Here is a 54,291-nt window from a genome sequence, read left to right as displayed (position 1 = left end):
CCGGCGACCGGCGACCGGCGACCGGCGACCGGCGACCGGCGACCGGCGACCGGCGACCGGCGACCGGCGACCGGCGACCGGCGACCGGCGACCGGCGACCGGCCAAGACGTACCCGACGCCCCCGCCGCGCGCCCCCTCCGACACGCCGGAGGCCCGCCGCACTTTCGTACGACGGGCCTCTCGACGACGGCGTCCGCGCAGCCCGCGGGCCGTGACCGCCGGTTACTTCTTCGGCTTCGACCCGCCGCTCTCGTCACTGGAGAGCACCGCGATGAAGGCCTCCTGCGGCACCTCCACGGAACCCACCATCTTCATCCGCTTCTTGCCTTCCTTCTGCTTCTCCAGCAGCTTCCGCTTACGGGAGATGTCACCGCCGTAGCACTTGGCGAGGACGTCCTTGCGGATGGCGCGGATGGTCTCGCGGGCGATCACCCGGGAGCCGATGGCGGCCTGGATCGGCACCTCGAAGGCCTGCCGCGGGATGAGCTCGCGCAGCTTGGCGACGAGCCGCACCCCGTAGGCGTACGCGGCGTCCTTGTGGGTGATCGCCGAGAAGGCGTCCACCTTGTCGCCGTGCAGCAGGATGTCGACCTTGACCAGGGAGCTGGTCTGCTCGCCCGTGGGCTCGTAGTCCAGGGAGGCGTAGCCGCGGGTCTTGGACTTCAGCTGGTCGAAGAAGTCGAAGACGATCTCCGCGAGGGGGAGGGTGTAGCGGATCTCCACCCGGTCCTCGGAGAGGTAGTCCATGCCGAGCAGGGTGCCGCGCCGGGTCTGGCACAGCTCCATGATCGAGCCGATGAACTCGGTCGGGGCGAGGATCGTGGCGCGTACGACGGGCTCGTACACCTCGCTGATCTTGCCCTCGGGGAATTCGCTCGGGTTGGTGACGACGTGCTCGGTGCGGTCCTCCATGACCACCCGGTACACCACGTTGGGCGCGGTGGCGATCAGGTCGAGGCCGAACTCGCGCTCCAGCCGCTCCCGGATCACGTCGAGGTGCAGCAGGCCCAGGAAGCCCACGCGGAAACCGAAGCCGAGGGCCGCGGACGTCTCCGGCTCGTAGACCAGCGCGGCGTCGTTGAGCTGGAGCTTGTCCAGCGCCTCGCGCAGCTCGGGGTAGTCCGAGCCGTCCAGCGGATACAGACCGGAGAAGACCATCGGCTTCGGGTCCTTGTAGCCGCCGAGCGCCTCCGTGGCGCCCTTGGCCTGGCTGGTGACGGTGTCACCGACCTTGGACTGGCGGACGTCCTTCACACCCGTGATGAGGTAGCCCACCTCACCGACGCCGAGGCCGTCGGCGGGCAGCATCTCGGGCGAGTTGGTGCCGATCTCCAGCAGCTCGTGGGTCGCGCCGGTCGACATCATCCGGATCCGCTCACGCTTGTTGAGCTGACCGTCGATGACACGGACGTACGTGACCACGCCCCGGTAGGAGTCGTAGACCGAGTCGAAGATCATCGCGCGGGCGGGGGCGTCCTTGACGCCGACCGGCGCGGGGATCTCGGCGACGACCTTGTCGAGCAGGGCGTCGACGCCGAGGCCGGTCTTCGCGGAGACCTTGAGGACGTCGCTCGGGTCGCAGCCGACCAGGTTGGCCAGTTCCTCGGCGAACTTCTCGGGCTGCGCGGCCGGCAGGTCGATCTTGTTGAGCACCGGGATGATCGTGAGGTCGTTCTCCATCGCCAGGTAGAGGTTGGCGAGGGTCTGCGCCTCGATGCCCTGGGCTGCGTCGACGAGGAGGACGGTCCCCTCACAGGCCGCGAGCGACCGTGAGACCTCGTAGGTGAAGTCGACGTGCCCGGGGGTGTCGATCATGTTGAGGATGTGCGTCTGGCTCTTGTCATGGGTGGGAGCCCACGGCAGACGCACGGCCTGGGACTTGATCGTGATGCCGCGCTCGCGCTCGATGTCCATGCGGTCGAGGTACTGAGCGCGCATCTGCCGCTGCTCGACCACACCGGTCAGCTGGAGCATCCGGTCAGCGAGCGTGGACTTGCCGTGGTCGATGTGCGCGATGATGCAGAAGTTGCGGATCAGAGCCGGGTCGGTACGGCTCGGCTCGGGCACATTGTTAGGGGTCGCGGGCACGCAGGGTCCTGTCTCTTGAGGCGCCTTGTGCCTCGGGTCGGATCGATACGTAGCCTCCATGGTCCCACGCGCGGCGACCGGAAGCCGGTTTGGGCCACCTGGTGGGCCGCTGGTACTCTGGGTGGCTGTGCCTCATGCCCTCTCAGCGCGAGGCGCAACCCCAAGTAATCACCGGTACGGGACCCGCCGTGGCCCCGCACCAGAACCTGAAAAGGCTCATTCGTGGCGAACATCAAGTCCCAGATCAAGCGGATCAAGACCAACGAGAAGGCCCGGCAGCGCAACAAGGCCGTCAAGTCCTCCCTGAAGACCGCGATCCGCAAGGCCCGCGAGGCCGCCGCCGCGGGTGACGTCGAGAAGGCCACCGAGTACCAGCGCGCCGCCGCGCGTCAGCTCGACAAGGCCGTCTCCAAGGGCGTCATCCACAAGAACCAGGCCGCCAACAAGAAGTCGGCGCTTGCTTCCAAGGTCGAGACCCTCAAGGGCTGAACCCTTCTGATCTGACGGATCTCCGGGCCCTGCTCGGAGCTCCCCTTCGCCGGAAGGACACAGGGCGGGCCCTCTCTCATCCGCCCCCGACCGGCACCCCGGAGCGGCGCGCGGCCTGCGTTCGCCACGCGGGCGCTGCTCCTTCTAGCTTGAACCTGTATGAACCTGCTTGATCCGAAGGCCCCGGCCTTCCGCCCTTCCCCAGGGCGGGAGCCGGGGCCTTCGGCGTGGGGCGAGGCGGTGGCGGGGGGCGGGCGCCGCCGCTGGCCGCAGGGCGGGCGGGCTTACCGTCGGCCGGCGGGCGTGCCGTCAGGCGGCGCGCGTCGGGCGGGTCGGGCGGCGGGTGTACGTCGGGCGGGTCGGACGGCGGGTGTACGTCGGGCGGGTCGGACGGCGGGGCCGGTCGGATCGGCAACCGGCCCTGGGGCTACCGGCGGCGCTCACATCCAGAACTGGTCGTTCTCCGCCATGTCCGCCACACACTCGTCGAGGTCGCTGATCTTCTCTCCGACGATCCGGAAGACGATGCCGCCCATCTGGTCGATGTGCATGCCGTTCCGGTCCGCGGTGAAGTGGTGCACGGACATGACATGCCCACGGCCGTCCACGAACAGATTGCGCAACTCGACCTTGAACGTGCCACCCGTCTCCGAGTACAGCCGGCCGTAGTAGTCGTTGAGGACCGCGTCGATCCCCTTGTAGTCCCCGGAGAGCGCGCCGGAGCCCGGTACGTGGTGCGTACAGTCCCCGGTCATCATGCCGCGCAGGGCGTCCATGTCCCCGCGCTGGAAGGCCTCGTAGCCCTCGCGGACGAGCTTGGCGTGCGCGTGCTCAGCCATGGCGATCGCCACCTTTCCGTGTCCGGCGACGGACGGCTGACACGGACGATTCTCCTCCCCCGCGCGCCTACCGTCCTCTGGAGCGCGCGGCCCGCGCGACGGCCACGACCGCCTTCTCCAACGCGTACTCCGGATCGTCCCCGCCGCCCTTCACACCCGCGTCCGCCTCGGCCACGGCCCGCAGCGCGAAGGCCACGCCGTCCGGGGTCCATCCCCGCATCTGCTGCCGCACCCGGTCGATCTTCCACGGCGGCATACCCAGCTCCCGCGCGAGATCGGCGGGCCGGCCACCGCGCGCGGAGGACAGCTTGCCGATGGCCCGTACCCCCTGCGCCAGCGCGCTGGTGATCAGCACCGGGGCCACACCGGTGGCCAGCGACCACCGCAACGCCTCCAGCGCCTCGGCCGCCCGTCCCTCCACGGCCCGGTCCGCCACGGTGAAGCTCGACGCCTCGGCCCGCCCGGTGTAGTACCGCCCGACGACCGCCTCGTCGATCGTCCCCTCCACGTCGGCGACCAACTGCGACACGGCGGAGGCCAGCTCCCGCAGATCACTGCCGATCGCGTCGACCAGCGCCTGACAGGCCTCGGGCGTCGCGGACCGCCCCCGCGCGCGGAACTCCTGCCGCACGAAGGCCAGCCGGTCGGCCGGCTTGGTCATCTTGGGGCAGGCCACCTCACGCGCCCCGGCCTTGCGCGCCGCGTCCAGCAGGCCCTTGCCCTTGGCGCCGCCCGCGTGCAGCAGCACCAGCGTGATCTCCTCGGCGGGCGCTCCGAGGTAGGACTTCACGTCCTTGATCGTGTCGGCCGACAGATCCTGCGCGTTGCGCACGACGACGACCTTGCGCTCGGCGAACAGCGACGGACTGGTCAGCTCCGCCAACGTCCCCGGCTGCAACTGGTCCGGGGTCAGGTCCCGCACGTCCGTGTCCACGTCGGCGGCCCGGGCGGCGGCCACCACCTCCTGCACGGCACGGTCGAGCAACAGCTCCTCCTGCCCCACGGCAAGCGTCACCGGGGCGAGGGGGTCGTCATTCGCAGCTTTCCTGGCCATTGCGCCAAGCATCCCATGCCCCACTGACATCGAGGACGGGAGCGGACCGGGGAGGGGCGGACGGACTGGGCGGACTGGGAAGGGGCGGGACGAGGTGGGGAGGTCGGGTGGGGAGTGGCCGGGGCCAGCGGGCTGCCCGGCCGTCGGAACCACAGCCCGGCCACCCGCCCGGCAGGGCTACGGCTCCTCCCGCCAGCCCTCCCACTCCCCGGCGAACTCGTCCAGCTCCCGGGGGTCCAGCCGCCCCTCCTCGTCCCTCAGGACGACAAGCCACTGAGCGTCCTCGGCGTCGTCCTCCCCCGCCAACGCGTCCCGCACCAGCCGCGGCTCCTCGTCGAGCCCGAACCGCTCCCCCAACGCCTCGGCCACCTCCTCCGCCGTATCGCGGTCGGGCAGCACCAGCACATGTCTCACATCACTCACGGGTCCCATTTTCCGGTACACGGTCCGCCCCTCAGGCACACGGGTCGTCCTCCCGTCACGCCCCGGACACTGGGCTCAGGATCCGGCCGCCTCCCCCCGGGGTCAGGACCGGCCGCCTCGGCGCTCCCAGGGGCCCAGGGAGGTGCCCGCAGGGCAGCAGACGCCGGCGGAGCGCCTCTAGTCCTTCCGCACCACCGGAACCTGGTCCAGCTCGATCCCGAATCTCTCCCGGTACACCGCGAGCACCTCCTCGTCCGTCCCCAGCTCGCTCACCTCACGGCTTCCGCCCACCGCCGTCACGGTCAGGGTCCGCCCGCTGAGCGTGATCCGCCCTCCGTCCTCCGTGAGCCGCGAGCACACCAGCGACCGCTGGAAGTGGGACTGCGGTGACGTGCTGTGCCACCACACCCCGACCGCGAACTCCTCCAGTGTCCGTGCCCGCACCTCCAGCCGGTACTGCGGCTGCCCGTCCCGGAAGACGTCCAGGTCCCCGAAGTCCGGGCCGTCGCCCCGCTTCCCCGGCACACCCCCTCCCGCTTCGACGATCCGGAACACCCCACCGGGGTCGACCTGTTCACCACGCGCGTCGAACTCCAGCGGCAGATGGCTGTGCGCCCCGAACCCGACGTCCGCCAGCCACGCTCCCCCGTCCACCGTCCGTACCCGCAGCACGAGATGGTCGTACGGAATCCCGAGCCGCCCCTCCTTGCCGTAGACCCGCGCCGCGAGGTACGCCACGTCGAACCCCAACGCCGTCAGCAACGCCCCGAAGACGCCGTTGAGTTCGTAGCAGAACCCGCCCCGGCGCGCGCCCACCACCTTGTCCACCAGCCGCTTCTCCTCCAGGGCGATCTCCTCGCCGAGGTGGATCGACAGGTTCTCGAAGGGCACGGTCCGCAGATGCCGCAGATGCAGATCGCGCAGGACGTCGACAGTGGGCCACGCCGGGTACTCGGCCCCGATGCGAGCGAGATAGGCCTCAACCTCTTCGGAATTCATGCCTTCAGTCTCGCGCCACTCGCACCTCCCCGCCCTCCCCGACCACGGCAATCGCGCCGCCGGTATCCGTTCGCAGCACCACCGCCCCCTGCCGTCGCAGCGCCCCGACGGTGCCCGGAGCCGGGTGACCGTACGGGTTGTCCGCTCCCGACGAGATGAGCGCCAGCCTCGGCGCTGCCCGCCGCATCAGCTCCGGATCCTGGTACGCGGACCCGTGATGGGCGACCTTCAGCACGTCCACCCCCTCGAACCGCGCCGCCGCCGACGACCTCAACAGCGCCCGCTGGGCCGGTGGTTCGAGGTCTCCGAGCAGCAGCATCCGCAGTCCGGCAGACCGCACGAGCAACGCGACACTCGCGTCGTTCGGCCCCTCGGGCTCCAGTGTCGGTACCGGCATCGGCACCGGGGCGAACGGTCCGGCGCCAGGCACCGGGGGTGGTGCCGGGGGCGGTGGCCACACCACCTCCCACGACAGATCCCCGGTACGCCGCCGCTCGCCCGCCACAGCCCGCGTGACCGGAATCCGCCGTGCGGCCGCCTCCCCGCGCACGAACTCCACCTGCTCGAGCGGCTCCTCGAACCCGGTCGTCTGGATCGCCCCCACCGCCCGGCCCCGCAGAACACCCGGCAGGCCGGCCACATGATCCGCGTGGAAGTGCGTCAGCACCACGAGAGGCACCTCCGCGACCCCGAGCGCCCGCAGACACCGGTCGACGGGCTCCGGATCGGGCCCCGCGTCCACCACCACCCCCTTGTTCGCACCCGCCGCCAGCACCAGCGCGTCCCCCTGCCCGACATCGCACATCGCCAGCCGCCAGCCCGGCGGCGGCCAGCCCGTGATCGCCCTGTTCAGCGGCGGCGGCCGCACCACCACGAGCAGCAACAGCACCCCGCACACCGCGCACAGCCACGGCCGCCCCGCCAGCCGTCTGCCCAGGAACACCACGACCGCCGTGACCAGCGCCAGCAGCACCGCCCCCGGCCAGCCATGCGGCCATTCCACTCCCGCACCGGGCAGCGCCGCCCCGGCCCGGGCGACGTCGGCGATCCACCCGACGGGCCAACCCGCCACCCACGCAATCCCCTTGGCCACCGGCATCGCCACCGGCGCCACCGCCAGCGCGGCGAACCCCAGCACCGTGGCCGGTGCCACCGCGAACTCCGCGAACAGGTTGCACGGCACCGCCACCAGGCTGACCCGCGCCGACAGAACCACCACGACCGGCGCGCACACCGCTTGTGCCGCCCCGGCCGCGGCCAGCGCCTCGGCCACCCTCGGTGGAACGCCCCGTCGCCTCAGCCCCGCACTCCAGCGAGGCGCGACGGTCAGCAGGGCTCCCGTGGCCAGCACCGACAGCAGGAACCCGTAACTGCGCGCCAGCCAGGGGTCGTACAACACCAGCAACAGCACCGCCGTCGCCAGCGCCGGGATCAGCGATCTACGGCGCCCTGTGACCAGGGCCAGCAGCACGACGGTCCCGCAGGCGGCCGCCCGCAGCACACTCGGATCGGGCCGGCACACCACGACGAACGCCAGCGTCAGCCCTCCCCCCAGCACCGCGGTGCTCCGCAGGGGAATCCCCAGCCGCGGGGCGAGCCCACGGCGCTCGGCGCGCTGCGCCAGCCCCGGCGGGCCGAGCAGCAGCGCCAGCACGATGGTCAGGTTGCTGCCGGACACGGCCAGCAGATGCGTGAGGTCCGTGTCCTTGAACGCCTCGTCCAGTTCCGGCGTGATCCGGGAGGTGTCCCCGACCACCAGCCCCGGCAGCAGTGCCCGCGCGTCGGCCGGAAGCCCGTCGGTGGCCTCTCGCAGACCGGCGCGCAACCGGCCCGCGAGACGCTGGTGCGCCGACGGCGTCGCCGTCACCTCCGGGGCCGACCCGCGTACTCGCAGCACTCCCGCGATGCGGTCCGCGCCCATCAGCGCAGGCGCCAGCCGCCCGGTCACCCGCAACCGGGTCGACGGCAGCAGCCGCAGCCAGGGCGACGAGACCGGCCCTCCGGCGCCGACAGCCGGGGTGGCCCCGCGTTCCCGCGCGTCGACCATCAGCAGCACGGGCGTACGTGTCGCCGCCGCGGCCCCGCCCGGCGCCAGGACCTCGCGCACCTCGGCGTCGACGAGCACGACCCCGGGCGCCATGTGGTTACCTCGGACACGCGGTCTGGAGAGCCGGGGATCGGACGTGATCTCGACGTCGGCGGTCACGGTCGCGTACTGCCGCACCAGCCCCGGCACGGGCCCTCTGCGCAGGTCGGCCCCGTGCAGTCCGGCCGAGGCCGCGGCCGCGGCCGCGGCCGCACAGAGCAGCACGGCAGCCACCGACCAGTGACGCCGCCCAGGTCCGCCGGCCCCTCGCCCCCGCACCGAGAGCAGCCCGCCGGCCACGGCGACGCCGGCAGCGGCCACGGCCATGACCCACCCCGGCGATGCGCCGAGCGTCAGTGCCGCGGCCGCCCAGGCCGCGAGCGCGGGTGGCACGAGCCGCAGGTCCGCGGGCGCCTCCTCCTGCCGGGGGTGGGCGGATCCGAGGCGTCTGCCGGAGCCGCTGTGCACGGCGCCGCGGTCGGGAGGGGGCGAGGCGTCCCCTCCGGCGGCGAGTGTGTCTCCCGCGGCAACGAGGGTGCCCCCTGCGACGGGAGGTGTGGGAGCGGTGGGGCCGGCCCGGTCGGCGTGGCCCACCTGAGTGGGGGGCGCGGTCTCGTCGGGGATCACGGCCGCACCAGGTTCCGCAGGTCGGCGAAGCGACGTTCCCCGATGCCGTTGACCTCCCGCAGCTCGTCGACCGTGCGGAAGCCCCCGTGCTGTGTGCGGTAGTCGATGATGTGCTGGGCCAGCACGGGCCCCACTCCCGGCAGCCCGTCCAACTGCTCGACCGTGGCCGTGCCGAGCGACACCGGCGCCGCCGGTCCCGCGGGTGGCACGGCTCCCGGCACGGCTCCGCCCATCATGCCCCCCGGCGCCGCGCCGGCCGGGCCTCCGACGACCACCTGCTCGCCGTCCACCAGGAACCGGGCCCGGTTGAGGCTGTCGAGCTTCGTACCGGGCCGCACTCCCCCCGCGGCCTGGAGCGCGTCGGCGACCCGTGACCCGGCGGGCAGCCGGTGGATGCCGGGTTCTCGGACCTTGCCGCTGACGTCGACCACGATCTCCGCCGGGGGCGCACCGGCCCGTGCGCCGCCCTCGGACGAGGAGGGACCTGGCTCGGCGGCGGTGGAATCCGTCCGTTCCTCCACATAGGAGTCGGCCTCGCGTACCACCTCGGGTGCCGCCACCGGCTGGGTGCGGCCGCTCCAGAAGTGCTGCCCCGCGAGCCCCGCCGCCACGACGAGCACCACCGCCAGGGCGACCACGCTCCGGCGCTCCAGACCGCACCGCGACTGCAACCACACCGGCATCCGCTCCCGCAGCGCGAGCCCTGCCCGGCGCCTCAGCAGATCCCCGTAGTCCGCCCCGGGACCCGGACGGCGCGCGACCTCACTGTCGTCGCGCGCAGAAACCGGATCGGGCACCGGCATTGGCACCGGGCCGACTTCCTCCGAGGCAGGTAACTCGTCCCCGGCCTCCGGGCTTCCTGCCCGCGGCCTCGACTGAACCGCCCGTGGCGGCCCTGCCCCCGTCTCGACGCGCCCGGCCGGCGGCTCGGCGAACAACGACGCGGCGCGCCGCCGCAGTTCATCGGCGGAGTGGCTTCCGTGCCGGGCCCGGGTGGGCCGCCGCCGGTGACGCACGCGGCCGTCGGAGGACGGACCCCGGCCGGGGCCGCTGGTCGCGGACGGTGTACATGGATGTGATCGAAGTGCCATGGCACGAGGATCACGCATGGCGGCGGCCTGCGATGATCTTGGTCAAGTTCCGTGGACGATCCACTGGTTGTGGAAAACTCCACCACCCGTGAGGGTGACGCTCGCTGGCCGCCGCCGGTTCTGACGGCACCCCGAGCCACCGGCCGACCTGACGCGAAACCGGGCCACCGGCCGGCATTGGCACGAACCCGAGCCACCGACCGGCTTCGGCGCGAACCCGCGCAACCCCTCGGCGCGCCGCGACGGCCCAAGCCCTCCGAGGACTCAGCCGTCCCAGGACTCAGCGCGCCAAGGACTCAGCGCACCGAGATGATGACCCCCAACAGCCCCGGACCCGTATGCGCCCCGATCACCGCGCCCACCTCACTGACGTGCAGGTCGACCAGTCCCGGCACCCGCTCCTGCAGACGATCCGCGAGGGCACCGGCCCGTTCGGGGGCGGCGAGGTGGTGGACGGCGATGTCGACCTGCGCGGCACCGGCTCGTTCGACGACGAGTGTCTCCAGCCGGGCGATCGCCTTCGACGCCGTACGGACCTTCTCCAGCGGGCCGATGCGGCCCCCTTCGAGCTGGAGGAGCGGCTTCACGGCGAGTGCGGAGCCGAAGAGGGCCTGGGCGGCTCCGATCCGCCCGCCCCGGCGCAGGAAGTCGAGGGTGTCCACGTAGAAGTAGGCAGAGGTACCGGCGGCGCGCTTCTCCGCGGCGGCGACGGCGTCGTCCATCGTGCCGCCCGACTCGGCCGTCTCGGCCGCGGTGACCGCGCAGAATCCGAGCGCCATGGCGACCATGCCGGTGTCCACCACCCGCACCGGCACGGGCGCCTCACGGGCCGCGACGACCGCCGCGTCGTAGGTGCCGGACAGTTCCGCGGACAGATGGAGCGAGACGATGCCGGTGGCCCCGGACTCGGCGACCTCGCGGTAGTGCCGCGCGAACATCTCCGGGCCGGGGCGTGAGGTGGTGACGGGGCGTCGTTTCTGCAGCGCCTGGGCGAGGGAACGGGTGGAGATCTCGGTACCCTCTTCGAGTGCCTGGTCACCGAGCACCACGGTCAGGGGCACCGCGGTGATGCCGTGACGCTCCATCGTCCCCTGCGGCAGGTAGGCCGTTGAATCAGTGACGATCGCGACATGGCGGGACATGAGCTGGAGGTTACCTGGCGTAGCGCTCGCGTGGCAGTCCGGCCCCGCTCGGCAGGGTTCCGGTGGCGTGTTCGGGTGCTCTCAGGTGGTGCTCTCGGGGCGGGGCTTCTTCTGCCAGGGGTAGGTGGGACGCACGCCGGGCGGGGTGATGGCGGGCTGGGCCGGTTCCTCGGCGGGGCGGGGCGGGCGGGCCGCTCCTTCGGTGGTGGCGGACGAGTCGGACCACGAAGGCGGCGGGGTCGCCGAGCCCGTCGTCGTCCAGTGCCGCAGGGCGCCCGCCTCCAGGTCGATCTGCGTGCTCAGGGAGTCGAGGTCGTCCTCGGCGAAGCGGCGGGCCCGGTCGCGGGCCGCCCAGCGCAGGGAGTCGGCGGAGCCGATGATGCGTTCGGTGCGCTCGCGCAGCGCGGGCAGACGCGCGGCGAGCGTGGCCCGGTCGGGCTCCGACTCCAGGCGCCGGAGTTCGGCGTCCAGCTCGTGGCCGTGCGCGCTGAGCCGCTCGAAGAGGGCGAGGGACTCCTTGAGGGACTCGTCCTCGGCCACGCCCGCGTGCAGGGCGTCCTGTGTGGCCCGCATCGAGGTGCGCAGCGTCAGACGGAGCTGGGCGATCTCGCCCGCGGGGCCCGGGGCCGCGAAGGACTTCGCCCGCAGGGTGTGGTCCTCGACCGTGCGGCGGGCCTGGGTGAGCGTGCGGTCCACCCCGCGCTTGGCCGCGCCGACCGCCTTCACCGCCGCGTAGGCACCGGCTGCCAGGAACAGCGCGAAGAGCAGTACCACCACTGCGACCACTGCTTCCACGGTGCTCCTCCTCCGCCTGCCGCGGCACGCTCCGCGCCGCACTTCAAACGGTAAACGCAAAGGGCAGGCCCGGAGTTCCAACGGAACCCCGAACCTGCCCGTAGGGGACTACCCCGACTCCCCGGCCACCGCCCGACGACACCGCCGCTCACCTGCGACGACACGGCCACCAGGACCGGCATCCGATCCGATCGGCACAACCGCGAGTACCGGCACTCGGAGCCGATCGGCACGGCCGCCCGAACCTGCACGCGGAACCGACCGGCACAGCCACCGGCCCCAGCACGCGGAACCGACCTCCACAGCCCCCGGACCCGGCACTCAGAACCGACAGCACCCGGCCACGACCGCCCGGCCGCCTGCGGCGTCAACCGTCACCGCGTGACGATCACCGTCACCCGGTGACGATGTTCACCAGCTTCGGCGCCCGCACGATCACCTTGCGGACGGCCGCGCCGTCCAGCGCCGCGACGACCTTCTCGTCGGCCAGCGCGGCCTTCTCCAGCTCCTCCTCGGAGATGCCCGGCGGCACCTCCAGGCGGGCCTTGACCTTGCCCTTGATCTGGACGACACAGGTCACCGTCTCGTCCACCACGTAGGCCGGGTCGGCCACCGGGAAGTCCTGGTGGACGACGGAACCGGTGTGGCCCAGCTTGCGCCACAGCTCCTCGGCGATGTGCGGGGCCAGCGGCGCGGCCAGCAGCACCAGCGCGTCGGCCACGGACCGCGGGACGGCCCCGCCCGCCTTGGTCAGGTGGTTGTTCAGCTCGGTGATCTTGGCGATGGCGGTGTTGAAGCGCATGCCCTCCAGGTCGCCGCGCACGCCGTCGATCGCCTTGTGCAGGGCACGCAGCGTGTCCTCGTCGGCCTCGGTGTCGACGACCGTGACCTCGCCGGTGTTCTCGTCGACGACGTTGCGCCACAGCCGCTGCAGCAGACGGAACTGGCCGACCACGGCGCGCGTGTCCCAGGGGCGCGAGACGTCCAGCGGGCCCATCGCCATCTCGTACAGCCGCAGCGTGTCGGCGCCGTACTCGGCGCAGATCTCGTCCGGAGTGACGGCGTTCTTCAGGGACTTGCCCATCTTGCCCAGCAGACGGGAGACCTTCTCGCCCTCGAAGTAGTACGCGCCGTCGCGCTCCTCCACCTCGGCGGCCGGCACCGCGATGCCGCGGCTGTCGCGGTAGACGTAGGCCTGGATCATGCCCTGGTTGAACAGCTTGTGGAACGGCTCGGCCGAGGAGACGTGGCCCAGGTCGAACAGGACCTTCGACCAGAAGCGCGCGTACAGCAGGTGCAGCACGGCGTGCTCGGCACCGCCGACGTACAGGTCGACACCGCCGTGCGGCAGGCCTTCGCGCGGGCCCATCCAGTACTGCTCGATGGCCGGGTCGACCAGCTGCCGGTCGTTGTGCGGGTCCAGGTAGCGGAACTCGTACCAGCAGGAACCGGCCCAGTTGGGCATGGTGTTGGTCTCGCGGCGGTACTGCTTCGGGCCGTCGCCCAGGTCCAGGGTGACGTTGACCCATTCCTCGTTGCGCGACAGCGGCGTCTCGGGCTGGGTGTCCGCGTCGTCCGGGTCGAAGGTGCGCGGGCTGTAGTCCTCGACCTCGGGCAGCTCCAGCGGCAGCATCGACTCGGGCAGCGAGTGGGCGACGCCGTCCTCGTCGTAGACGATCGGGAAGGGCTCGCCCCAGTAACGCTGGCGGCTGAACAGCCAGTCGCGCAGGCGGAAGTTGACGGTGCCCTCGCCGATGCCCTTGCGCTCCAGCCATTCGGTGATGCGCGCCTTGGCCTCCGGGACGGGCAGGCCGTCCAGGGAGATGCCCTCGCCGGTGGAGTTGATGATCTTCGCCTCGTAGGAGGAGAAGGCGTTCTCCCAGGCCGAGGTGTCCGTGCCGCGGCCGTCGGTGGGCTCGACGATGCAGGTGATCGGCAGCTCGAAGGCGCGCGCGAACTCGAAGTCGCGCTGGTCGCCCGCCGGTACGGCCATGATCGCGCCGGTGCCGTAGCCCATCAGGACGTAGTCGGCGATGAAGACCGGGACCTGCTCGCCGTTGACCGGGTTGGTGGCGAACGCGCCGGTGAAGACGCCGGTCTTGTCCTTGGCCTCGGCCTGCCGCTCCACGTCGGACTTGGAGGCGGCCTGCGCGCGGTAGGCGGCGACGGCCTCGGCCGGGGTGGCGTGCCCGCCGGTCCACACGTCGTGGGTGCCCTCGGGCCAGGCGGCCGGGGTGAACTTCTCGACCATCGGGTGCTCGGGTGCCAGCACCATGTAGGTCGCGCCGAACAGGGTGTCGGGGCGGGTGGTGAAGACGGTGATGCGCTCGCCGTCGATCGGGAAGTCGACGCGGGCGCCCTCGGAACGGCCGATCCAGTTGCGCTGCTGCAGCTTGATGGCCTCGGGCCAGTCCAGCTCGTCCAGGTCGTCCAGCAGCCGGTCGGCGTACGCGGTGATCCGCATGTTCCACTGGCGCAGCTTGGCCTTGAAGACCGGGAAGTTGCCGCGCTCGGAACGGCCGTCGGCGGTGACCTCCTCGTTGGCCAGGACGGTCCCCAGGCCGGGGCACCAGTTGACCGGGGACTCGGAGGCGTAGGCCAGGCGGAACTCGCCCAGGACGTCGGCGCGCTCGGCGGCGGTCAGCTCGTTCCACGCGCGCGTGTGTCCCGGTACGGTCCGCTCACCGGACTCGAACTGGGCGATCAGCTCGGCGATCGGGCGGGCCCTGCGGACCTCGTCGTCGTACCAGGAGTTGAAGATCTGCAGGAAGATCCACTGGGTCCACTTGTAGTAGTCCGGGTCGATCGTGGCGAACGACCGGCGCTTGTCGTGGCCCAGGCCCAGCCGGCGCAGCTGGGCCTTCATGTTGGTGATGTTGGCCTCGGTGGACACGCGCGGGTGCGTGCCGGTCTGCACGGCGTACTGCTCGGCGGGCAGGCCGAAGGCGTCGAAGCCCAGGGTGTGCAGGACGTTGTGCCCGGTCATCCGCTGGAAGCGGGCGGAGACGTCGGTGGCGATGTAGCCCAGAGGGTGGCCGACGTGCAGGCCGGCGCCCGAGGGGTACGGGAACATGTCCATGATGAACTTCTTGGGCCGGGCGGCCAGCTCGGGGTCACCCGCCAGGTCACCGCTCGGGTTGGGCGCGGCGTAGGTGCCGTCGGCGTCCCAGAAGTCCTGCCAGCGTGCCTCGATGTCCGCGGCCATCGCGGCCGTGTAGCGGTGCGGCGCCGCCACCTCGGCGGCGGCAGCGGGGGTCGTCTCGCTCATGATCCTCAAAGCTCCATCGATCGTCTCTGCCAGCGGCTGCCATTTCGGAAACGAAAAATCCCCTCGCACAGGAGGGGACGCCGCGCCGACTCCGGCCTCTCGGTTCGCCCGGGGCCGGGACTGATCAGCGCGGCTCGCTAAGCAGAAGGCGTACGGCACGCATGGCGTCAGGGTACCGCAGCCCTGTAGGCGCTTGCGACGGCCTTACGCGACTGCGACTTCACGCAGTGTAACCAGCGGGAGTCGTGAAGATCACACTCGTCACGCACAGTAAAAGCTGAACCATAGTCAATGATTACTTCGCGTAACAGCCACTAAGGGGCATCACAACAAGCTCATTGTCCTTTGATAACAGCGCAATAACTCAAACCTCGTACTCGTCGGTATCGGAGCCGCTTAGAGTTCCGCCTCGGGACCGCTTTCCCGAACCGCTCGGAGTTGCCCCCATGAACCCTCGACGTAGTAACAGCTCGCTCGCCAAACCCGGCCGCTCGGCCTACGGAGCCGCGACGGCTGCCATGTTGCTCCTCATCCCCGTGGTCGTCCTGATCGGAGGCGACCAGGTCCGCGACTTCCTGAACTTCGGCGCCGGCGTGCTGTCTCTCGTGTCACTCAGCTGCTCGGTGATCTGGGGCCTGGTCGCCCAGGACCGCATCTTCCTCAACACGCGTCAGCGGATCGTCGGCCAGGCGGTGCACCGCACCACCGCGGTCGCCTCGATCGCGTTCCTGTTGCTGCACGTCACCACCAAGCTCGCCCTCGACCATGTCGACCTGGTCGCCGCGGTGATCCCCTTCTCGCTCGGCGTCACCGGCAGCGCGGGCCTGATCGGTCTGGGCTCCATGGCCGGCCTGATGATGATCTTCGTCGGCATCACGGGAGCGCTGCGCGGCGCGTTCGCCTCCCCGGCGCCCGTCGCCGCCCGCTGGCGGGCCATGCACATGCTCGCCTACCCGGCCTGGTGCGCCGCCCTGCTGCACGGCCTGTACGCCGGCCGTGAGGCGAAGCCGATCTTCGTCATCCTCTACGGCCTGTCCCTCGCGGGCGTGACCGCCGCCCTGGCCCTGCGCGCGGCCCCCCGCCCGGTCAAGCGGAAGATCGCCGACCGCATCACCGCGCTGATCGGCAACGACGACAGGCCGGGCCTCGAGGACCTGGACGCCAGCCGCGCCCGCACGGCCGAATCCGGGCCGCGCACCCGCGAGACCCCGCAGCGCCCGGCCCCCGAGTCCTTCAACGCGCCCACCGAGCCCGCGAACGGCTTCGCGGCCGCCTACCGGGCGGTCTCGACGCCCCCGCGTCCGGGTGGCTCCATGACCGCCGACGAGACCGCGCGGATGGATCTCGCCGACTTCAGCGCCCCCACGGAGGCGCTCCCGCGCGTGGACAACACCACCGGTTCCTGGCCCATCCCCTCCCCGCCGCCGGTGGGAGAGGCCCCGCCCTCGTCCTACGACCCCCTCAACGACACGGGATACACCATCCCGACCTATGGCAATCCGGGCGCCGGAACCTACGGTTCCAGTGATGTGTACGACACGAATGAGTCGAACACCGTCTACGGCACGTACAACGCGGGTGACACGTACAACAGCGGTCCCGCCACAGAACCATTCCCCGGTGCCTCCTACGACTACGAGGCACCGGGTTCGGGCGAACCTTGGAACACGCCCTCCGGAGGCTTTAAGTGAACGAGGCCCTGCCCGACGTCCCGGAAGTCCGCGTCGTAGGACTTCCGCAGCTCACGTCTGGCTTCGACCTTGTCGAACGGCTCGATCTGCCCATGCACCTGAAGGTGCACGGGCCGCTCGAGCCGATGGGCGGCGAGCAGCTCGCCCAGCTCGCCGAACGCATCAACCTCAGGGGCCGCGGCGGCGCGGGTTTCCCCTTCCACAAGAAGCTGCGCTCGGTCGCCGAATCGGCGATCAAGCGCGGCGTACGGCCGGTCGTCGTCGTCAACGGCAGTGAGGACGAGCCGGCCTGCCGCAAGGACACGGTGATGATCAACCGTGCCCCTCACCTGATCCTGGACGGCGCGCTGCTGTGCGCGGAGGCCCTCGGCGCCCGCACGCTCGTCATCGGGGTCACTCGTGAGTCCACCCAGCGTTCGATGGAGGCCGCGCTCGCCGAGCGCGGCCTGAACAACGGACGACGGTCCGCGCTGCGCGCACGCGTGCAGCGCAACCCGGTACGCATGGTCACCGGCGCCGCCGCGTCGCTGATCCGCTCGATCGACGGCGGCCCGGCGGTCCCGCCGGGCCGCAAGATCAGCGCCTCGCAGACCGGCGTGGGCGGCGCGCCCACCCTGCTGTCGAACGCCGAGACGTTCGCCCAGCTGGCCATCGCCGCCCGCATCGGCCCGGAGCGCTACGGGAACACGGGCCTGTACGACGAGCCCGGCACGGTCATGCTGACCGTGTCCGGCGCGGTCGCCCGCCCGATGGTGATCGAGGTCCCCACGGGCGTTCCGCTGCGCTACGTCCTCCAGCTGGCCGGGGCCCCGCCGGTACCGCAGGGCGTGCTCACCGGCGGCTACCACGGCAAGTGGATCGACGCCGCGACCGTCAACGAGGCGATCGTCTCCCGCAACTCCCTCGACGCGGTGGGCGGTTCGCTGGGCGCCGGTGCGATCCTGCCGATCAGCCAGGACACCTGCCCGCTGGGCGAGTCGCTGCGCGTGGCGCAGTGGCTGGCCGAGGAGAGCGCCGGCCAGTGCGGCCCCTGCTACCTGGGGCTGCCCGCCGCCGCGCGCGGGATGGAGGACATCCTCAACGGCGGCGGTCCGGCCGCCCTGGAGGCCGTGAAGCAGGTCGCCAGGAACGTGAAGCGGCGCGGCGCGTGCTCGCACCCGGACGGCTCCGCGATGTTCCTGGAGTCGACCATCAAGGCCTTCACCGACGACCTCGCCGCGCACGTCCTCGGGAACGGCTGTGGACGGCCCGTGGCGGGCGTACTGCCGCTCTTCGAGGGCGGCAGGGCCCCGACGGGCATCCCGGGCGGCAGCGAGGCCGAGGAGAACGGTCCCAGCCGCCAGAAGATCTTCGTCGACTGGACGCTCTGCCGGGGCCACGGCCTGTGCGCGGACATCCTGCCGGAGGTCTTCGAGCTGGGCGCCGACGGCTTCCCGACCGTCGCCCAGGCCACGGTGCCCCGCCCCGCCGAGGCGAAGGCGCTACGCGCGGTGCGTCGCTGTCCCGCCCTGGCCCTGCGCATCGAGGAGGACACCCGCGCCCAGGCACCGGCCCGCAACAACCTGCCGGTGCTGTCCCAGGGCCGCGGCCGACGCGCACTGGGCCGCTGACCCGAGCCGCACGCGCGCGCGTGGACGCTCTACGCGCGCGCGGGCCGGACGCGCCCGCCCGACGCCCGAACGCAAAAAAAGATCCCGCCGGATCATTTCCGATCCGGCGGGATCTGCTGTGGAGCTAAGGAGAATTGAACTCCTGACCTCCTGCATGCCATGCAGGCGCTCTACCAACTGAGCTATAGCCCCTCGCGGTGTGCCGTCCGCCTCGTTTCCCTTGCGGGTTTCCCTCGCGGCGACAGAGAGAACATTACACGGTCCCCCTGGTGGAACACCAAATCGTTTCCGCTCTACCGCCTTACGCCCCGAATGTCCGAAACGGAGCCGGGGCCCGACCCGGGACCGTCAGGTCCCGGCGTCAGGCCGTGACGAACGAGTAGAACCGCTTGAGGGTGCAGTGCTCCTCCAGGAGACGGCCGTAGATCGGCTCACCCTCCAGCTCCCGGTAGGTCTCGATCGGGTCGCCTTTTATGATCAGCGCCCGCGCGCATTCCTCGCACCAGTACTGGTAGTCGGGGTTCACCGGTTCCATGTCACGGACGATCGGCGTACCACTGCCGCACCAGTCGCACTTCCGCCTGTGTGCACCCATCGATCAGCTCCAGCTGTGGCCGCAGGCCGTGCACACGTAGGAGATCCCGCCGTTGTCGCCGAGCACTTGCGCGACATGCGCGGAACCGCAGGAGGGGCAGGCGAGCCGGGTGGCTTTGTTCCGTGTCAACGCTGCTTCTCCGAGGAGGTCACCGACCTCCCCGAGGATGCTCGCAGGCATCGCTACTCCCTCCCGTCGGGTCGCGCCCCCTTCCGGCCGTTTGATTCTGCCACGCCCGGACCAATACGGTCAGCGACGCCGTAGTACCGGTCCGGACACAGCGCCCACCACGGCGGTCCCGGCCAGCGCGCACACGCACACCCACAGCGCCTCCGCAGAGGTATACGCCCCCGGGGCACCGAGTGACTCAAGGCGGTTCAGGAACAGCGTGCCGAAGGCCGCGACGCCGATCACCTGGCCGAGCTGGGTGACCGTGGCCAGCAAACCGCTGGCGTCGGCGGCGTCCTCGGGCCGCACGGTGGCCAGCGCCCGGGTCAGCGTGGGGCTGTAGGCGAGCGCCAGCCCCACGCCCACGACGGCGAAGGCCGGGTACAGCGCCACTCCCCCGTCCCCGCCGCCCTGGAGCGCCCGGCCCGCCCCGGCCAGCCCCGGCACGATGAGCGCGAACCCGGCCGGCGTGAGCGCGCGCTGCCAGGACGCGGGCCAGCTCCGCCAGGTCAGCCCGACCACCCCGAAGACCAAGGCGGTGGGCACGAAGGTGAGCCCGGTCCGCAGCGCACTGTGGCCGAGCCCACCCTGGAGATGCAGGGTGAGGACGAACAGGAAGCCCGCGTTGACCGCCGTCACGGCCAGAATCCGTACGACGGCCAGGGGCATGCCCGGATGCCTCAGCACCCGCGGTGCGATGAGCGGGGCGCCGCCGCGCCGGGCGAGCCGCGTCTCGTAGCCGCAGAACAGCGTGAGGGCCAGCACGGCCGCGGCCAGCGACAGCCAGGACCACAGCGGCCAGTCCGTCTCCTGGCCGAGCACCAGCGGCACCGTGAGCAGCGACACGGCCGCGCCGAGGAGCACCAGGCCCGGCACGTCGAGCGCCCGCCCCCGCTCCCCGGCCGGTGCCCCGCCACGCGGCAGGACCCGCCGCCCGGCGGCCAGCAGGGCGAGGCCCACCGGCACGTTCACCAGGAACACCGGCCGCCAGCCGAACCCGAACAGGTCCGCGCTGACCAGCACACCCCCCACGATCTGGCCGGCGGCCGCGCCGGCGGCGAGGACCGCCGAGAAGGCGCCGAGGGCCCGCGCCCGTGCCTCCCCTGTGAAGGTGCGCTGGATCAGGCTGAGCACCTGCGGGATCATCAGCGCCGCCCCGGCGCCCTGCACCAGCCGGAAGGCGACGAGCTGCTCCGCGTCCTGCGCCAGCCCGCAGGCGAGCGAGGCGGCCGTGAACACCCCGAGCCCGGCGAGATGGACACGGCCGTGCCCCAGCCGGTCGCCGAGCCGGGCTCCGGTGATGAGCAGCACCGAGTACGAGATGGTGTACCCGGCGATCACCAGTTGCAGGTCCGCGCCCGAGGCGCTCAGGTCGGAACTGATCGTGGGGGCCGCGACGTTCACGATGAAGACGTCCAGCAGCGCCATGAACATGGCCGCGAGCACGAGCGCGAGCAGCGGCCGGGAGCCGTTGTCAGTGCCAGGCGCTTTACTGGCGGCAGGACTTGAGACGGGATCGGAAACCGGGCCCGTTCGGGGAGTGGTCGTCATGCCCGGAGCCTGACGTCCCTCCGATACGGGTGCCGAGAGCCCGTCGATGCTGGTACTGGCAGCACCTGGCAAGACCGGGCCGTACTGCCGACGATGAGGACGTGACGACTGGGGGGACGTGACGATGACGACGACACACCGCCGTAGGCCGGAGCTGGCCGCCTTTCTGCGCGGCAGGCGCGCCCGGGTGACTCCGGCGGACGTGGGGATGCCGCCCGGCCTGCGGCGCCGCACCCCGGGGCTGCGCCGCGAGGAGGTCGCCCAGCTCTCCGGGGTCGGCGTGACCTGGTACACCTGGCTGGAACAGGGCCGCCCGATCAACGCCTCCGCACAGGTCCTGGACGCCGTGGCCCGCACCCTGCGACTGGACGCGCCCGAGCGGGAGCATCTGTACCACCTGGCCGAAGTGCCGTACGCGTCGGCGCCGACGCCGTCCACGCGCGCGGTGGGCGCCGAGATCCAGGGCATCCTCGACGCCCTCGCCCCGCGCCCGGCCGTGGTCTACAACGCGCGCTACGACATCCTCGCCACCAACGCCCCCTACCGCGACCTGTTCTACGCCGACGACGGGCTGCCCGAGGCGCCCAACGCGCTGTGGACGCTGTTCAACAGCCCTCAGGGGACCTGCCGGCTGCTGTTCCGTGAGGAGGAGCTGCCGTTCATGGTGGCCACCCTGCGCGCGGCCTACGGCACCCATTGCGGGGAGCCGGCCTGGGAGGACTTCATACGCCGGCTGTCGGCCGCGAGCCCGCTGTTCGCGCGGCTGTGGGAGTCCGGCGACGTACGGCAGCCCGGACGCCGCGTGAAGGCCTTCCGGCACGCGCTGGTGGGCGAGTTGCGGATGACGTCCCAGTCGCTGTCGATCGACGGGATGCCGGAGTGCCGGATCGTCGTCTACACCCCCGACGACCAGGAGACGGTGCGCGCGATGGCGGTGCTGCGGGAGCCGCTCCGCCCGCGTGAACCCACGAAAAATCCCGCCCCCTGACCGGGGACGGGATCTTCGTTCACTGCTCTTTGACAACTCGACAGGGAGTCATTGTGTGGAGCTAAGGAGAATTGAACTCCTGACCTCCTGCATGCCATGCAGGCGCTCTACCAACTGAGCTATAGCCCCTTGCGTTCTTCCCGCTCGGCGGGGGCGAACAAGAAGAACTTTAGCCTGCGACCTGCCGGAAAGTGAAATCCGGGTCCCCGGAGGGGGCGCGGGCCCGGTGAGCGGGCCCGGTCGCTCAGTCGTCGTCGCCGAGAACCGGCTCCGGCAGGGTGCCGGCGTTGTGCTCCAGCAGGCGCCAGCCGCGGGCGCCCTGGCCGAGGACGGACCAGCAGCAGTTGGAGAGACCGCCGAGGCTCTCCCAGTCGTGCGGCGCCAGGCCGAGCAGGCGGCCGATGGTGGTCCGGATGGTGCCACCGTGGCTGACGACGACGAGCGTGCCGTCCTCGGGCAGCTTGTCGGCGTGCCGCAGCACCACGGGAGCGGCCCGGTCGGCCACCTCCGTCTCCAGTTCGCCGCCGCCGCGGCGTACCGGCTCACCGCGCTTCCAGGCGGCGTACTCCTCGCCGTGGCGGGCGATGATCTCGTCATGCGTCAGCCCCTGCCAGACGCCCGCGTACGTCTCGCGCAGCGCCTCGTCACGGGCGACGTCCAGGTCGGTGAGCACGGCGAGCTCGGCGGCCGTGTTCGCGGCCCGCTGGAGGTCGGAGGAGAGGATCGCGTCGGGGCGCAGGGAGGCGAGCAGCCGGGCGGCGCGCCGGGCCTGGGCCACGCCGGTCTCGGTGAGCTCGACGTCCGTGGTGCCCTGGAAGCGGCGCTCCACGTTCCAGGAGGTCTGGCCGTGGCGCCACAGGATGATGCGGCGGCCGCGGCCGGGCGTCCGGGCGGTGCCGGCATCCGGTGCGGTCATCACCACTCACCACCCGTGTCGGCCGCTTCCTCGGCCGCCTTCAGCTCGGCGTGCTCCTTGGCCTTGCCGCGGGTGGCCTTGGCGTCGGCGGGCAGCTCCAGCTCGGGGCAGTCCTTCCACAGCCGCTCCAGGGCGTAGAAGACGCGCTCCTCGCTGTGCTGGACGTGCACGACGATGTCGACGTAGTCGAGCAGGATCCAGCGGGCCTCGCGGTCGCCCTCGCGGCGCACCGGCTTGGCACCGAGCTCCTTCTGAAGCCGCTCCTCGATCTCGTCGACGATCGACTTGACCTGGCGGTCGTTGGGTGCGGACGCCAGCAGGAAGGCGTCCGTGATCGACAGGACGTCGCTGACGTCGTAGGCGATGACGTCGTGGGCGAGCTTGTCGGCGGCCGCCTGGGCGGCGGTGGTGATGAGCTCGATGGAACGGTCGGTGGCGGTCACTACATGGCTTTCCGTCGGCGGTCAGTTGACCTCAAGGGTCTCACGGACCGCCGACGGCACCCCACGTGAATAAAACCGGGGACCGCCCTGCCGGGCCCTAGGGGGACGGCGGGCTGTAGTCCTGGCCGAGGATCACGGTGACGTCGGCGTTGGTGGAGACCTCGCCCTTGGTGACGGAGCCGTCCGGCAGGCCGAGGGTCCTGGCGACCTCGGTGGCGTTCTGCTTGTCGGCGGCGTCGGTGTAGACCACCTTCGACTCGCTCTCGTTCTCGCTGGCCGAGCCGCCGTCGAGGAAGGTGAAGCCGCCGTTCAGCAGGGCGATCCGGGCCTTCTCGCCGCGGCCCTTCTCGCCGGTGGCGTTCCGGACCGAGACGCGCAGGGCCGCGCCCTCCGCGGGGCTCTTCGCGGTGCCGCCGAGGACGTCCTTGACCACGCTGGCGCTGGCCTTCGCGTCCAGGGTGCCGTCGGTCCGCACGGGCAGCATGGCCGTCTTGAAGTCGCCGCCCTTGGCCAGGTCGGACAGGTTGGCCAGGAAGGTGCCGAGGTCCTTGTCGGTCAGTGAGGGGTCCAGGATCTGCGCCAGTGTCTGCACGGTGATCGTCGCGGCCTGCGGGTCGGACGAGATCTTGCGCAGCACGCCCTGGATGACCTGCCCGAACCGCTGGAGCTGGGCGTTGTCGTCCTCGCCCGAGGCGCGGTAGGTGGCGTAGGCGACGGCCATCTTGCCGCTGAGGGTCTGGTCCTGGCCCTTGCGCACCAGGGGGGCCGTGCCCTTGGACTTGGCGGCCGGGTCGGGCACGGCGGTGTCGGTGTCGATGTCGATGTCGCCGACGATGTCGACGAGGTTCTGGAGGTAGGGCGTGTCCAGGCGCCAGGTGCCCTGGATCTGCGTGCCGAGGACGGTGTCCAGGGCCTCCCGGGTGCCGGAGGAGCCGTCGTCGTCCACGGACTTGGACAACGTCGTGGTGCTGCCGTCGTCCGAGGTCAGGGCGAGGGCGTTGGGGAGCAGGACGGTGGTGCCCTGCTCGGTGGTGGTGTTGTCGACGAGCAGCGCCGTGGAGGTGCCGCCCTTCTTGGTGTTGTGCAGGTGGACGACGATCACGTCGCGTTTCTGGGCGCCGGCGGCGACCGAGCCCTCCTTGTCGGTGGCCGTCGTGGACACGCCCGGGAGCTTGCCCGCGTACCAGAGGTAGCCGATGCCGCCGACCGCGACCAGGGCGAGCACGACCACGAGGGCCATGACGCGGCTGCGGGCGCGGCGCTTGGCCTCCTCGCGGCGCTCGGTGCGGTTCTCGGTGAACTTCAGCCAGTCGATGACGTCCTCGGAGTCGCCGTCGGGCTCCTCGACGAAGGCGAACTGTTCCGTGCGGTAGTCCCGGTCGCCGCGGTCGCCCGCGCCCCCACCGCGGCCGCCGCGCTGCCCAGGGGCCTCCGGTTCCTGGGCGGGGGCCGACTGCTGCGGGATGTAGGCGGTCTGCTCGGCGGCACGGGGCGGCCGTCCGGCGGCGGTCTGTCCGTACGGGTCGTAGGCCTGGCCGGGGTTGGTGCCCGTGGCCGTGCCGTAGGGGTCGTACGGATCGTAGGAGGGCACCTGGGGCTGCCGGCCGGTGTCGTAGGCGTCGTACGGGGGGACGGGCTGCTGGGTGCCCGTCGCGTACGGGTCGTAACCGTATCCCTGCTGTGCGTAGGGGTCGTAGCCCTGACCGGTGGGCCGAGGCGGCTGGACCTGCTGGTACACAGGTCGGCCGTACTCGTCGTAGCCGACGATCTCGTACTGGTCGCCCCCGTGGCCAGCGTCGTATCGGTCGTTCACCGGTGCCCCTCTCGGCTCACTCGCCGCGGTACAGCTCTCGTTTGGCGATGTAGCGCACGACTCCGTCCGGCACCAGGTACCAGACAGGGTCGCCCTTGGCGACTCTCGCACGGCAGTCCGTGGAGGAGATGGCGAGGGCGGGCACCTCCACGAAGGACACACCGCCCTCGGGAAGGCCTGGGTCGGCAAGCGGGTGGCCCGGCCGGGTGACGCCGATGAAGTGCGCCAGGGAGAACAGTTCCGCCGTGTCCCGCCAGGTGAGGATCTGGGAGAGGGCGTCGGCGCCGGTGATGAAGAACAGGTCCGTGTCCGGGTTGAGCACCCGCAGGTCGCGCAGGGTGTCCACGGTGTAGGTGGGGCCGCCGCGGTCGATGTCGATACGGCTCACCGAGAACTGCGGGTTCTCGGCGGTCGCGATGACCGTCATCAGATAGCGGTCCTCGGCCGGGGAGACGTCACGGTGGGTCTTCTGCCAGGGCTGGCCGGTGGGGACGAACACCACCTCGTCGAGGTGGAACTGCGCGGCGACCTCGCTGGCCGCCACGAGGTGCCCGTGGTGGATCGGGTCGAACGTTCCGCCCATGACGCCGAGCCGACGCTTGCCGGTGCTCGCCGGGCCCTGTCCGGGGCCGCCGGTGTCCTGCCGCGCCGAACGGCCGCCGGTGTCCGGCGTATCGGTCCTGTCGTGCGCCGGACCGGTAGGCATGTCCTGCTCTCCCATGCGTGCAGACCCTACCGGCCCGGACTGTGGGCTCCGGCGGACGGTTCCCCCGGTGCCCGCCGTGCGGGGTGGGGCCGGCTTCAGCGGTCGCGGTTGAAGAGAGTGGTGATCCAGAGGAGCAGCAGCAGGATGACGAAGGCCGCGCCTCCGGTGACCAGGGGATTGAGGCTCTCGTGGTTGCCGCCGTGCTCCTCGCCCTCGGAGGCGAGAGTGACCAACTGGGCAGCGGCGCTGTGGAAGCTCATCTTCGGCAGGACCAATCCGGTGTGGGCGGGATAAAGATGTCGGCCCATCGTAATCGGGCGGCTTCACGCGGCTCACGCCGACTCCGCCGTTGGAGAGTCCGGGGAAACACCTAGGGGGAACGTCAGGGTCGCGAGGGCCCGACCCGGCCCGCGTTCCGGAACTCGGCGGCTCCGTCAGTCGTCCTTCTGTTTGTAGCCGCGCAACAGGAACCACGCGGTCAGGACACAGCCCACGACCATCACGATCAGTACCACCCGGAGCAGACTCCCCGCTCCCTGCTGTTCGGCGGCGACGGTGGCCTGGTCGATCCAGGCGGCTGCGGGACTGTGCTCCATGGCTCCGGACTCCGTTCGCTGTACTGCCCGACCACGGTAACCCGGCCTAGGCTGGGCCCGGCTTCGGGGCACGGACGGCCCGGCGCCTCAGGACAGGGCACTCATACGCACATGGGGGAAGACATGTCCGACGACAGCCATCAGCACGACGGGCACGAGCACGTGCCGAGCAGGCAGCGCAGGCGCTTCCCGGGGATCTCCTCCCGGGCCTACGAACACCCCGCGGACCGCTCCGCACTGGTGGCGCTGCGCAAGCTGAGCGGCTTCGACACCGTCTTCAAGGTGCTGAGCGGGCTGCTGCCCGAGCGGAGCCTGAGACTGCTGTTCCTGTCGGACTCCGTGCGTGTCTCCGACCGCCAGTTCTCGCATCTGAACGACATGCTGCGGGACGCCTGTTACATCCTGGACCTGGAGAAGGTCCCGCCGATGTACGTCAACCAGGACCCGCAGCCCAACGCGATGTGCATCGGCCTGGACGAGCCGATCATCGTGGTCACGACCGGACTCGTCGAGCTGCTCGACGAGGAGGAGATGCGGGCGGTGATCGGCCACGAGGTCGGGCACGCGCTGTCCGGGCACTCCGTCTACCGGACCATCCTGCTGTTCCTGACGAACCTCGCCCTGCGGGTGGCGTGGATCCCGCTCGGCAATGTGGCGATCATGGCGATCGTGACGGCCCTGCGGGAGTGGTTCCGCAAGTCGGAGCTCTCCGCCGACCGGGCCGGGCTGCTGGTCGGCCAGGACCTTCAGGCGTCCATGCGCGGTCTGATGAAGCTCGCGGGCGGCAACCACCTGCACGAGATGAACGTGGACGCGTTCCTGGAGCAGGCCGAGGAGTACGAGGCGGGCGGCGATCTGCGCGACTCGGTGCTGAAGATCCTGAACATGCTGCCGCGCACCCACCCCTTCGCGGCCGTGCGGGCCGCCGAGCTGAAGAAGTGGGCCGAGTCCCGGGACTACCAGCGGATCATGGACGGCCACTACCCTCGGCGCTCCGAGGACAAGGACACCTCGGTCACCGACTCCTTCCGCGAGTCGGCGTCGAGCTACGCCGGGCATGTGAAGAGCTCCAAGGACCCGCTGATGAAGCTGGTCACCGACATAGCCGGCGGCGCGGGCGACCTCGGCAGCCGGGTCCGCCGCGGCTTCGGCGGCTTCACGGGCTCGGGCTCCGGCGGCACGAACGGCTCCGGCTCGGCCTCCGACTCCGGCACCGGTTCCGCTGGATCGACCGGCACCACGGACGCGCCGCCGAAGGACCAGCCCCCGCGCGACGAGGACTGAGCACATGCGGGTGAGAGGACCGGGCCGCCTGCCCTCCCCCGGCCCGCTCACCCGCCCTCGCAGCGTCGGCGCGACCTCCCGTCCGGGCTCGCATCGCCGGATCGGCGTCCGCCCTCACACCTTCGGCTGTGCCTCGTCCGCCAGGGTCCCGCACAGCGCGGGCACCGCACCCGTGGCGTAGGGGTTCGTGCCCGCGGGGCTCCCGGGCCTGGCCGTCTGGCCGGCCAGGAGGGGGGTCAGATGGCCGGCCGCGTCGGTGGCGCAGGAGAGCGGGCCCGCCTGGAGCGAGGAGACGACCAGCTGGGCCTGGTGCAGCCGCAGGTCGTCACGGTCGAACCTGAAGCGCAGTTCGCGGCGGACGGTGAAGAGGGAGGCCTTCGCGTCGGCCCCGGAGCCGGCCGGGCGCAGGGCGTACACGAAGGTGTGGTCGGCGGTGACCTCCAGCGTGGAGGAGTCGGCCTCGACGGCGTGCAGGGTGCCCCGCACCCGGATCCCCTGGTCGGCGAGCTCGGTGTCGGCGGGGTCGAAGCGGACCAGCCAGCCGGTGGCCGCGTGGAGGCCGTCGGCGGCCGGATGGGCGATGCTCGCGTCGAACTGGTCCAGCTGATCGGGGGCGACCAGCAGACGCACCGGCCGGACCTGCTGCCCGGTGAGCACGTCGGGATACAGGGAGGAGCGGACCAGATAGTCCTTGGCGGTGGTCAGGGCGGCGATGACCTGGCCCTCGGAGAAGTTCGCGGTGCGCCGGACGGAGGGCAGCGGGATGCCCTCGGCGCCGAGCCGGTAGGGGGCGGCGGGGCTACGGGCGAACAGTTCGGCGGGGTCCTCGGAGCCGGGCACCCTGCCCTGGGGAGCGAGCGGCACGAGGGTCATCCGAAGGGCGCCGGTGGGCTGCGAGGCGCTCCGGGGCGCCGGGGAGGGGTTGCGTAGCCCCATGAAGATCGCGGTGCCGAAAGCCAGGGCGATCAGCAGGAGCAGGATGAGCGCCTGCCGGGACAGACCTCCTCGGCGCAGGGGCGGGAGGCTGCGCACGGCGGGCGCGTGGTCGCCCACGCGCTCCTGCGCGGAGAACTCCTGGAGGCGGGCAGCACGGATGAACGACTCGTCGAACACGACGGACCGGTACTCGTCCTCAGCACCGCCGGGGGCGCCGTCGGGTGTCCCCTCCGGTGGCTCTCCTGGCCCTCCCATACCTTCAGGGTAGGTCTCGCGGAGCCGCGGTAAACGCACTGCCGCGCGACAAGTTCTGACAGGTTCTCACCAGGTTTGCCGGGACTTCGCGAGGACTCCCCCAACCGGTGCGAACGCCTGGTCCGCGAGCCTGCGCGGGGGCCGGACGGCCCCGTGGGCAGGGCCCGGCTCAGGGGCTGCGGGGCACCACCGAGACGGTCGGCCGGGAGTAGTCCGCAGAGGCGGACGGGGACGGCGCGCCGCCCTGCTCCAGACCGGTGGACGCGGGCGGCGGGACCTGGTCCTGACGGCTCGAGGCGGCTCCCCGGTAGACCGCCGCGAAGGCCAGCACCACCATGCCGACCCCCATCACGAGGGCGAGCACCCAGGCGACGGGCCGGTGCCAGCGGGCGTGCCTGCCGAAGGGCCCTGCGGTGCCGTAGCGGCTGTCGAGGATGTCCGGGTCGTCCAGATCGTCGAGCTCGGGATCGTGGCCGAAACCGGTGCGGCCGACGGGGTCGTACCCGTCGTCGTAGTGTTCGCCACCGCCGCGGGCCCGGCGGGCGGCCTCGGCCTCGGAGGCCTCGGCTCTGGCCTCCGCGGCGGCCAGGAGGCGTTCGACCGCGGTCGGCTCATGCACCTGGGCCGCTCGCACGAAGGCCTCGTCGAAGACCACGGAGGCGAACTCTTCGTCCGACACCCCGCGGTCGTGGTCGTCGTCGGGCTCCCAGCCGTCAGGGAACGGCGTGCCCCCCACGTCCTCCGGCACGGGTCCAGAGTAGACCTGGGGGGTCAATTTGGGCAGACGGTACGGAAATTATCCGCCTGGCGAGACACGGACCGAGCGGTTCCGGCCGAGGGGCCCGCCGGGCCGCCGCACGGGCGTCCCGGAGCGGCCTGAGCGGCCTCGCGCGCCCCGAAGCGCCCGGGCGGCCTGCGCGGGCCCCGGTCAGCGTCGAATGTGCCCGTCACCGGTGACGATGTACTTCGTGCTGGTCAGCTCCGGCAGGCCCATCGGGCCGCGGGCGTGCAGCTTCTGGGTGGAGATGCCGATCTCCGCGCCGAAGCCGAACTGGCCGCCGTCGGTGAAGCGGGTGGAGGCGTTGACGGCGACGGTGGTGGAGTCGACCAGTTGGGTGAACCGGCGGGCGGCCTGCTGGGAGGTGGTGACGATCGCCTCGGTGTGGCCGGAGGTCCACAGCCGGATGTGCTCGACGGCCCGGTCGAGTGAGTCCACGACCGCGGCGGCGATGTCGTAGGACAGGTACTCGGTCTCCCAGTCCTCCGGCGTGGCCTCGACGACGTTCGCGCGCGAGTCCTTGGCGTAGGCCAGTACGCGCTCGTCGGCGTGCACGGTCACGCCCGCCTCGGCGAGGGCGTCCAGGGCGCGGGGCAGGAACTCGGCGGCGATGTCCTGGTGGACGAGAAGGGTCTCGGCGGCGTTGCAGACGCTGACCCGCTGGGCCTTGGAGTTGATCAGGATCTCGACGGCCGTGTCGATGTCGGCCTGGGCGTCGACGTAGACGTGGCAGTTGCCGGTGCCGGTCTCGATCACGGGAACGGTGGACTCGCTCACCACCGTCCGGATCAGGGAGGCGCCGCCGCGCGGGATGAGCACGTCGACCAGGCCGCGGGCGCGCATCAGCTCACGGACGCTGTCGCGGCTCTCGCCGGGCACGAGCTGGACGGCGTCGGCGGGCAGCCCGGCACCGCCGACGGCGTCGCGGATCACCCGGACGAGGGCGAGGTTCGACTCGTAGGCGGAGGCGGAGCCGCGCAGCAGGACCGCGTTGCCGGACTTCAGGCAGAGGGCGGCGGCGTCGACGGTGACGTTGGGGCGGGCCTCGTAGATGATGCCGACGACGCCGAGCGGGACGCGGACCTGGCGCAGGTCGATGCCGTTCGGCAGGGTCGAGCCGCGGACGACCTCGCCGACCGGGTCGGGCAGGGCGACGACGTCCCGCACGTCGGAGGCGATGGCCCGCACCCGCTCGGGGGTGAGGGTGAGCCGGTCCACGACGGACTCGCTGGTCCCGGCCTCGCGCGCCTTGGCCACGTCCTTGGCGTTGGCCTCGACGATCTCACTCGTACGGACCTCCAGCGCGTCCGCGATGGCGAGCAGCGCGTCGTCCTTGGTGGCCCGCGGCAGCGGGGCGAGGTCGGCGGCGGCGGCCTTGGCCCGGTAGGCGGCCTGGGTGACCGGGGACATGGAGTCGTACGGGGAGAGCGTCGTCATGCGGAAAGGGTAGTGCGACGGGCGGGGCGTACCACGGCTTGTTCCACAGCCCGAGACACGCGTACCAGTGCCCGGACACCGGCCCCCGGCGCGGGACTCGCGGTGGGGACGTGGCTCCTCTCCCCACCGACGCCACGACCGGGAGACGGCCCCCGGCCAAGGCCTAGCCGTCAGGCCAGGCCCCCGGCCCGGCCCAGGGCCCCGGCCCTCAGTACGGATGCACCCCCACCGGTGACGCCGGAGGCGGGCCGTAGCCCTCCGCGACGCGCTGGTGGTAGGTCGCGCGGTCGATGACCTCCAGGCCGACGATCTCCCAGGGCGGGAGCCCCGCCGTCTGCCGGTGCTCGCCCCACAGCCGCAGGGCGACGGCCGCGGCGTCGTGCAGGTCGCGGGCCTCCTCCCAGTACCGGATCTCGGCGTGGTCGTCGGCGTACCGGCTGGTCAGCAGGAAGGGGTGGTCGTGCGCGAGCTGCTCCAGCGCCCGGCGCACCTCCTTCAGAGGGGCCGCCTCGCCGGAGACGCTGAGGGTGACGTGCCACAGCCGGGGCAGGTCGGCCGGCTCCTCCGTCTCGTACCGCTCGCCGGCCGCCACACTCGTCAGGGCGCGCTCCTCGCCGGCCGCGCGGGTCGCCGCCGCCCCAGGGCGCACTCGTCTCACGACGGCCTCCTTCTCCCGCAGTGCCCGGACGACGCCCGGCAACGACCGAGCGGCAGCCCCAGCGGACCCATGCCGTGCCCGGACGGACAGGTGCGCCCGGAACACGTCCTTGAATCAAAGTTGAGCAGGCCGCAAGCCTCTGTGGGGCGGTTTTACGGAACGTCCCCCACCGGGGGCGGACGTTTCGGGCCTTTTACGGGAGGAGGAGGACCAGGTCGTCCCTGTGTACGACCTCACGTTCGTACCCCGGTCCCAGCTCGGCCGCGAGGTCGTGCGTGGAGCGCCCGATCAGCCGGGGGATCTCCTTGGCGTCGAAGTTGACCAGGCCGCGGGCGACCGGGCGGCCCCGCCCGTCACGTAGCTCGACGGGGTCGCCCGCGCTGAAGTCGCCCTCGACGGCGGCGATACCGGCGGGCAGCAGCGACTTGCGGCGCTCGACCACCGCGCGCACCGCCCCGTCGTCGAGGACGAGCGCGCCCTGCGGGGCGGAGGCGTGCTGGAGCCAGAGCAGCCGGTCGGCGGAGCGCTTGCCGGTGGGGTGGAAGTAGGTACCGGTGTCCTTGCCGGTGAGGGCGTCGGCGGCGTGCACGGCGCTGGTCAGGACGACGGGGATGCCGGCCGCGGCGGCGATGGAGGCCGCCTCGATCTTGGTGACCATGCCGCCGGTGCCGACCCCGGCCTTGCCCGCGCTGCCGATCTCGACGTGCGCCAGGTCGGCGGGGCCGCGCACCTCGGCGATCCGGGAGGTGCCGGGCCTGCTGGGGTCGCCGTCGTACACGCCGTCCACGTCTGACAGCAGCACCAGCAGGTCCGCCCGCACCAGGTGGGCCACGAGCGCCGCGAGCCGGTCGTTGTCGCCGAAGCGGATCTCGTCCGTGGCGACGGTGTCGTTCTCGTTGACGATCGGCAGGGCGCCCATCGCGAGCAGCTTGTCGAGGGTGCGGGAGGCGTTGCGGTGGTGGGCGCGGCGGCTCATGTCGTCCGAGGTGAGCAGCACCTGGCCGACACGGACGCCGTAGCGGGCGCAGGAGGCGGTGTAGCGGGCGACCAGCAGGCCCTGGCCGACGCTCGCGGCGGCCTGCTGGCGGGCCAGGTCCTTGGGGCGGCGGCGCAGCCCGAGCGGGGCGAGCCCGGCGGCGATGGCGCCGGAGGAGACGAGGACGATCTCCTTCTCCCCGCCGCTGCGGATCTTGGCCAGGACGTCCACGAGCGCGTCGACCCGGTCGGCGTCGAGTCCGCCGGAGGCCGTCGTCAGCGACGAGGAACCCACCTTGACGACGATCCTGTGGGCCTCGCGCACGGCCTGCCTTGCCCCTGACACTCGCTCTTCCGTCCCCTCGCATGGCTGCACATCGCTCTACGACTGTCCGCCCGCAATGTACGCGAAGACGATCGACGCACGCGCGGCCGTTCCAGCCCCCGGGATCACCGCCCCGGCCCGTCACCGCAGGGCAGGCCGCGCCGGTCCGCTCACCGCGCCACCGCCCGGGTCACGCCGCAGGCCGGGCCGTCGCGACCCCGCCGCACATCTCGGTGTCGTCGGCGAGGTCGTCCCGTTCGGCCACCGCCCGGGTCACCCCGCCCCGGGACGGTTCGTCTCGTGCTGTCCGGGGAGCACGTCCGCCATCTCGGTGTCCGCCCCGGCGGCGTTCTCGGCGGCATCTGCGGCGGCGCCCGCGGCCGCGTCGACGACGGCGTCGACCGCCACGTCCGCTGCCAGGTCGGCGTCCGTTCCCGCGCCGGCCTCCGCCGCGGCGCGCGCCGACTGCCCGAGGTTGCGGGTCTCGGCCTTCAGCGCGAGGTCCGCGACGGCGCCGTTGAACCGGTCGATGGACCTCGGCTCGTCCGGGCCGATCAGATACCGCTTGAGTTCCGTGCGCTCCCCGGCGAGCGGGTCCTCGGACGGGTCGCGGACGGCGTCGAGCAGTTCGCCCAGCTCGTCGGCGCCGTTCGACAGGATCACCGCGGCGCGCACCGCCGTGTTCTGCCGCCTGAACTCCGCCGCGCCGATGCCGGCCGAGTCCGTGACGGCGTACGGCTTGCCGCTGGCGATGAAGTCGGAGACGACGGAGGAGATGTCGGAGACCATCGCGTCGGAGGTGTTGAAGCAGTCGTAGAGATGCGGCTCGGCGCCGGTGACGACCCGGTGCTCCCAGTCGGGGAAGGAGCGCCAGTAGGTGTCGTTCCACTCGGCGCGCAGCCGGGCGATCTCCTGGTGCCGCTCGATGTCGACGACTCCGTCGCGGGTGGCCTCGGCCTCGTCGTGGGTGTCGGTGGAGCCGGTCAGCTCGGTCAGCCGGGCCTCGATGCGGGCCAGTTCCTCCTGGGCCCGCAGATGCCCGTCCGGGTCGGCGGGGTCGGCGTCGGGGGCGCGCTCGGCGGGGGCCGGGGCCGCGGCGGCGGCGCGCTCTGCCGCGGCCTGCTCGACCAGCGCGGTGATGCGCTGGTGGGCGGCCTTCGCGGCGGGGCTGACGGTGCCGGTGAAGGGGTGCGGCTTGTACAGGACCCGGACCGGAGGGTCGGCGCGGACCAGCGCGCGCACGATGTTCTCGCCGGCCAGCACGAGCGAGGTGTTGCCGGGGTTGTCGTCCCAGCCCTCCCAGGTGGGGGCGTAGAGCACGGTGGGCATCCGGTCCTCCGGTACGCCCTGCCAGGTCCGGATCGGCGCCAGCTGCGGGCGGCCGACCTCGACGATGTCCTCGTCGTGGACGCCGACGTCGGCGATGGCGTACCGGTCACGGCCGGCGCGCCCGGCGGTCCACACCTCGTCGTAGACCTTGCTGAAGGGGTTGACGCTGGCGAGCTTGTCGCTGTCGCCGTGGCCGATGAAGACGTGCTTCATGGTCGGTACGCGCAGCAGGTGGATGTTCTTGCCGACGTTCGCGGCGTAAAGCGCGACCCGTACGGTCGACAGGTCCATGTTCATCAGGTGGACGCCGCCGGGCACGCAGATCACGGGCACGGTGGTGGGGGCGAGGCGCTCCAGTATCGTGCGCTCGCGCAGGACGATCAGCGGGGCGGAGTCCGACTGCTCCATGGTCTCCAGCCACATGTTGACCTGGTAGGCGGAGTCCTTGGAGCCGGAGAAGTAGAGCACGGTCCCGGGCCGGTAGGCGCGCAGCCAGTCGTCGACGGCGGCGAGCACCTTCTCGGCGTTCGGCGGGATGCGGTCGCCGCGCACATAGGGCGAGAGGGCGAGGACGTAGGCGAGGCCCAGGGCGAGGGTGGCGATGATGCCCGTCCAGCCGAAGGCGTCGTTGTCGGTGCCGGCCGTGAGCAGTATCCCGACGACCGCGAAGAGGTCGAGGTGGAGCATCTTCTCCGTGGAGCGGTGCAGCAGGACGTGCGGCGGGGCGTCGGGGATGCGGATGCGGGAGGCCAGGTCGACGTTGCGGGTGGCGACGGGCAGTCGGCGGCGGTTGCGGATCAGGGTGATCAGCGCGCCGTGCGGGGCCTGGAGGCCGTAGAACGCGGTGAAGCAGGCGACCGCGCTGTAGAAGACCATGCTCTCCGACAGGCCGAGCCGGGCCAGCAGCAGGACGAGGAGCAGCTCCCTGATCAGGAAGCGGATGGAGACGCCCGCGCGCACCTTGCTGAGGCGGTTGATCAGGTAGCTGCCCTTGTGATGCAGATAGTGGTCCGCCACGTACGTCACGGCGGCCGCGACCACGAAGGCGGGCACGCTCGGGACGAGCGCGGCCGCCATCAGTGCCGGGAAGCCCAGCGTCAGGAGGACCGCCGCGGCCAGCTCGGCCGCGCTGCCGACCCGGGCGACGCGAATAGCGGTGGATATCACGGAGAACCTGCTCTGTCGGATACCGGTGGTGGAAAAGCGTGCAACCATCGACCGTGCCACCTGCCCAGTAAAAGTCGGAAAAACATGAGTTGCCATTTTTCCGATATCTACGGATTCAGGCCCCTGTGAATACTCCCCGAACGGACATCCACAGAGGCCTGAATGACAGAAGGCTAATTGATCCCGATTATGCCACGCCGTCCTGCCGGTCGAGGACGCTGGCCAGCGCCTGCTCGAATCCGGAGGCCTGTCCCGCGGCCGCCGTCGGATCCTGCTGGCGGACGTCGATGACATGCCCGGTGAGCTCGGAGAGCAGCACGTCGAGCGAGGTGCGGGCGACGGCCTCGGAGGACAGCAAGCTCTCCGCCGGCTCCTGCCCGAAAGCCTTGGTACGCATGGGCGTCGCGGTGCGCTCGGGGTTGATGCAGTTCACCCGTACGCCGTCGGCGGCCCACTCGTCCGCGAGCGCCTGGGTGAGATTCACCATGGCCGCCTTGGTGGAGGAGTACAGGCTGTACTCGGCCCGGCCGCGGGTGTAACTGCTGGAGGTGTAGAGCAGCAGCTGCCCCTTGGTTTCCGCTAGGTATTTGTACGCTGATCGGGCGATCTGGACCGGTGCCAGGTAGTTGACCTTGAGGGCCTCCTGGATGGTGGCGTTGTCCGTCTCGGCGAGTTTGCCGATGCGCAGGACGCCCGCGGTGTTGACCACGTGGTCGATGCGCCCGGTCTCGGCGTAGGCCCGGGACAGCGCGTCGTCCACCTCCTCGGGGTTCTCCACGTGCGTGCCGGTGGTGGAGCGGCCGAGGGCGTACACCGTGGCGCCGTAGGACTCGGCCAGCTGGGCGATGTCGTGCCCGATGCCGTAGGAGCCGCCGAAGACCACGACCGTCTTGCCGGTCAGCAGCGCGCGGTAGTCGTCCTCGCCGATCCGGTCGGGCGCGGCGGTGGAGCCGAGCTGGAAGAGCTTGTCGGCGATGAAGACGTCGACCGGCTGGGTGACCTTCATGTTGTACTCGTCGCCCGCGACGACGTGGATCGGGACGTCCGGCAGGTACTTCAGCACGACGGAGCAGTCGTCGGTGGCCTGGAAGTTGGGGTCGCCCGCGGCGATCTCGTAGGCGTGCCGGATCGTGGACAGCTTGAAGGCCTGCGGCGTCTGGCCTCGGCGCAGCCGGGAGCGGTCCGGGATCTCGGTGATGAACTCGCCGTCCTCGCCGTGCGTGCGGGTCACGATGATGGTGTCCGCGGAGGGGATGGCGACGTCGACGGCCTGGTAGCGCTCCAGCGCGGTCACGCAGTCGTCGATGACGCGCCGCGAGAGCAGCGGGCGTACGGCGTCGTGGAACAGGACGTTCGCGTCCTCGCCCTCGGCGAGCCCCTCGCTCAGCGCCTCGATGGCGCGCTCGGTCGTCTCGTTGCGGGTGGCGCCGCCCTCGATGATCCGGCGGACCTTCCCGAACCCGGCCCGGGTGACGATCTTCTCGACGTCGGGCACATAGCCGGGCGCCATCAGCACGATGACGTCGTCGATGGAATCGGCCTTCTCGAAGGAGGTCAGGGTGTGCTCGATGACTGCCTTGCCGGCGATCTTCAGCAACTGCTTGGGGATCGACAGGCCCACGCGCTGACCAGTGCCACCGGCCAGGATCACAGCGGTGGTTCGGGGCTTGGCTAGGTGCTGAGACACGGATGACCTACCTCGGGACGACTGGGAACGCGGAAACTGTCCCACTTTCCGTCACCGCGATGCAAGGCGGACGTCCTTCACAGCATAAGCGTCGGCAACCTGTCATTCACCTTGTACGCCCGGTGATTGTCGGGATCATTCCAAGCGGGTCAGATCAAGCGGGACACACGAATTAGCTGTGAGTTACTCCACAGCAAATGTTCGATTACGTGACGTGATACTCCGTCGGATATCGGCGAAACCATACACCCCCTGCGACACCAGGACCTCGGCGTCCTCACCGGGGGCTTCACGGATGCGACGAGGGGCCGTTCGGGCGTCCGGTTCACCGTGGGAGCGCGCCACCCCGGTCACCGACGTATACAGATCTTCACGCTCCGGGTCGCCGGGCCGCACATGTTCTCCAAATGCCGGGACCCCGGAATTCCGATCCATTCGGGCGCACGGCGGAACACCCCCACAACGGAACGGGCGGACCGCGCAGAAACGCGGACCGCCCGAACGGAAGTACGAGTGAGGCTTAGAACGGGTTGAAGTCGTCGAACTCCTGCTGGGCCTCGTCCCGCTCGGCCTGCTTGTCGCGACGGCGCGTGACCGCCGGACGCTGGGCCTCGAAACGGTGGTCCTCGCCACGTCGGCCGAGCATCTCCGCGCCCGCCGTGACCGTCGGCTCCCAGTCGAAGACGACCGCGTTGTCCTCGGGGCCGATGGCGACGCCGTCGCCCGAACGGGCACCCGCCTTCATCAGCTGGTCCTCGACGCCGAGGCGGTTGAGCCGGTCGGCGAGGTAGCCGACGGCCTCGTCGTTGTTGAAGTCGGTCTGGCGGACCCAGCGCTCGGGCTTCTCGCCGCGCACCCGGAACAGCGGCTCGCCGCCCACGTCCTCGCGTACGACGGAGAAGCCCGCGTCGTCCACGGCCTTGGGCCGGATGACGATCCGGGTCGCCTCCTCCTTCGGCTTCGCGGCACGCGCCTTGGCGACCAGGTCGGCCAGCGCGAACGACAGCTCCCGCAGACCGATGTGCGCCACCGCCGACACCTCGAAGACGCGGTAGCCGCGCGCCTCCAGGTCAGGCCGCACCATCTCGGCGAGGTCCTTGCCGTCGGGCACGTCGATCTTGTTCAGCACGACCATCCGCGGCCGGTTGTCCAGGCCGCCGTACTGCCGCAGCTCCGCCTCGATGATGTCGAGGTCGGAGACCGGGTCGCGGTCCGACTCCAGCGTCGCGGTGTCCAGCACGTGCACCAGCACCGAGCAGCGCTCCACATGGCGCAGGAACTCCAGGCCCAGGCCCTTGCCCTGGCTGGCGCCCGGGATCAGTCCGGGCACGTCGGCGATGGTGTAGACGGTCGAACCGGCCGTCACCACACCGAGGTTGGGGACCAGCGTGGTGAACGGGTAGTCCGCGATCTTCGGCTTGGCGGCCGAGAGCACCGAGATCAGCGAGGACTTGCCGGCGCTCGGGTAGCCCACCAGGGCCACGTCCGCGACGGTCTTGAGCTCCAGCACGATGTCCTGGAGGTCGCCCGGCTCACCGAGCAGCGCGAAGCCGGGCGCCTTGCGGCGGGCGGAGGCCAGCGCCGCGTTGCCGAGGCCGCCGCGGCCGCCCTGGGCGGCGACGTACGAGGTGCCGTGGCCCACCAGGTCGGCGAGCACATTGCCTGCCTTGTCGAGGACGACGGTGCCGTCCGGCACGACGAGGACCAGGTCCTGGCCGTCCTTGCCGGAGCGGTTGCCGCCCTCGCCGGGCTTGCCGTTGGTCGCCTTGCGGTGCGGGGAGTGGTGGTACTCGAGCAGTGTCGTCACCGACTGGTCGACGGTCAGGACGATGTCGCCGCCCCGGCCGCCGTTGCCGCCGTCCGGGCCGCCGAGCGGCTTGAACTTCTCGCGGTGTACGGAGGCACAGCCGTGACCTCCGCTACCCGCGGCGACGTGCAGCTCGACGCGGTCCACGAAGGTGGTCATGGTGGGTGCCTCCTGGTACGTGCGGGATGTCTACTGCTTAACACGCGAAAGGCGGACCCGCCTTCCCGACCGGGAAGTGAGGTCCGCCTCGCGAAAGTGTTCCGGTCAGGCGACCGGGACGATGTTCACGACCTTGCGGCCACGGTGGGTGCCGAACTCCACCGCACCGGCCTGGAGCGCGAACAGCGTGTCGTCGCCGCCACGGCCGACGCCCGAGCCCGGGTGGAAGTGGGTGCCGCGCTGACGGATCAGGATCTCACCGGCGCTCACGACCTGACCGCCGAAGCGCTTCACGCCGAGCCGCTGGGCGTTCGAGTCGCGACCGTTCCGGGTGGACGATGCGCCCTTCTTGTGTGCCATTGCTCAGTCCCTCTTTACTTCGCGGCCGTCGGGATGGACGTGACCTTGATCGCCGTGTACTGCTGGCGGTGACCCTGGCGACGGCGGTAGCCCGTCTTGTTCTTGTAGCGCAGAATGTCGATCTTCTGGCCCTTGTGGTGGTCCACGACCTCGGCCTGGACCTTGATCCCGGCCAGGACCCACGGGTCGCTGGTCACGGAGTCGCCGTCGACAACGAGCAGGGTCGAGAGCTCGACCGTGTCGCCAACATTGGCGGTGGAAATCTTGTCAACCTCGACGACGTCGCCGACAGCAACCTTGTGCTGGCGACCGCCGCTGCGCACGATGGCGTACACGCGGATCTCTCTTTCGCTCGGAACGGCACCCCGCAGGCCAGCCGTCCGGCACACGACGCGGACGACCTCTCCCGACCACCGTGTGCTCGGGAGGAAGAGGTTTACGGGGATGTGGCGTGCTCAGTGGACACGCCGACGGTCAAGGTTACGGGGCGGTGGCCGAGAGGGTCAAACCGGGCCAGGCCCGGTGGACGTGCGCTCGGTCACGCCTCGCGACCGCGGTCCCGGGCGGGCGCTTCGGGGCGCCCGCCCGGGACCGGGAACGGTCAGGCCTCGTCGGTGGAGGCCGTGACGGTGGGCAGCGTCTGCTGCGCCGCCGCGGTCTTCTTCGACGCGGTCTTCTTCGTGGCCGCCGTCTTCTTGGTCGCGGCCTTCTTCGCCGTGACCTTCTTGGCGGCGGTCTTCTTGGTGGCCGCCGTCTTCTTGGTGGCGGCCTTCTTCGCCGTGACCTTCTTGGCGGTCTTGCGCGCGGCGGCCTTCTTGGCCGGAGCGGTCTCCTCGACGGCCTCCGGGGCCTCGACGGCCGCCTCGGCGACGGTCTCGACGACCGCCTCCGCCACGGGAGCCTCCTGCGCCTGGCCCTCCGCCGCGGGGACGACCACCACGGCCGTCTCCTCCGACGCGGTCGGCGCGGTGGCCTTGCGCACGGCGCGACGCCGCGGACGGGCCGGGGCGGCGCTCTCGGCGGGCGCCTCGACGACGGCGGCGGGCTCGGCGGCCTGGGCGGGCTCGGCGGCCACGGGGGCCCCCGGCTCGGCGGCGACCGGCGTGGCCTGCTCGGCGACCGTCACGACCGCGGCCTCCGCACCCGCGGGCGAACCGGCCGGCGCGGACACCTTGCGGGTGGCACGACGGCGGGTGCGGCCCTTGGGCGCGGCCTCCTCGGCGACCGGCGCCGCGTGGCGGACCGGGTCCTCGACGGCGGCCGGCTCGGCCTGGATCTCCGCGGCGGACTCCGCCCGCACCGGACGCGCGATCTCCTCGGCGACCGTCACCTGCTGGGCGGTGGGCACGGCGGCCACGGGCTCGGCGGCGGCCACGGCCTCCGCCCTGGGCGCACCGGCCGGAGCCGAGGCCCGGCGGCCCGCCCGGCGGCGCGAACGGCCACGGGACGCCGCGGCCTCCGCCTCGGCGACGCTGCTGTACAGCTCCTCGTCCGGCGCGAAGTCGGGCGCGGGCAGCGCGACCGGCTCGGCCACCTCCGCGACGATCTCGGCCTCGGTCTCCGCCTCCTGCTCGGCGGTCACCGCGGGCTCGGCGGCCACGGTCTCGTGCTCGTGGTCGGCACCGCCGGCGCGGGCACGCTTGCGGCGCTTGCCGCCGCCCCCGGCCGCGGTCGCCTGGTCCATGTGCACGATGACACCGCGACCGTTGCAGTGGACGCAGGTCTCCGAGAACGACTCCAGCAGACCCTGGCCGACCCGCTTGCGGGTCATCTGCACCAGGCCCAGCGAGGTCACCTCGGCCACCTGGTGCTTGGTGCGGTCGCGGCCCAGGCACTCCAGCAGACGGCGCAGCACCAGGTCGCGGTTGGACTCCAGGACCATGTCGATGAAGTCGATGACCACGATGCCGCCGAGGTCGCGCAGCCGCAGCTGGCGCACGATCTCCTCGGCCGCCTCCAGGTTGTTCCTGGTCACGGTCTCTTCGAGGTTGCCGCCCTGGCCGGTGAACTTTCCGGTGTTGACGTCGACCACGATCATGGCCTCGGTCTTGTCGATCACCAGCGAACCGCCGCTGGGCAGCCAGACCTTGCGGTCCAGCGCCTTGGCGAGCTGCTCGTCGATGCGGTACGTCGCGAAGACGTCGACCTCGGAGGTCCACCGGGACAGCCGGTCGGCGAGGTCCGGGGCCACGTGCGAGACATAGCCGTGGATCGTCGACCAGGCCTCGTCACCGCTGACGATGACCTTGGAGAAGTCCTCGTTGAAGATGTCGCGCACGACGCGGACGGTCATGTCCGGCTCGCCGTACAGAAGGGTCGGGGCGTTGCCGCTCTTCGCCTTCTTCTTGATCTCCTCCCACTGCGCCTGGAGCCGCTCGACGTCGCGGCGCAGCTCGTCCTCGCTCGCGCCCTCCGCGGCGGTGCGCACGATGACGCCCGCGTCCTCGGGGACGATCTTCTTGAGGATGGTCTTCAGCCGCGCGCGCTCGGTGTCGGGCAGCTTGCGGCTGATGCCGGTCATCGAGCCCTCGGGCACGTAGACCAGGTAGCGGCCGGGCAGCGAGACCTGCGAGGTCAGACGCGCGCCCTTGTGCCCGATCGGGTCCTTGGTGACCTGGACCAGCACGGACTGGCCGGACTTCAGGGCGGACTCGATACGGCGCGGCCCGTTGGCCATGCCCAGCGCCTCGAAGTTGACCTCACCGGCGTACAGGACGGCGTTGCGGCCCTTGCCGATGTCGATGAAGGCGGCCTCCATCGACGGCAGCACGTTCTGGACCTTGCCCAGGTAGACGTTGCCGACGTACGAGGTCGACTGCTCCTTGTTGACGTAGTGCTCGACGAGCACGTTGTCCTCGAGGACGCCGATCTGGGTGCGGTCGCCCTGCTGGCGGACGACCATCACGCGCTCGACGGCCTCGCGGCGGGCGAGGAACTCGGCCTCGGTGATGATCGGCACCCTGCGGCGGCCCTGCTCGCGGCCCTCGCGGCGGCGCTGCTTCTTGGCCTCCAGACGGGTCGAGCCCTTGATGGACTGCACCTCGTCGGACGGCTCGGCGGCCTTGCGCGGCTCGCGGACCTTGACGACGGTGCGCTCCGGGTCGCCCTCGCCGGGCTCGGCGTCGGCGGAGCTGTCACCGGCGCGGCGACGGCGCCGGCGGCGACGACGGCTGGAGGAGCTGGAGCCGCCGTCCTCGGCGTCCTCGGCGTCCTCTTCCTCCTGCTCGGCGGTGTCCTCGGCGTCCTGCTCGGCCTGCTCGGCGGCGAACTCCTCGCCGTCGGCGGACTCGCCCGCCTCGGCGTCCGCGGACTCGCCCCGGCGGCGACGGCGGCCACCGCGGCGGCGGCGACGGCGCGAACCGGTCTCCTCGGTGTCGTCCTCGCCCTCGGCGGCCTCGTCGGCCTCCTCCGGCTCCTCGTCGGCGGCGGGCTCGACGGACTCCGCGGGCACGGCGGCGGGCTCGGTGGTCTCGGCGGGGGCCTCGGCCTCCTCGACGAAGCCGGTGGCCCGGCGGCGGCGCCTGCGGCGCGGGGCGGCAGGCTCCTCCGCGAGCTCCTCGGGCTCGGTGGTCCCGGTCTCCTCCGCGGCCTCGGCGGCCGCTTCGGCGGCGGCCCGCTCGGGCGTCTGGAACTTCGGCTCGGCGAACACGGGCGCCTGGAACAGGGCGACCGCGGGCCGTGCCGGGCGGCGCCGCGACCCGGGCTCGGCGGCGGCCTCCTCGGCGGCCGGCTCACCGGCTGCGCGCTCGGGCTCGGAGAACCCGGTGGCGGCCTTGCGGACGACCCGACGACGACGGCGCGGCGCGGCGTCCTCCTGGGCCTGGTCGGCGGACTCCGGCACGGGAGCCTCCTCGATGGGTGCGGCGGGCGCGGCGGCCTCGGCCGGCTCGGTGGCCGCCGGGGTCTCGGCGCTCTCGGCGGGCGCGGTGACGCGTCGGGTGGCGCGGCGGCGCGTACGACGCGGGGCGGCGTCCTCGGTCTCGGCCTCGGCCTCGGCCTCGGGGCCGGTCTCGGCAACAGGCGCGGCGGTCTCCCCGACGGCCGGGGTCACCACGGTCTCGGCGGCCTCGGGCGCACCGGCGGGAGCCGTGGCACGACGAGTGGCACGACGACGCGTACGCGGCGCGGCGGCGGCCTCCTCGACGGCAGGCACCTCAGCGGCAGGCACCTCGGCGGCAACAGGCTCCGCGACCTCAGCGGCCACGACAGGCGTCTCCGCCACCACAGCCTCAGCGGCCTCGGGCGCACCCGCCGGAGCCGTGGCACGACGAGTCGCACGACGACGCGTACGCGGCGCGGCGGCGGCCTCCTCGACGGCAGGCACCTCAGCGGCAGGCACCTCGGCCTCTGCCTCGGTGTCGGCCTCCGGCTCCGGTTCGGCCGGTATGGCCGGAGCGACGATCTCCTCGGGCGTGTCGGCGGTGGCAACCGGCGGACCCGCCGGACGCGACGCGGCACGGCGCCGACGGCGCGGCGGCAGGGTGTCGCTGGGGGTGTTCGGTTCGGAACCCTCTACGGGCTCGGTCGGTTCGAGCATGCGGGCGTATCTCCCGTCAGGCTCCCGGGCGCCGCGCATGGTCCGGCATGTGGCCGGTGACGTCCGCGGCTCGCGCTATGCGCGAATGCCGCCGTCCGGGGCGCGGGCGCCGCACGGGAGCTCTCTGTGTCCTGTCTCGCCGGTTCCGTACGCCTTGTCGCGTACGGCCTGGCGAAAGTCTTGTGGTCGGTGCGCTGCCCGACCCAGGTGGCTCCCGAGTACGAGGGCGGCGCTTTCGACGTCCGTCCCTTCGCGGGACTTCCTTACGCAGGCTCCTTCGCGGCGGCAGTCGCCGCGGCCGGTCGGGCCGCTGCTGCCTCGCGGTCGGGCGCGAGCGGGTCGGTCACCGTGCCGGTCTCTTCATCGAACAGCCCCTGCGCCAGCCTGGTCACCGCTGCGGGGACCGGCGGCGCCAGGTCGGCCACGGCGCGGAGACCGGACAGGACGTCGTCGGGTCGAACGGCAGGCGTCACGTGCCGAACAACCAGCCGCAGTATCGCACAGGGCTGGTCGGTCGGCCTATCAGCCGGCGAACTGTGCGTTTCTGTACCGCCGGCCACGCTTTCCAGGCCGACGACCGCGGAGCGGGCGTCGAAGGTCCGGACGCCGTTCTTGGTCATCCGCTGGACCTCCACGGTCTCCGCCCCGATGAAGGCGGCCACCGCGCGGCCCGCGTCCTCGGGATCCACGCCTTCCAGACGCAGTTCCCATACCGAGGCCGTGAGCCGGTCGGCGAGCCCCGACGTACGGACCTCGACCGCGTCGACGACGTCGAGGCCCGGGGGCAGCGACTCGTCGAGCAGGGCGCGCAGCTTCTCCGGGTCCCGCGCCGCGGTGAGCGCGATCTCCAGATACTCGGCCTCACTGCCCGTGCCGGTGGGTGCGGCATTGGCGTAGGACACCTTCGGATGCGGCGTGAAGCCGGCCGAATAGGCCATGGGGACCTCGGCGCGGCGCAGCGCACGCTCGAAGGCGCGCTGGAAGTCGCGGTGGCTGGTGAACCTCAGGCGGCCGCGCTTGGTGTAGCGCAGTCGGATGCGCTGCACCGCGGGTGCCGGCGGCGGGCCTTCGGGCTGTCGCTTGCCCAGGGGAACTTCTCCTTGCTTACGCGTTCCGTGCACGATCCCCGCAGGCGCGCGGGGAGCATCCTCGGGCCAGCGCCTGCCCGGTGTGATGGTCGGGATCAGCCCCGCGTGTGCGGGGAGATTTCGCGTGTGGCCCTCTTTTCTAGATTACGCGCTCCGCCGTCCGAGAGTTCCCGCCGGTCCGACTGGGCCGTCTCGCGGGGTTCGCCGAACAGCATCCGCCGGAAGTCGGCGCGGGCCTGGCGTGCGGAGTCGCGCGCGGCCGCGAGCACCTGCCGGGTGGCCCGGCCGACACCGCGCGCGGCCTCGGCGGCGGGCCGCCAGACGGCGTCGCGGACGAGATGGCCGACGGGGGTGAGGACCGTCCGGTACACCCAGCGGACCGGCTCGACGAAGACCCACCTCAGGAGGGTGGCGAGGAACCGCCCGACGGCCCGCGAGATGTGCCCCGCCACCCGCCAGGCGTGCCCGAGCGCCTCCCCGATCTCCCGGCCGAGGACGGCCAGGAACCGCCCGACGGGCGTGAGGACGTACCGCCACACGCCGAGCGCGGGCAGCACGAACAGCACCCGGCTGGTCCAGTACAGGACGAACCCGACGCCCTTGACGATCCCCGTGAGCACCCACCACACACCCTCGGCGCACCAGGCGACGGCGTGCCCCACGGGCGTGAGCACCCAGCGGTAGAGCCAGAGGGACGGCACGACGACGAGGTACCGCACCAGCCGGATCAGCACGGCGGACACCCCGCGCGCGAGCGCCCCGAGCCCGAGACCGAGCCACTTGCCCACCCAGGCGATCGCGCGCCCGACCGGTGCGAGCACATACGCGTACACCCAGCTCAGCCCGGCCCCGACGCCCCGCAGCACCCAGGCGAGGCCGGCCCGGATCCCGCGCAGCACCCAGGCGGTCCCCGCACCCGTGGCCCGTACGGCCCAGGCGACTGCGTGCCCGACCGGGGTCAGCACGACCCGGTACAGCCAACCCGCCGGGACGATGACCAGCACCCGCCCCAGCCAGGCCAGGCCCTGGCCGACCGGCACCAGGACGTACCGCCACAGCCCCACGAGCGGCCAGACGAACACGGCCCGGCCGAGCCACAGCAGCGCCCGGCCGACGGGCCGGAGCACGGTGTCGTTCAGGAACCGCCCGCCGACGACGAGGGCGTCCCACACCACGCGCACCGGGACGACGAGCACGAGCACGACGATCCGCACGGGCAGGCGGACGGCGGTGACGAGGCAGCCTTCCGGCTGCCTGGGCTCGGGGTACTTCTGCGGCTCCATGTCGGTCAGGACGCCCGGGCCCGCGCAAGGGGTTCACGCCGTGGGGTTGCGATGCCGTCACGTCCTGGCCGCACGACCGCATCAACCAGCTAGACCGTTTTACGTATTTGACGGCGTGTTGTCCATGTACACGACGACTGCCGCAAGGTGCTCGGGTCACCCTCGCACCGGAGGTCCGGGACGCCCCCGGACCGTTTCGTGCCAAGGAGCAAGTCCATGAGTCCTCGCAACAGGACGTCTCTGCTCGGTCCGCTCGCCCGGGCGCGGTTCCAGAAGGCCGGGATGCTGACCTCCCTGACCCTGGTCCTGGCCGCCTCGGTCGTCGCGCCGACCGCGGTGGCCGCGCAGACCGTGTCCGACAGCAGACCGGCCGCCCGCGAGTACCCCGGCGGCACCGACTGCAAGCCCCCCAAACACCGGTCGGCCGCGGTGCCGGAGACCACCGACAAGTGCAAGGGCGCGACCGGGGCCACCGGCCCGAAGGGCGCCAAGGGCGCGACCGGGGCGAAGGGCGCGACCGGCGCCACCGGCCCGAGAGGCGCGACGGGAGCGACCGGGGCGACGGGAGCGACGGGCACGCCTGGCCAGAACGGAGCCACCGGAGCGACGGGAGCCACGGGCACGCCTGGCCAGAACGGAGCCACCGGAGCGACGGGAGCCACGGGCACGCCTGGCCAGAACGGAGCGACCGGAGCGACGGGGGCCACGGGCGCGCAGGGCGCCACCGGGGCGACCGGCGCCACCGGGGCCACGGGCGCGCAGGGCGCCACCGGGGCGACCGGTGCCACCGGGGCCACGGGCGCGCAGGGCGCCACCGGCCCCGCCGCCTGCACCGACATCGACGCCAGCCAGGACAGCAACAACTTCGAGGTCCGGGCCGTCCTGAGCGGGAGCAACCCCGCGCGCGCCTACGCGGGCATCCGCGACCTCACCGGCGACGCGCTCAACCCGTTCCTGTGGACCGACCTCAGCACCCACCCGAACTACCCGCAGAACGCCTGCGGGATCTCGATCGTCCAGCACGGCCTGGGCAGCGACCCCGAAGGGGACGTCCGGGTCGACGTGGTCACCACCGCGGGACAGGTCTACGAGACCCAGTGCGCGGTGGTCGTCTCCAACCGGACCCTCAACTGCGCGAACAACGCCTGGGTCCTCGTGAACCGGCAGCCGGCTCCCGGCGCCGTGAACGGCGGGACCGTCGTCCCGTAGACCGGCGTCACGCACAGGGGTGTCCGGGCGGCCCTCACGGCTGCCGGGCACCCCTTGCCGTGTCACCCCGCACCAGCAGACTCACCGTCATCCCGGTCACCGGGCGGCTCTCGGCCACGGAGTACCTGGTCTGGAGGGCGCTCGACTGGACGGGGTCGATGGCGTCGAAGGGGAACGCGGTGCCCTCGGTGAGCAGCCAGACGCGCTCCTCGTCCCCGAGGCACCGCTCCGGTTCGGCGCACTGGACCGTGTAGAGGTCGTCGATCCCGGCGGGGGTCCTCGCGAGGAAGACGTCGCGCAGCCTCAGATCGCGCGGCAGGTAGTAGCGCACTCCCCCGTCGAGCTGCCAGGTGTCGGCGCGGTCGTAGACGACGGCGTCCCCGGGCCGGTGCAGCCGTACGACCAGGTCCGCGGCCGCCGCGTAGTCGAGCGGCACGGGGGCGTTGTGCGCGAAGGGCCGCCGCACCTCGCGCTGGTCGGGGACCGTGAGCAGGGCGAGGGCCGACAGCAGGGCCGCGGCCGACTTCCAGGAGCGCAGGGCCCCGGCCGCCCCGGCGCCCGCCAGGAGGGCCCAGGCCGGGAGGGCGAAGAGGACGTAGACGCCCCGGAAGTAGGAGACCTCGCCGTGGGAGGCCGCCCACACCAGGGCCGGGGGCAGCAGGACCCAGGTCCCGCAGAGCAGCAGCGGCATCCTGCGGGGCGCGCGGGCCAGCAGGGCGAGGGCGATGAGCGCTCCGGCGCCCAGGGCGGAGGCGAAGAGCTCCACGGGCAGGGTAAGCAGCGCCCAGCCGTCCGGCTCGGGCACCCAGTACAGCTGGCGTCCGGCCTGGGACCTGCCCAGCACGGCGAGCGGGGCGGTGCACGCGGCGACCGCGGTGAGCGCGAGGGCGGGCCGCCACCACAGGGAACGGTCCTGCCGCAGCCGGGCCGCGAGCGGCCAGAGGTGGGCGAGCACCACGGACAGCGCGACCAGATGGAGGAACCCGGTGAGGACCAGCGCCAGGGTGTAGCCGGCCCACCGCCAGGGGCTGCGCGGCCGGTCCAGCGCCCGCAGCAGCAGAAGGCCGGCGAGGGCGACGGCGAACACGACCAGGGCGTACGAACGGGCCTCCTGGCCGTAGCGGCTCACCGCCGGTGTGAGCGCGAGAAGCAGCCCCGCCAGAATTCCGGCCCGATATCCGAAGAGGCGCTGACCGAGGAGGGCCACGACCGACGCCGTCGCGGCGACGGCCAAGAGGGACGGCAGCCGCAGCGAAAGGACGGAATCCCCGAACAGCTCCACCCACCCGTGCAGCAGCAGGTAATACGCGCCGTGCACGGCGTCGACGTTTCGCAGGGTGGCCAGGATCTGCCCGGTGTCCCGCCCGGCCATGTCCCAGGTGACCAGTTCGTCGCGGCCGAGCAGGGTGCCGGTGAGCCCCAGTCCGCCCAGGGCCAGGGCCGCGACGCACGGCCACAGCCAGAGCGGGACGCGAGGTGCGGCGGACCCGGGCGCTTCGGCGGAGTGGAATTCCTCACGGGAAAGCTGCGGGGTGATGACCATAGGAATTACTCCGGTCCGTCGGCTGGAACTCCCCACTTATACCTGCCAGGCCGTCCGTGGTTGCTTGTGCGGGCCGCCGGGGCCCGATAAATTCACCGGCCGGTCCTTTTCTCCGGAGAAAAGAAAAAGCCATGAAAACGGTCTGCCTTAATATGATCGTCAAGGACGAGGCCCATGTGATCCGGCGCTGCCTGGAGTCCGTGCGCCCGCTCGTCGACACCTGGTCCGTCCTTGACACCGGCTCGACCGACGGGACCCAGGAGATCGTCCGCGACACCCTCGCCGATCTGCCCGGAGCGCTCCACGAGAGCCCGTGGAGAGGCTTCGACCTGTCCCGCACGGAGGCGATCGAACGCGCCCGGGACCGCGCCCGGTATCTGCTGTTCATCGACGCCGACGACGTGCTGGAGACCGACCCCGGCTTCACCCTGCCGGAGCTGACCCACGACTGCTACGACCTCCAGGTGCGGCACGGCCCGGTCGTCCACTGGCGCCCCTCGCTGGTGTCGGCCCGCCTGCCCTGGCGGTACGTCGGCGTGCTGCACGAGTACCTGGAGTGCGAGGAGCCGTTCAGCCGGGCCGTCCTGGACGGCGTCCGCATGGTCATCATGGGCGGCGGCGGACGGTCACGGATCAGCGACCGCCAGAAGTACCTGCGCGACGCCGCGGTCCTCAAGGACGGCCTCGCCAGGGAACCCGCGAACGCCCGCTACGCCTTCTACCTCGCGCAGAGCTGGCGCGACGCCGGGGAACCGGCCAAGGCGCTCGCCGCCTACGACAGACGCGCCGCCATGGACGGCTTCGACGAGGAGGCGTTCTGCGCCCGCCTCTACGCGGCCCGTCTCGCCGTGACGCTCAAGCGCCGCCCGTCCGAGGTCGTCTCGCGCTTCCTGGAGGCCCACGAGTGCCGGCCGACCCGGGCTGAACCGCTCGGCGAACTCGCCCACTTCTGCCGCGTCCGGGGCGAACGCTGGCCGCTCGCCCACCTGTTCGCGCGCCGCGCGGCGGAGCTCCCGCGGCCCGACGACATCCTCTTCGTCGAACAGGCCTGGTACGACTGGCGGGCCCTGGACGAACTGGCCGTGGCGGCCTACTGGACGGGCGCCTACCGCGAGTCCCTGGAGGCCTGCGAACAGCTCCTGGACGGCGGCAGGCTCCCCGGGGAACACCGTGAACGCGTCCTCGCCAACCGCGACTTCGCCCGCGGCAGGCTGTCCGTCGGCACGCCCCGCTCCGAGCCTGCCGGGCGGACCGCCGCGGGCCACCTATAGCGCCGCGGGCCTCCCCTCACGTAGCGGCGCGGGGACGGGAAAAGGGGCCCTCCCTACACGGGAAGGGCCCCTCCTGGTCACCGTCCGCCTCAGTGGGTGTGCGCGCCGCTCGGGGCGGGCGCCGCGTTCTTCACCGTGAGCGGGAGCAGCTTCTTGCCCGTGGGGCCGATCTGGATGTGCGTGTCCATGGCCGGGCAGACACCGCAGTCGAAGCAGGGCGTCCAGCGGCAGTCCTCGACCTCGGTCTCGTCGAGGGCGTCCTGCCAGTCCTCCCAGAGCCAGTCCTTGTCGAGGCCCGAGTCGAGGTGGTCCCAGGGCAGGACCTCCTCGTAGGCGCGCTCGCGGGTGGTGTACCAGTCGACGTCGACGCCGAAGGGCTCCAGGGCCTTGTCGGCACAGGCCATCCAGCGGTCGTAGGAGAAGTGCTCGCGCCAGCCGTCGAAGCGGCCGCCGTCGTCGTACACCGCGCGGATGACGGCGCCGACGCGGCGGTCTCCGCGGGAGAGCAGGCCCTCGACGATGCCGGGCTTGCCGTCGTGGTAGCGGAAGCCGATCGAGCGGCCGTACTTCTTGTCGCCGCGGATCTTGTCGCGCAGCTTCTCCAGGCGCGCGTCCGTCTCCTCGGCCGACAGCTGCGGCGCCCACTGGAAGGGGGTGTGCGGCTTGGGCACGAAACCGCCGATCGACACCGTGCAGCGGATGTCGTTCGAGCGGGAGACCTCGCGGCCCTTGGCGATCACGTTCATCGCCATGTCGGCGATCTGCAGGACGTCGTCGTCGGTCTCGGTGGGCAGGCCGCACATGAAGTACAGCTTCACCTGGCGCCAGCCGTTGCCGTACGCCGTCGCGACCGTCCTGATCAGGTCCTCTTCGGAGACCATCTTGTTGATGACCTTGCGCATGCGCTCGGAGCCGCCCTCGGGCGCGAAGGTCAGGCCCGAGCGGCGGCCGTTGCGGGTCAGCTCGTTGGCCAGGTCGACGTTGAAGGCGTCCACGCGGGTGGAGGGCAGCGAGAGGCCGATCTTGTCTTCTTCGTAGCGGTCGGCCAGGCCCTTGGCGACCTCGCCGATCTCCGAGTGGTCCGCGGAGGACAGCGACAGCAGGCCGACCTCCTCGAAGCCGGTCGCCTTCAGGCCCTTCTCCACCATCTCGCCGATGCCGGTGATGGAGCGCTCGCGCACCGGACGGGTGATCATGCCCGCCTGGCAGAAGCGGCAGCCGCGGGTGCAGCCGCGGAAGATCTCCACCGACATGCGCTCGTGGACCGTCTCGGCCAGCGGCACCAGCGGCTGCTTCGGGTACGGCCACTCGTCCAGGTCCATGACGGTGTGCTTGGACACCCGCCACGGCACACCGCTGCGGTTCGGCACGACACGGGCGATCCGGCCGTCCTGGAGGTACTCCACGTCGTAGAACCGCGGGATGTACACCGCGCCCGTCTTCGCGAGGCGCAGAAGGACCTCCTCGCGGCCGCCGGGACGGCCCTCCGCCTTCCACTCGCGGATGATCCTCGTCATGTCGAGCACGGCCTGCTCGCCGTCGCCGATGACCGCCGCGTCGATGAAGTCGGCGACCGGCTCCGGGTTGAAGGCCGCGTGACCGCCCGCCAGCACGATCGGGTCGTCGATCCCGCGGTCCTTCGACTCCAGCGGGATGCCCGCCAGGTCCAGCGCCGTCAGCATGTTGGTGTAGCCGAGCTCCGTGGAGAAGCTCAGGCCGAACACGTCGAAGGCGCCGACCGGCCGGTGGCTGTCCACGGTGAACTGCGGGACCCCGTGCTCGCGCATGAGCGCCTCCAGGTCCGGCCACACGCTGTACGTGCGCTCGGCGAGGACGCCCTCCTGTTCGTTGAGCACCTCGTAGAGGATCATGACGCCCTGGTTGGGCAGCCCCACCTCGTACGCGTCGGGGTACATGAGCGCCCAGCGGACGTCACAGCTCTCCCACTCCTTGACGGTGGAATTGAGCTCGCCGCCCACGTACTGGATCGGCTTCTGCACATGCGGCAGCAGGGCTTCGAGCTGCGGGAAAACCGACTCGGCAGACATCGCGGAGGACCTTCGTGAGCAGACGGAACTGACAGGGGTGACCATCTAGCCTAACGCGACCGCCGACCCGGCCCGGCACGTCCACACCTCCGCCCCCGCGCCCGGGCCGTCGGGACGCCCCGTACTCCAGCCCGGCTCGGGCAGGTCGGGCCGCCCATTCCCGCGTCGCCTTCGGGGATGGTGCGGGTGAGTTGGCGGCCGACCGTCGCCGGTGGTCGCTCACGCAGTTCCCCGCGCCCCTGAAGGCGCGTGCCGTTCGGGCGGTACAGAAGGCCCTCGTCGGCCCGCTCAGACCCGGGCGCCCGCCTTCGTCTCCGCCCACGCCTGGGGCAGCCGCGCCTCGTCGGCCGTCGCCCGCCGTTCCTCCCGCCCGTACAGCACCCCGTAGGTGAAGGAACTCTCCCCAGCCGCCTGCGCCTGAGCGGCCAGTTCCCGCAGCGCCTCGCGGGTCATCACGCTGTCCTGGTGGTCGCCGAGAAGGTTCTGGAGGGACTTCATCGACTTCACCAGCCCCGCGGCGTCCGCACCGAGGGCCGGGACGGCCGCCTCCGCCGAGTACCGGGTGCGCTTCGCCTTCTTGCGCGCCTCGTGCAGCGCGAGGTCGCGCTCGTGGCCGGGCGGCAGCTCCAGGGCCCGCTCCACGAGGACGGACAGCTTCGCCAGGTCCTTGCGCACGGCCTTGCCGATCACCTTCTCCGGAGCCCCGGCCGCCGCCTTCAGCAGCGGCGGATCGGCGATCAGCCCGTCCAGCGTGCCGAGCAGCTCCAGATACCGCTTCCCGTCCAGTACGGCGATCAGCCGCCGCCGCGATCCGCCGCGCCGGGCGTTGGTCCAGATGCGCAGCCGCCCGCGCACCGGCCCGGCGAGCAGCGCGCGGGGCAGTTCGCCGAGGGCGGCGGTGATCCGCTCGGTGAGCACCTCCTGGTCGCGGTCCACGCCCAGCTCCCCCGCGAGCCACTTCAGTTCGTCGCCGACCGGGTCGGTGACGGAACGGTCGAGGACCGCGCCGAAGGAACGGAAGGCGCTGCGCGTCCTGCGGGTGGCCACCCGCATGCTGTGCACGGAGTCGTACACGTCACGCCGTACGGCGGGGTCCAGCTCCACGATCGCCGCGCGCTGGGCCCGCAGATACGCCAGGACGTGATCGCCGGCCGTGACGGGTTCGGCCGCTCTGCGCGCGCCCTTGGCCCTGCGCTTTCTCCTCGGAGCGGTCTCGGCGAGCGCGCGGGCCAGTTTGGAGGCGGACGACGAGGGCCGCACGCCCGCCTTGCGCAGGCGCTTCTCCACCTCGTCGAGGAAGACCGGGTCGCCGCCGTCGGCGAGTTCCACCTCGATCTCGGTCCACTGGGCCTCGCCGCCGCCCACGGTGAGCCGCTCGGCGCGCACGGCGTCCACGCTGACCTCGGCCAGCAGCCGCCCCTCGGCGTCGGTCAGCTCGCGCACGTCCCGGTCGGAGCGCAGCCGGACCACCGGCTCCAGCTCGGCGTCGCGCACCCGCGAGCGCAGCAGCCCGGCGAGGACACGGGGCACGGTGTCGGCGAGCGGGGCCCGGATCTCGTCGCGCACCCCCGGCGCCACGGGGAACTTCAGATGCCAGCCCGCGTCGGAGCCGCCGGTGCGCCGGCGCAGCGTGATCGACGCCGCGTTCAGCCGTTCGTCGGCCGTGTCGTAGTAGGTGGCGTCCAGGTGCGCGACACCCTTGTCCACCACGGCCGCGACACCGGCGACGCCGGTCAGGTCGGGCAGGCCGCTGTCGTCGGATTCGTACTTCCGCTCGATCTCGCGCTTGGTGTCCGCCATGACCTGAATCTAGTGCCCGGCGCGGCCGGACAACAGGGCACAACAGGCCCCGAAACGCCGGGCGAACGGAAGGTGATGGCCCTTTACGCCGACAACGGTCTCTGCACCCGGATGGACTGCAACAGCCCGACCGCCACCCACACCGCGAACATCGACGAGCCTCCGTACGACACGAACGGCAGCGGCAGACCGGTGACGGGCATGATCCCGAGGGTCATGCCGATGTTCTCGAAGGACTGGAAGGCCAACCAGGCCACGATCCCCGCCGCCACGATCGTGCCGTACAGCTCGGTCGTCTCCCGGGCGATCCGGCAGGCCCGCCACAGCACCACGCCGAGCAGCACGATGATCAGGCCGCCGCCGACGAAGCCCAGCT

At 71.9% G+C, this 54,291-nt stretch carries 43 protein-coding genes and 2 tRNA genes (1 of these 45 cut by a window edge); 7 read left to right on the top strand and 38 right to left on the bottom strand.

Going from position 1 to position 54,291, the window contains the following annotated elements; translation table 11 throughout:
• Window positions 1-223: 223 nt before the first annotated feature.
• Complete coding sequence (lepA, locus tag ACFYR0_RS02150; RefSeq protein WP_389320744.1) at window positions 224-2,089, bottom strand: translation elongation factor 4; 1,866 nt, start codon at window positions 2,087-2,089, stop codon at window positions 224-226.
• Window positions 2,090-2,311: 222 nt separating this feature from the next.
• Here lepA and rpsT point away from each other — a divergent pair, with 222 nt between their 5' ends.
• Complete coding sequence (gene rpsT / locus ACFYR0_RS02145) at window positions 2,312-2,578, top strand: 30S ribosomal protein S20 (protein WP_386378457.1); 267 nt, start codon at window positions 2,312-2,314, stop codon at window positions 2,576-2,578.
• A 440-nt stretch (window positions 2,579-3,018) separates the two neighbouring features.
• Here rpsT and ACFYR0_RS02140 read toward each other — a convergent pair whose 3' ends face one another.
• From ACFYR0_RS02140 to leuS, 9 genes are all read right to left on the bottom strand, one after another.
• Window positions 3,019-3,417 (bottom strand): nuclear transport factor 2 family protein, encoded by a 399-nt coding sequence (locus ACFYR0_RS02140; protein ID WP_389320741.1) that lies wholly within the window; start codon window positions 3,415-3,417, stop codon window positions 3,019-3,021.
• 67 nt (window positions 3,418-3,484) lie between these two features.
• Window positions 3,485-4,471: a DNA polymerase III subunit delta gene (holA, locus tag ACFYR0_RS02135; protein ID WP_389320738.1), complete on the bottom strand. Its 987-nt coding sequence runs from the start codon at window positions 4,469-4,471 to the stop codon at window positions 3,485-3,487.
• A 177-nt stretch (window positions 4,472-4,648) separates the two neighbouring features.
• Entirely contained in the window at window positions 4,649-4,894 is a 246-nt protein-coding gene (locus ACFYR0_RS02130; RefSeq protein WP_389320735.1) for a hypothetical protein, read from the bottom strand.
• Between the two features lie 177 nt (window positions 4,895-5,071).
• The gene (locus ACFYR0_RS02125; protein WP_389320732.1) at window positions 5,072-5,893 is read right to left on the bottom strand and encodes an arylamine N-acetyltransferase; all 822 of its coding nucleotides are present in this window, start codon (window positions 5,891-5,893) and stop codon (window positions 5,072-5,074) included.
• Window positions 5,894-5,897: 4 nt separating this feature from the next.
• The gene (locus ACFYR0_RS02120) at window positions 5,898-8,447 is read right to left on the bottom strand and encodes a ComEC/Rec2 family competence protein (protein ID WP_389321110.1); all 2,550 of its coding nucleotides are present in this window, start codon (window positions 8,445-8,447) and stop codon (window positions 5,898-5,900) included.
• Between the two features lie 155 nt (window positions 8,448-8,602).
• Window positions 8,603-9,697, bottom strand: coding sequence for a helix-hairpin-helix domain-containing protein (locus tag ACFYR0_RS02115; RefSeq protein WP_389320730.1), 1,095 nt, complete (start codon window positions 9,695-9,697; stop codon window positions 8,603-8,605).
• Between the two features lie 296 nt (window positions 9,698-9,993).
• Window positions 9,994-10,839 (bottom strand): DegV family protein, encoded by an 846-nt coding sequence (locus tag ACFYR0_RS02110; RefSeq protein WP_389320727.1) that lies wholly within the window; start codon window positions 10,837-10,839, stop codon window positions 9,994-9,996.
• 81 nt (window positions 10,840-10,920) lie between these two features.
• Window positions 10,921-11,634 (bottom strand): hypothetical protein, encoded by a 714-nt coding sequence (locus ACFYR0_RS02105; protein WP_389320725.1) that lies wholly within the window; start codon window positions 11,632-11,634, stop codon window positions 10,921-10,923.
• Window positions 11,635-12,028: 394 nt separating this feature from the next.
• Complete coding sequence (leuS, locus tag ACFYR0_RS02100; protein ID WP_389320722.1) at window positions 12,029-14,902, bottom strand: leucine--tRNA ligase; 2,874 nt, start codon at window positions 14,900-14,902, stop codon at window positions 12,029-12,031.
• A gap of 446 nt (window positions 14,903-15,348) precedes the next feature.
• Here leuS and ACFYR0_RS02095 point away from each other — a divergent pair, with 446 nt between their 5' ends.
• Together ACFYR0_RS02095 and ACFYR0_RS02090 are read left to right on the top strand one after the other, a co-directional pair.
• On the top strand, window positions 15,349-16,593 hold the full coding sequence (locus ACFYR0_RS02095) for a cytochrome b/b6 domain-containing protein (RefSeq protein ID WP_389320719.1): 1,245 nt from the start codon (window positions 15,349-15,351) through the stop codon (window positions 16,591-16,593).
• Window positions 16,590-18,203: an NADH-ubiquinone oxidoreductase-F iron-sulfur binding region domain-containing protein gene (locus ACFYR0_RS02090; RefSeq protein ID WP_386378468.1), complete on the top strand. Its 1,614-nt coding sequence runs from the start codon at window positions 16,590-16,592 to the stop codon at window positions 18,201-18,203. The genes ACFYR0_RS02095 and ACFYR0_RS02090 overlap by 4 nt, the downstream gene beginning before the upstream one ends.
• Before the next feature lie 119 nt (window positions 18,204-18,322).
• On the opposite strand, the gene ACFYR0_RS02085 is transcribed toward ACFYR0_RS02090, so the two are convergent.
• From ACFYR0_RS02085 to ACFYR0_RS02070, 4 genes are all read right to left on the bottom strand, one after another.
• Window positions 18,323-18,395 (bottom strand) — tRNA-Ala (locus ACFYR0_RS02085).
• Between the two features lie 169 nt (window positions 18,396-18,564).
• Window positions 18,565-18,798: a hypothetical protein gene (locus tag ACFYR0_RS02080; RefSeq protein WP_003976229.1), complete on the bottom strand. Its 234-nt coding sequence runs from the start codon at window positions 18,796-18,798 to the stop codon at window positions 18,565-18,567.
• Between the two features lie 3 nt (window positions 18,799-18,801).
• Window positions 18,802-18,978 (bottom strand): hypothetical protein, encoded by a 177-nt coding sequence (locus ACFYR0_RS02075; RefSeq protein WP_389320716.1) that lies wholly within the window; start codon window positions 18,976-18,978, stop codon window positions 18,802-18,804.
• Between the two features lie 69 nt (window positions 18,979-19,047).
• A complete protein-coding gene (locus ACFYR0_RS02070) occupies window positions 19,048-20,517 on the bottom strand; it encodes an MFS transporter (protein ID WP_389320714.1) in 1,470 nt (489 codons plus the stop codon).
• 124 nt (window positions 20,518-20,641) lie between these two features.
• Between ACFYR0_RS02070 and ACFYR0_RS02065 the strand changes: the two genes are divergently transcribed.
• Window positions 20,642-21,505: a helix-turn-helix transcriptional regulator gene (locus tag ACFYR0_RS02065; protein ID WP_389320711.1), complete on the top strand. Its 864-nt coding sequence runs from the start codon at window positions 20,642-20,644 to the stop codon at window positions 21,503-21,505.
• Window positions 21,506-21,561: 56 nt separating this feature from the next.
• Here the strand turns inward: ACFYR0_RS02065 and ACFYR0_RS02060 are convergent.
• From ACFYR0_RS02060 to ACFYR0_RS02030, 7 genes are all read right to left on the bottom strand, one after another.
• Window positions 21,562-21,634 (bottom strand) — tRNA-Ala (locus tag ACFYR0_RS02060).
• A gap of 115 nt (window positions 21,635-21,749) precedes the next feature.
• Window positions 21,750-22,421 carry a histidine phosphatase family protein gene (locus ACFYR0_RS02055; protein ID WP_389320708.1) on the bottom strand — a complete coding sequence of 224 codons (672 nt, stop codon included), beginning with the start codon at window positions 22,419-22,421 and terminating at the stop codon, window positions 21,750-21,752.
• A complete protein-coding gene (gene rsfS, locus ACFYR0_RS02050; RefSeq protein ID WP_386378472.1) occupies window positions 22,421-22,864 on the bottom strand; it encodes a ribosome silencing factor in 444 nt (147 codons plus the stop codon). Before rsfS ends, ACFYR0_RS02055 begins: the two co-directional genes overlap by 1 nt.
• A gap of 97 nt (window positions 22,865-22,961) precedes the next feature.
• Window positions 22,962-24,677 carry a LytR C-terminal domain-containing protein gene (locus tag ACFYR0_RS02045; RefSeq protein ID WP_389320705.1) on the bottom strand — a complete coding sequence of 572 codons (1,716 nt, stop codon included), beginning with the start codon at window positions 24,675-24,677 and terminating at the stop codon, window positions 22,962-22,964.
• Window positions 24,678-24,693: 16 nt separating this feature from the next.
• Window positions 24,694-25,398 (bottom strand): nicotinate-nucleotide adenylyltransferase, encoded by a 705-nt coding sequence (gene nadD / locus ACFYR0_RS02040; protein WP_389320702.1) that lies wholly within the window; start codon window positions 25,396-25,398, stop codon window positions 24,694-24,696.
• An 80-nt stretch (window positions 25,399-25,478) separates the two neighbouring features.
• Window positions 25,479-25,643, bottom strand: coding sequence for a hypothetical protein (locus ACFYR0_RS02035; RefSeq protein ID WP_386378475.1), 165 nt, complete (start codon window positions 25,641-25,643; stop codon window positions 25,479-25,481).
• 174 nt (window positions 25,644-25,817) lie between these two features.
• The gene (locus ACFYR0_RS02030; RefSeq protein WP_386378476.1) at window positions 25,818-25,979 is read right to left on the bottom strand and encodes a hypothetical protein; all 162 of its coding nucleotides are present in this window, start codon (window positions 25,977-25,979) and stop codon (window positions 25,818-25,820) included.
• 123 nt (window positions 25,980-26,102) lie between these two features.
• On the opposite strand from ACFYR0_RS02030, the gene ACFYR0_RS02025 reads away from it, so the two are divergent.
• Window positions 26,103-27,263 carry a M48 family metallopeptidase gene (locus ACFYR0_RS02025; protein ID WP_389320699.1) on the top strand — a complete coding sequence of 387 codons (1,161 nt, stop codon included), beginning with the start codon at window positions 26,103-26,105 and terminating at the stop codon, window positions 27,261-27,263.
• 114 nt (window positions 27,264-27,377) lie between these two features.
• Here ACFYR0_RS02025 and ACFYR0_RS02020 read toward each other — a convergent pair whose 3' ends face one another.
• From ACFYR0_RS02020 to ACFYR0_RS01960, 13 genes are all read right to left on the bottom strand, one after another.
• Window positions 27,378-28,454: a hypothetical protein gene (locus ACFYR0_RS02020; RefSeq protein ID WP_389320696.1), complete on the bottom strand. Its 1,077-nt coding sequence runs from the start codon at window positions 28,452-28,454 to the stop codon at window positions 27,378-27,380.
• 169 nt (window positions 28,455-28,623) lie between these two features.
• Window positions 28,624-29,229, bottom strand: a complete 606-nt coding sequence (locus tag ACFYR0_RS02015) for a hypothetical protein (RefSeq protein WP_389320693.1) — start codon at window positions 29,227-29,229, stop codon at window positions 28,624-28,626.
• 153 nt (window positions 29,230-29,382) lie between these two features.
• On the bottom strand, window positions 29,383-30,669 hold the full coding sequence (locus ACFYR0_RS02010) for a glutamate-5-semialdehyde dehydrogenase (RefSeq protein ID WP_389320690.1): 1,287 nt from the start codon (window positions 30,667-30,669) through the stop codon (window positions 29,383-29,385).
• 208 nt (window positions 30,670-30,877) lie between these two features.
• Window positions 30,878-31,327, bottom strand: a complete 450-nt coding sequence (locus ACFYR0_RS02005) for a hypothetical protein (RefSeq protein WP_386378483.1) — start codon at window positions 31,325-31,327, stop codon at window positions 30,878-30,880.
• A 193-nt stretch (window positions 31,328-31,520) separates the two neighbouring features.
• Window positions 31,521-32,648, bottom strand: a complete 1,128-nt coding sequence (gene proB, locus ACFYR0_RS02000; RefSeq protein ID WP_389320688.1) for a glutamate 5-kinase — start codon at window positions 32,646-32,648, stop codon at window positions 31,521-31,523.
• A gap of 252 nt (window positions 32,649-32,900) precedes the next feature.
• Window positions 32,901-35,123 (bottom strand): hypothetical protein, encoded by a 2,223-nt coding sequence (locus tag ACFYR0_RS01995; protein WP_389321107.1) that lies wholly within the window; start codon window positions 35,121-35,123, stop codon window positions 32,901-32,903.
• Window positions 35,124-35,310: 187 nt separating this feature from the next.
• Entirely contained in the window at window positions 35,311-36,810 is a 1,500-nt protein-coding gene (locus ACFYR0_RS01990; protein WP_389320685.1) for a D-ribitol-5-phosphate cytidylyltransferase, read from the bottom strand.
• Window positions 36,811-37,330: 520 nt separating this feature from the next.
• A complete protein-coding gene (gene obgE / locus ACFYR0_RS01985) occupies window positions 37,331-38,776 on the bottom strand; it encodes a GTPase ObgE (RefSeq protein ID WP_389320682.1) in 1,446 nt (481 codons plus the stop codon).
• A gap of 105 nt (window positions 38,777-38,881) precedes the next feature.
• Window positions 38,882-39,136 (bottom strand): 50S ribosomal protein L27, encoded by a 255-nt coding sequence (rpmA, locus tag ACFYR0_RS01980; RefSeq protein WP_381098936.1) that lies wholly within the window; start codon window positions 39,134-39,136, stop codon window positions 38,882-38,884.
• Window positions 39,137-39,150: 14 nt separating this feature from the next.
• On the bottom strand, window positions 39,151-39,471 hold the full coding sequence (rplU, locus tag ACFYR0_RS01975) for a 50S ribosomal protein L21 (RefSeq protein WP_386378488.1): 321 nt from the start codon (window positions 39,469-39,471) through the stop codon (window positions 39,151-39,153).
• A gap of 266 nt (window positions 39,472-39,737) precedes the next feature.
• The gene (locus ACFYR0_RS01970) at window positions 39,738-43,673 is read right to left on the bottom strand and encodes a ribonuclease E/G (RefSeq protein WP_389320678.1); all 3,936 of its coding nucleotides are present in this window, start codon (window positions 43,671-43,673) and stop codon (window positions 39,738-39,740) included.
• Between the two features lie 263 nt (window positions 43,674-43,936).
• Entirely contained in the window at window positions 43,937-44,719 is a 783-nt protein-coding gene (locus tag ACFYR0_RS01965; RefSeq protein WP_389320675.1) for a TIGR03936 family radical SAM-associated protein, read from the bottom strand.
• Window positions 44,720-44,856: 137 nt separating this feature from the next.
• Window positions 44,857-46,044 carry a hypothetical protein gene (locus tag ACFYR0_RS01960; protein ID WP_389320672.1) on the bottom strand — a complete coding sequence of 396 codons (1,188 nt, stop codon included), beginning with the start codon at window positions 46,042-46,044 and terminating at the stop codon, window positions 44,857-44,859.
• A 216-nt stretch (window positions 46,045-46,260) separates the two neighbouring features.
• On the opposite strand from ACFYR0_RS01960, the gene ACFYR0_RS01955 reads away from it, so the two are divergent.
• Window positions 46,261-47,253 (top strand): hypothetical protein, encoded by a 993-nt coding sequence (locus tag ACFYR0_RS01955; RefSeq protein WP_389320670.1) that lies wholly within the window; start codon window positions 46,261-46,263, stop codon window positions 47,251-47,253.
• A 34-nt stretch (window positions 47,254-47,287) separates the two neighbouring features.
• On the opposite strand, the gene ACFYR0_RS01950 is transcribed toward ACFYR0_RS01955, so the two are convergent.
• On the bottom strand, window positions 47,288-48,796 hold the full coding sequence (locus ACFYR0_RS01950; RefSeq protein ID WP_389320667.1) for a glycosyltransferase family 39 protein: 1,509 nt from the start codon (window positions 48,794-48,796) through the stop codon (window positions 47,288-47,290).
• A gap of 152 nt (window positions 48,797-48,948) precedes the next feature.
• Between ACFYR0_RS01950 and ACFYR0_RS01945 the strand changes: the two genes are divergently transcribed.
• Window positions 48,949-50,067 carry a glycosyltransferase gene (locus tag ACFYR0_RS01945; protein ID WP_389320665.1) on the top strand — a complete coding sequence of 373 codons (1,119 nt, stop codon included), beginning with the start codon at window positions 48,949-48,951 and terminating at the stop codon, window positions 50,065-50,067.
• A gap of 89 nt (window positions 50,068-50,156) precedes the next feature.
• Here the strand turns inward: ACFYR0_RS01945 and ACFYR0_RS01940 are convergent, their stop codons facing one another.
• The 3 genes from ACFYR0_RS01940 to rodA all read right to left on the bottom strand — a co-directional run.
• On the bottom strand, window positions 50,157-52,115 hold the full coding sequence (locus tag ACFYR0_RS01940) for a TIGR03960 family B12-binding radical SAM protein (RefSeq protein ID WP_389320662.1): 1,959 nt from the start codon (window positions 52,113-52,115) through the stop codon (window positions 50,157-50,159).
• A 288-nt stretch (window positions 52,116-52,403) separates the two neighbouring features.
• The gene (locus ACFYR0_RS01935) at window positions 52,404-53,915 is read right to left on the bottom strand and encodes a CHAD domain-containing protein (protein WP_389320660.1); all 1,512 of its coding nucleotides are present in this window, start codon (window positions 53,913-53,915) and stop codon (window positions 52,404-52,406) included.
• An 83-nt stretch (window positions 53,916-53,998) separates the two neighbouring features.
• Window positions 53,999-54,291 carry the 3' end of a rod shape-determining protein RodA gene (gene rodA, locus ACFYR0_RS01930; protein ID WP_389320657.1) on the bottom strand. Its footprint extends 907 nt past the window's final position, so the window shows 293 of its 1,200 coding nt (coding positions 908-1,200); its start codon lies beyond the right edge, outside the window — the gene reads right to left on this strand; its stop codon occupies window positions 53,999-54,001.

The organism is Streptomyces sp. NPDC005017, from assembly GCF_042873115.1.
GTDB lineage: Bacteria > Actinomycetota > Actinomycetes > Streptomycetales > Streptomycetaceae > Streptomyces.
This window is presented reverse-complemented; position numbering and strand designations above follow the sequence as displayed.

Coding starts and splice junctions, on each gene's coding strand:
- ACFYR0_RS02140 (WP_389320741.1), bottom strand. CDS start 3,417: ATGGCTGAGCACGCGCACGCCAAGCTCGTCCGCGAGGGCTACGAGGCC.
- holA (WP_389320738.1), bottom strand. CDS start 4,471: ATGGCCAGGAAAGCTGCGAATGACGACCCCCTCGCCCCGGTGACGCTT.
- ACFYR0_RS02125 (WP_389320732.1), bottom strand. CDS start 5,893: ATGAATTCCGAAGAGGTTGAGGCCTATCTCGCTCGCATCGGGGCCGAG.
- ACFYR0_RS02115 (WP_389320730.1), bottom strand. CDS start 9,697: ATGGCACTTCGATCACATCCATGTACACCGTCCGCGACCAGCGGCCCC.
- ACFYR0_RS02110 (WP_389320727.1), bottom strand. CDS start 10,839: ATGTCCCGCCATGTCGCGATCGTCACTGATTCAACGGCCTACCTGCCG.
- leuS (WP_389320722.1), bottom strand. CDS start 14,902: ATGAGCGAGACGACCCCCGCTGCCGCCGCCGAGGTGGCGGCGCCGCAC.
- ACFYR0_RS02095 (WP_389320719.1), top strand. CDS start 15,349: ATGAACCCTCGACGTAGTAACAGCTCGCTCGCCAAACCCGGCCGCTCG.
- ACFYR0_RS02080 (WP_003976229.1), bottom strand. CDS start 18,798: ATGGGTGCACACAGGCGGAAGTGCGACTGGTGCGGCAGTGGTACGCCG.
- ACFYR0_RS02075 (WP_389320716.1), bottom strand. CDS start 18,978: ATGCCTGCGAGCATCCTCGGGGAGGTCGGTGACCTCCTCGGAGAAGCA.
- ACFYR0_RS02070 (WP_389320714.1), bottom strand. CDS start 20,517: ATGACGACCACTCCCCGAACGGGCCCGGTTTCCGATCCCGTCTCAAGT.
- ACFYR0_RS02065 (WP_389320711.1), top strand. CDS start 20,642: ATGACGACGACACACCGCCGTAGGCCGGAGCTGGCCGCCTTTCTGCGC.
- ACFYR0_RS02055 (WP_389320708.1), bottom strand. CDS start 22,421: ATGACCGCACCGGATGCCGGCACCGCCCGGACGCCCGGCCGCGGCCGC.
- nadD (WP_389320702.1), bottom strand. CDS start 25,398: ATGGGAGAGCAGGACATGCCTACCGGTCCGGCGCACGACAGGACCGAT.
- ACFYR0_RS02035 (WP_386378475.1), bottom strand. CDS start 25,643: ATGAGCTTCCACAGCGCCGCTGCCCAGTTGGTCACTCTCGCCTCCGAG.
- ACFYR0_RS02030 (WP_386378476.1), bottom strand. CDS start 25,979: ATGGAGCACAGTCCCGCAGCCGCCTGGATCGACCAGGCCACCGTCGCC.
- ACFYR0_RS02025 (WP_389320699.1), top strand. CDS start 26,103: ATGTCCGACGACAGCCATCAGCACGACGGGCACGAGCACGTGCCGAGC.
- ACFYR0_RS02020 (WP_389320696.1), bottom strand. CDS start 28,454: ATGGGAGGGCCAGGAGAGCCACCGGAGGGGACACCCGACGGCGCCCCC.
- ACFYR0_RS02010 (WP_389320690.1), bottom strand. CDS start 30,669: ATGACGACGCTCTCCCCGTACGACTCCATGTCCCCGGTCACCCAGGCC.
- obgE (WP_389320682.1), bottom strand. CDS start 38,776: ATGACCACCTTCGTGGACCGCGTCGAGCTGCACGTCGCCGCGGGTAGC.
- rpmA (WP_381098936.1), bottom strand. CDS start 39,136: ATGGCACACAAGAAGGGCGCATCGTCCACCCGGAACGGTCGCGACTCG.
- ACFYR0_RS01970 (WP_389320678.1), bottom strand. CDS start 43,673: ATGCTCGAACCGACCGAGCCCGTAGAGGGTTCCGAACCGAACACCCCC.
- ACFYR0_RS01960 (WP_389320672.1), bottom strand. CDS start 46,044: ATGGAGCCGCAGAAGTACCCCGAGCCCAGGCAGCCGGAAGGCTGCCTC.
- ACFYR0_RS01955 (WP_389320670.1), top strand. CDS start 46,261: ATGAGTCCTCGCAACAGGACGTCTCTGCTCGGTCCGCTCGCCCGGGCG.
- ACFYR0_RS01950 (WP_389320667.1), bottom strand. CDS start 48,796: ATGGTCATCACCCCGCAGCTTTCCCGTGAGGAATTCCACTCCGCCGAA.
- ACFYR0_RS01945 (WP_389320665.1), top strand. CDS start 48,949: ATGATCGTCAAGGACGAGGCCCATGTGATCCGGCGCTGCCTGGAGTCC.
- ACFYR0_RS01940 (WP_389320662.1), bottom strand. CDS start 52,115: ATGTCTGCCGAGTCGGTTTTCCCGCAGCTCGAAGCCCTGCTGCCGCAT.
- ACFYR0_RS01935 (WP_389320660.1), bottom strand. CDS start 53,915: ATGGCGGACACCAAGCGCGAGATCGAGCGGAAGTACGAATCCGACGAC.